Source organism: Shewanella sp. GXUN23E, assembly GCF_050865035.1.
In the GTDB taxonomy this organism is placed as follows: Bacteria; Pseudomonadota; Gammaproteobacteria; order Enterobacterales; family Shewanellaceae; genus Shewanella.
Genome location: NZ_JBOZWP010000020.1, coordinates 1 through 57,671 on the forward strand (window position 1 = coordinate 1; position 57,671 = coordinate 57,671).

Genomic DNA, 57,671 nt, shown 5'->3' on the forward strand with positions numbered 1-57,671 from the left:
TATACCAACTTCATTACTGAAGTAGGATACCTGACACGCTCACGCTGTGCGGGTTTCAATGCACTTGATACTGTGCCCAGCTGTCTTGGCATAGCAGCACTATGACTTCACCAGCTCGCAAGCCACAAGGATGTGGCGAATGTCATTAACGCACGACTGCTTGGATGCAGGAGGTAGAGCAGCGCAGGAGCAGTTGCCAAGGAGCGGTTAATGACCTTGTTTCAAGCAGATTGAGCTCCTGCTGAAACAGATCAACTATTAAATGAAATTGGCATTATTAGCGGAGGTTAAAAGCAAAAGAGCCATGCAATGCATGGCTCTTGATATCAGCTTTCACTCAGGTTATGGGCGAGCCATATCCGATGTGGCCTGATTGGCATTACTGCGTTGAGCCTGCTCTGCGGTACCCGGCTGGTACTCGCGTCCCTTTGGCGTTTCCACTGTTGAGCGGGTATCAACCTGTGGCTTGGTGGTCTGGGAAGACACCATGCTGCCAAAACGGCTGGTTTGCTTAGATACTGGCACAACGGCTTCCACCTGAGTCTCAGCCATGGCTTGTGTCTGCGTGGCGTCTGCGCTTGCATCCACAGCCGCTGTTTCAGTCACTGCTGGTGCCGCCTGTACCTCAGCCCTGGCACGCTTTGGCATTTGCACTGATGGCTTGGCCATTGGTGCAAAGGCCTGTTTCACTTTAGCCTCTTCGGCATCCACAGGAGCAGAGATTTCTGCAGCGGCTTCAGCTGAGGCCTTGGCAGCCACTTCCGCTTCGGGCTTAGACACGACCTGTTGTTCAGGCTGCTGCTCGGCTTGTGTTTCAGCTTTCGCTTCGGTTTTATCCGCAGCTTCTGTCACGTCAGCGGCCTGCGCTCTGGCTGGCTCAGCTGCTACCTGAACTTCAGTGACAATTTGCTCCGCTTGTGGTGCGGTTTCAATTGCGGCCGGCTTGGTAACCTCTGCAGCAGCTTCAGCTATTACGGCCTGAGGCTGAGCAGCAGCGTTATCTTCTGACGCGACAACTTTCTGAACGTCCGGGACTTTCTGAGGTGCCTGAACATTGACGGCAACCGCGCTGGCAGCAACTTCACCGACATCCGCTTGCAAAGGTTCAGCCTGAAGCTCGGTTTGAGCTTTAGCGCTGTCAGCCTGTGTCTGCTCAGCCTGAGCTGGCTGTTGAACTTCAACCGCGGCAACGACTGGTGCAACTTCGATAATTTCGCTTTGCGCTTCAACTACGGTCACCACCGGCGCTGCGGCTTCAGACTGATCCAGCTCTTCAGTATCAGCTTTGGCTGCGGCTTCCTGCTCGTCACGACGACGGCGTTGACCGGCAGCACGCAGATGACGCGGGCTTCGACGACTGCGACGCTGGCTGTCACGCTGCGGCTTGTCTTCTTCCGCGATCATGTCATCTGATACAGCTTCCACAGAAACAGGGTTGGCCGGTACCAGCTCGTCAGGGGTGTCAGCTGCAAAAGCTTCCTGAGCCGCAGTATTATCCGCGCTTTCCGCGACCGCATTGGTATCCTGTTGAACTTCCGGCTTGCGACGGCGGGATTGATTGCGCTTTGGCTCACGGGGTTCAACCTGAGTCTCGGCCACAACTGCAACTGCTTCAACGCGGGTTTCAGCAGATCCAACAACTTCTTCTGTCGCTGCTGCTGTCACGCCATCTTCAATACGCACTTTACGGCGCATGTTACGACGCTGACGACGCTCGCGAACCACTTCCTGCTTAGGTTGTTTGTCGCTGTCGACGGCTTCGGTCTTGACGTTTTGTTCGACTTCACGCTCTTTTGCTACTGGCTTTTGGCGCTTGTCGTCTTTATTGCGTGCCGGACGCTCAGCGCGTTCCGGACGTTGTTCAACAGTACCTTCAGCCTTTTTGGTTCGACGCTTGTCCTGACCGTTTTCTTGAGTTTTATCAGCATCGGCATTGCGACCGCGACGATTATCATTACGACGGGTACGACGGTTGGCGTTAGTCTGGCCTTTTCTGTCTTGTACATTGCGCTCACGCTTGCCAGACTCTTCCTGCTTGTCGTCGGAAGAGAACAGAGACCCCAATGCCTTGAAGAAGCGACTCAACAGACCTGGCTGCTTGGGTTCTTGCTTGGCGGCCGGTGTCGGGCGGGCGACACTGGGTGCTGGCGTGGCAGCAACTTCAGCATTTTTAGGGGCAGAGAAACCTTTCAGTGCAGGCTCAGCGGCCGCAGCACGTTCCAGCTTGCGGGGCTCATACAGTTTGCGCTCAGGCTGCTCGGTACGCTTGTAGCTGGCTTCCTGGATTTCATCATCTTTGCGGTGACGGATAACCTTGTACTCTGGGGTCATCATGTGCGCGTCAGGGATGACATACACTTCAACACCATGACGCTGCTCAGTGATGCGGATGGCTTTGCGCTTCTCGTTCAGCAGGAAGGCGGCCACATCGACAGGAACAATGGCTTCAATCTGAGAGGTGTTCTCTTTGATCGCTTCTTCTTCCATCAAGCGCAGGATGGACAGCGCCAGCGATTCGGTACCACGAATGGTGCCCTGACCATGACAGCGTGGACACAGATGGGCTGCGGATTCTTCCAGAGATGGACGCAGACGCTGACGGCTCATTTCCATCAGACCAAAGCGAGAAATGCGACCCAGCTGTACGCGGGCGCGGTCCTGATGCACGGCATCACGCAGACGGTTTTCAACTTCGCGCTGGTGACGGGCAGGGGTCATATCGATAAAGTCGATTACCACCAGACCACCCAAGTCGCGCAAGCGCAGCTGACGGGCAATTTCGTCGGCCGCTTCCAGGTTGGTATTCAGTGCAGTCTCTTCGATATCGCCACCCTTGGTTGCGCGGGCAGAGTTGATATCGATGGAGGTCAGCGCTTCGGTTGGGTCGATAACGATAGAGCCGCCTGAAGGCAGACGAACTTCACGCTGGAAGGCAGATTCAATCTGGGATTCGATCTGATAGTGAGTGAACAGCGGCACTTCTGACTTGTACAGGCGCACGCGCTCCACGAAATCAGGACGCACCAGCGCAATGTGTTGCTTGGCGTCTTCATAGATGCGAGGGTGGTCAATCAGAATTTCGCCCACATCGCGGCGCAGATAGTCGCGAATAGCGCGCACGATCACATTGCTTTCCTGATGGATTAGAAATGGAGCAGGACGGCTTTCTGCGGCTTCTTTGATGGCAGCCCAGTGATGTTGCAGGACGTTCAAATCCCACTTCAGTTCAGATGCTTCTTTGCCTACACCGGCAGTACGCACAATCAGACCCATCCCCTGTGGCACTTCCAGCGCGGACATGGCTTCTTTCAGCTCAGTACGCTCATCACCTTCAATGCGACGGCTGATACCGCCGGCACGTGGGTTGTTGGGCATCAGCACCAGATAAGATCCGGCCAGACTGATAAAGGTGGTCAGGGCTGCGCCCTTGTTGCCACGCTCTTCTTTATCTATCTGAACGATAACTTCCTGGCCTTCCTGAACCACTTCTTTGATATTGGGGCGACCCTGGAAGGAATATCCTTTGGGGAAGTATTCGCGGGCAATTTCTTTCAGTGGGAGGAAGCCGTGACGCTCAGCGCCATAATCGACGAAAGCGGCTTCAAGGGAGGGTTCTACGCGGGTAATTTTACCTTTGTAAATGTTGGCTTTTTTCTGCTCATGACCAGGGCTTTCGATATCCAGATCATACAGTTGCTGCCCATCAACGAGGGCAACGCGCAACTCTTCCGATTGAGTTGCATTGATTAACATACGTTTCATGATGACGTCATTCTTCTATGGAATGTCATCAGTAACGCCATTCGCTGCATTACGGGCCTGCGGTATGTGGTGCAGCAGCCTCACGGCTGGTCAGCAGGCAAGGGGGAGCGCATTTCTGTAAGACGCATCTCTGCGTGTCGCATCCAATTTATGGCTTATTTTCAAGTAAATACAAAAACAAGGAATTCGTTGTAAAACGTCAACCAACCCCATAAATTTTTATTGATTCCGTTAATGCCGAAGTCGATACGCGTTGTCTGACGACCGGTTAACATTTTATTCGAGTTCGGTGCGGTTTGTGAGCAAATGTCTAACTGCAAACGGCAGTCTCAATCCGGTTTAACCTAAAAACTTGTATTTTCTCTAAATTTACCTTTTTCAAGGTTTGCAAATCAGTGATTTGCGACCAGAGATGAGTTTTATTGATTTGCTGGCAACTCGCTGATGAATGGAGCATTTTTTACCGGCACCCGGCGCGGACTTTGCCCATTCGTCGGTGAAATATAGCAACAATCAAAAAAATCAGCAATGGAAAGCCGCAAAAGTTAGCGCCCTGATGTACAATGGCGCCACGCAATTGAAGTGGTTCCCCATGAAGACAGAACAATCCCAACAGCAAGTACGGATGATCACTATAGACGAAGATCATGCCGGCCAGCGCATTGACAATTTCCTGATGACCCTGTTGAAAGGAGTGCCCAAGAGCATGGTGTATCGCATCGTGCGCAAAGGGGAAGTCCGGGTCAACAAAAAGCGTATTAAGCCTGAATACAAACTGCAGATGGATGATCAGGTGCGTATTCCTCCTGTGCGTGTTGCCGAGCGCGACGATCGTAAAGCGCCGTCAGCGGGACTTAACCGGGTGTCTCAGCTGAAGGACAGAATTCTGTTTGAAGATAAGCATCTGATCGTGATCAACAAACCGGCCGGTATTGCCGTGCATGGCGGCAGCGGTGTCGACTATGGGGTGATTGAAGCGCTGCGCGTGCTGTATCCGGAGCAAAAGTTTCTGGAGCTGGTCCATCGCCTCGATAAAGACACCTCCGGGGTATTGCTGGTCGCCAAGAAGCGCAGCGCGCTGAAGCACATGCATGATCAGCTGCGTCAGAAAAAAATGCAGAAGGACTATCAGGCACTGGTGCGTGGCAGCTGGCAGGAGCACGACAAAGTGGTGAAAGCGCCACTGCTCAAACTGACCCTCAAGTCAGGTGAGCGTATTGTCCGGGTGAATAAAGAAGGCAAGCCGTCAGAAACCCGCTTTAAAGTGATGCAGCGCTACCATGGTGCAACCCTGGTGCAGGCAAGCCCGATTACTGGCCGAACCCACCAGATCCGTGTCCATTGTCAATATGCCGGTCATCCGATTGCCTGTGATGACAAATACAGCGAGCAGAAATTTGATGACAGTATGCGAGAGCTGGGGCTGGAGCGTTTGTTCCTGCATGCCGCGCAGCTGAAGTTTATCCATCCTGAGACCGAAGAGTACATGACGGTACAGGCACCATTGGATGACAATCTGCAGCATACCCTGACCAAATTGACCAAAACCGGCAGTTGAAAGCGCGGGAGTAGCGGGAGTAAATGACAGGATGAGCAGGGACAGCCGTTATCAACTGGTGATTTTCGACTGGGATGGCACCTTGATGAACTCGGTGCCTAAAATCGTGGCCTGTGTACAGGCGATGGCGACTGAGTATCAGTTGCCGGTACCGGCAGAAACGGCCATTCGTCAGGTGATAGGCTATTCACTGGACGAGGCCTTGTACCGTCTGTTTGGTGACGCTATTCAAGGCGCTGCGCTGACAGCGGGGTACCGCCGGCACTATCTGCAGTTGGATGCCAGCCCCAGTCCGTTGTTTGATGGAGTTGAGCAGTTGCTCGACACCATCAACAACAGAGGCATCAAAATGGCGGTGGCCACCGGCAAAGGCAGGGACGGGCTTGACCGTTTGCTGACGCAGACCCGGCTGACATCCTTGTTTGCTGCCAGCCGCTGCGCAGACGAAACGGCCAGCAAGCCGGATCCCTTAATGCTCAAGCAAATTCTTGCTGAATTGGACGTGCCTGTCAGCAGCGCGCTGATGGTGGGAGATGCTTTGATGGACCTGCATATGGCCAATCATTTGGGAATGGATGCAATAGGTGTCAGTTACGGGGCATTCACTGTTCCTCAGCTACGAAGCGCCTCACCCAAAGCGATCATTGACCGCCCATTGGATTTGCTGCAGTTCCTTTAGCCAACATCTGATTACCGTTGGCGCTGAGCTTGACTTGCTGGGCATATATCGCGCCGGCAAAAATGGGCTCAGCGCGCCAATAAATAGGTCTGACAAGCTAGACCTGTTTTTGGTACTTTCCTTTATCCCCTCTTTGTTGCTGCCGGAACAGAACGTGACCAGGGGCCTGTAAGTGGTGACTTGGTCTCATCCAGGAATCTTTATACCCAGTTGTCTTAAATACTGACACAAGAGAATTAATGGCAATCCCACGAGAGTATTGGGATCGCGCCCTTCAAGTCGGTCAAACAGGCAGATCCCCAGTCCTTCACTTTTAAAACTGCCGGCGCAGTACCAAGGCTGCTCTGCATCAACATAAGCGGTTATCTCTGCCAGGTTTAAGTCGCGAAACGTCACATGAAAGGGCTCAATGTCGGCCAGCATAGTGCTGCTTTCGGTATGGTATACCGCAAGTCCTGTATAGAAGGTGATGGTCTTGCCACTCTGGGCACTGAGCTGGGCGATGGCGCCTTCTCTGCTGTGTGGCTTACCTATTATTTGGCCATCCACCACAGCAACCTGATCAGATCCAATAATGATCCCCTGATGGATATCAGCAACCGCCAGTGCTTTGGCTTTGGCAAGACGCAGCACAAGTTGCTGCGCGGACTCTTGGGCTAGCGGAGTTTCATCGGTGGCCGGAGAACTGGTAATAAAAGGCAGGCCCAATTTGGCGAGCAATGATTGGCGAAAGGGTGAGGTGGACGCCAGCACTATTTGGCAATGAGGTGACATAATGATCGTACTGTTGTGAAAATTGGCTGCAATTGTGCGATCAATGCAGCGATTTACGCAAGGCTGGTTTACCTGAAGCGGTCAGTGGCGTAAATTCATGACAGAAGGCACCGTAAGCGCTCTTATTTTGTACTTATGGTGCTTGTCTGGATGCGGGGGCTTGGGTAAAATTTCGCGTCCGCCAATCCTGGGGTCGGCGGACTACTGCCTGAACGCGCAGCAATGCGTGTCCGGGCGAATTTTTTCTTTGACTCCGACGTTTTCAAACTATAATATGCGCGCCTTATGCAAACAGTAAAGATACCGGTCTCGATTGATCCTGTTCGTGCGGCCCAGTCTCGCTCCAATTATGAGGGCGTTGTACCAGGCAAGCAGCTCAAGCGATTAAATGAGTTATGTGCCGGCGACTGTTCCGATGTGACTGTGTCACTGGAATGTGGTGTTGACCTGCAGGGGATAGTCTACCTGAAAGGGAAGGCTGTGACGGAGCTCACTCTGATATGTCAACGTTGCATGACACAATTTACCACTGAGGTTACGGTCGACTTTTGTTACAGTCCTTGTCGGACTGAGGCAGAAATCGATGAGCTCCCGGATGCGTATGACCCGATTGAGTGTAATGAAATCGGTGAATTACGTCTGCATCAATTGATCGAAGATGAGTTGATCTTGGCCATTCCTTTAATCCCAGTGCATGACGATGAGAATTGCAATATGGGCAGCCAGGATGTGGTGGTAGGCGAAATTGACCTCACTCAAGAGGAGCGTCCAAATCCGTTTGCAGTGTTAGAAAAACTGAAGAGCAAGTAATCTAGGAGACAGGTCCAATGGCTGTACAACAGAATAAAAAATCTCGTTCTAAGCGTGGTATGCGCCGTTCACACGACGCGCTGAGCACTGCTCAGCTGTCTGTAGACGCTACCAGTGGTGAACTGCATCTGCGTCACAACGTGACTGCTGATGGCTACTACCGTGGCAAAAAGGTAATCAACAAGTAATTGTTGCTTAGCTTATGACAAATCTGACGCTCGCGTTGGATGTGATGGGTGGCGACCACGGCCCCCATGTCACAGTGCCTGCAGCTTTGCAGGCACTGACAATTCAACCAAACCTCAATCTCATTTTGGTCGGCGATAAGACCAAAATCGAGCCGCTGCTGCAATCGGCTGAACCAAGCCAACTTGCCCGAATTGAACTCGTTCACACCACTGAGATGGTGCAAATGAACGATCGCCCTATTCATGCCCTCAGACGGTACAAACAAAGCTCAATGCGCTTGGCGATCGAAGCCGTGCGTGAAGGTAAAGCGGATGCCTGTGTCAGTGCCGGAAATACCGGTGCGCTGATGGCGCTTGCCAAAGTGCTGCTTAAGACACTGCCTGGTGTCGATAGGCCTGCGTTGGTCAGCAGTTTGCCGACCTCAAAAGGTAATCCTTCATATCTGCTGGATTTGGGCGCGAATGTTGCTTGTGATGCGGAGGCGTTGTTCCAGTTCGCCGTAATGGGCTCAGTGCTGTTTGAAACCGTTGAAAAACGTCAGCGTCCGAGGGTGGCATTGCTGAATGTCGGCAATGAAGAGATCAAAGGCAATGACAATGTGCAACAGGCGGCACAATATCTCCAGGATACCCCGCAGCTAAACTATGTTGGCTATATCGAAGGGGATGAGATCTATACAGGTAATGTAGATGTCATCGTCTGTGATGGCTTTGTGGGCAATATCACGCTGAAAACCTCCGAAGGGATTGCCAGACTTCTGGTACATCAATTAAAAAAGGGACTGACAGAAGGCTTTATCGTACGTTTCCTCGCCAGACTAATTGCGCCGAGAATTCAAAAAGTTCTCAGCCAGATGAACCCCGACCAGTATAACGGTGCAAGTCTGATAGGATTGCGCGGAATAGTCGTGAAGAGCCATGGTAACGCCGATCAGGAAGCTTATCTGCAAGCCATTTGTCTTGCGGTAACCGAGGCACAACGTCGACTCCCTGAAATGATAAAAGATCGTTTAGAGTCGATTCTTTTAGATATAAACAGCTGATTTCTCCTTATGTATACAAAAATTCTTGGTACCGGCAGCTATCTGCCGGCGCAGGTGCGCAGTAATCAGGATCTGGAAAAAATGGTGGAAACCAGTGACCAGTGGATTGTTGAACGTACCGGGATCTCTGAACGTCGTATTGCCGGCAGTGAAGAGTCCGTTTCCACCATGGGTTACGAAGCTGCATGCAAGGCGCTGGAGATGGCCGGCATCGAGGCCAGTGAGCTGGATATGATTATTGTCGGTACCACCAGTGCCGACAACGCGTTTCCTGCAGCGGCCTGTGAAATTCAGGCCAAGCTGGGTGTAACCACCATTCCCGCATTTGATATCTCCGCAGCCTGCTCAGGTTTTGTTTATGCACTGTCAATTGCTGATCAGTTCGTCAAAACCGGTGCCGCCCAAAAAGTGCTGGTGATTGGCGCTGATGTGCTGTCACGCTTTTGCCAACCGGAAGACAGAACCACTGTGATTCTGTTTGGCGATGGCGCCGGTGCGGCTGTTGTGGGCACCAGTGACGAGCCAGGGATCCTGAACACCCATATCTATGCCGATGGCCGTTACGCTGATCTGCTCAAATGTCCTATGCCGTCCCGTGGGCTGGATAAAGAAGACGTCAATAACTTCATTACCATGAAGGGTAATGACGTGTTCAAAGTCGCTGTGACTCAGTTGTCCCATGTGGTGACTGAAACCCTGCGACTGAACAACATTGATAAAAGCGAAATTGATTGGCTGGTCCCTCACCAGGCCAACTACCGTATTATTGCCGCCACCGCTAAAAAACTCAGTATGAGTATGGATAAAGTGGTGGTCACCCTGGCCAAACATGGCAACACCTCTGCTGCATCTGTGCCGATTGCGCTGGATGAGGCTGTGCGTGATGGCCGCATCCAAAGGGGGCAGCTGTTGCTGCTGGAAGCCTTTGGTGCCGGTTTTGCCTGGGGCAGTGCGCTGGTTCGCTTCTGAATCGACAACAAAAAAATCGAGGGCTGGCAAACTGTCAGCCCCATATCACTGAACTTTGGCGTTTGCTGTTGCAAGCGCGTCCTGAAGGTGAATATTTATGGAAAAGACTGCATTTGTGTTTCCTGGGCAGGGTTCCCAGGCTGTAGGCATGCTGGCCGATTTGGCCGCAGAGCACGGGATTGTTAAGGCGACTTTCGCTGAGGCCAGCGATGTGCTGGGTTACGATCTGTGGGCTTTGGTGCAGGAAGGTCCTGCAGAAAAACTGAATGAAACCGACAAGACTCAGCCAGCGCTGCTGACTGCCAGTGTCGCGATCTGGCGTGTTTATCAGGCCAGTGGCAAACCAGCTCCAGCCGTGATGGCGGGCCACAGTCTGGGGGAATACTCTGCACTGGTATGTGCCGGTGTGATCGATTTCAAAGATGCGGTCAAGCTGGTTGAACTGCGTGGTCAGTTGATGCAACAGGCCGTGCCTGCCGGTACCGGTGCCATGTATGCCATCATCGGTCTGGATAACGACACCATCGCCCAAGTTTGTGAAGAATCCGCTCAGGGTGAAGTGGTTAGCCCGGTGAACTACAACAGTCCTGGTCAGGTGGTGATTGCCGGTGCCAAGGACGCAGTTGAACGTGCAGCTGCCGCCTGTAAAGAGGCTGGCGCCAAGATGGCTGTTGCACTGCCTGTCAGCGTGCCTTCTCATTGCGCGCTGATGAAACCAGCTGCTGACAAGCTGGCTGTAGCTTTGGAAGCCGTAACTTTCAATGAGCCACAGATCACAGTGATCAACAATGTTGATGTGGCCAGCCCAACGGCGGCAGCGGATATCAAAGATGCGCTGGTGCGTCAGCTGTATTGCCCGGTGCGCTGGACCGAAACTGTCGAGAGCATGGCAGCGGCCGGCGTTGAAGAGCTGGTTGAAGTGGGCCCGGGTAAAGTGCTGACCGGACTTGCCAAACGCATTAATCGCAGTTTGACCGCCAAGGCGGCTAACGATGTGGCATCGGTTGCCGCATTGACCGAATAAAGGAGTATGACATGAGTATTTCTCTGGATTTGACCGGCAAAGTGGCCCTGGTAACCGGTGCCAGCCGTGGTATTGGCAAAGCAATTGCCACCACTTTGGCTCAGGCGGGGGCAACTGTCGTGGGCACTGCCACCAGTGAGAAGGGCGCTGCCGCAATCAGTGAATATTTGGGCGAACAGGGTTTTGGTTTGGTTTTGAACGTCACCTGCAGCGATTCAGTGGCGCAAATGTACGCCGATATCAAAGCTCGAGCCGGTGATGTCGACATTCTGGTGAACAACGCCGGGATCACTAAAGACAACCTGTTTATGCGCATGAAAGATGAAGAGTGGACCGACATCATTGACACCAATCTGACTTCTTTGTTCCGCCTGTCCAAGCCTGTGATGCGCAGCATGATGAAGAAGCGTTTTGGGCGCATCATCAATATTGGTTCAGTTGTGGGTTCCATGGGCAATCCCGGACAGGTAAACTACTGTGCTGCCAAAGCGGGTCTGGTGGGTTTTACCAAATCTCTGGCTAAAGAGGTTGCATCCCGTCAGATTACAGTGAATGCTATTGCTCCTGGATTTATCCAGACCGATATGACGGATGAGCTGACCGCAGAGCAGCAGCAGGCCATCATGTCGCAGGTACCAATGGAGCGCCTGGGTCAGGCTCAGGAAATCGCTAATGCGGTGGTGTTTTTGGCATCAGATACAGCTGCTTACATCACAGGGGAAACCTTGCATGTAAACGGCGGCATGTATATGGTTTAATGGCAAAAACCCAGGGAATTTGCCGCGTTTGAGTGGGATAAATCGCTGCAATTCAAGGCCGTGACTCGTGGTTAGACCACAAAAACGGGACTTGCATTGTCAGCCAAATCGAATAAACTACTCGCAATCTTACGCAAGTGCGTAATTTGAATAGGAAAGAAAACTAATGAGCAACATCGAAGAACGTGTAAAGAAAATCATTGTAGAGCAACTGGGCGTTAAAGAAGAAGACGTGAAGCCAGCGGCCTCTTTCGTTGACGATCTGGGTGCCGATTCTCTGGACACTGTTGAGTTGGTAATGGCTCTGGAAGAAGAGTTTGATACTGAGATCCCTGACGAAGAAGCTGAAAAGATCACTACCGTTCAGGCTGCGATCGATTACGTTTCCAAGAATCAGTAATCAGAATTCCTGAAAACAGGCGGCAATATGCCGCCTGTTTTTGTTTAAAGCTTAATCCACGATTCTGTCTACAAAGCTCGGTAAGCTGAGGTAGGAAACGACCTGGTCCCTGGAGGGGACGCCGGGTGACGGAATAGAGTTAAAGAAGGTAAATACAGTGACTAAACGTCGTGTCGTGATTACCGGCTTGGGTCTGGTGACTCCGGTTGGCAACACAGTTGATTCTACCTGGAAAGCCTTGCTGGACGGCAAGAGCGGTATCGCCCCCATTACCAAATTCGATGCCAGTGAGTTTGGTACCCGCATCAGTGGCTCAGTCAAGGATTTTGACGTAGAGCAGTATCTGTCCAAAAAAGATGCCCGCAAAATGGACCTGTTCATTCAGTACGGTATCGCCGCTGGTGTGCAGGCGCTGAAAGATTCGGGTCTTGAGCTGGACAAGCTGGATCTGAGTCGTGCCGGTACTGCAATCGGTGCCGGTATGGGCGGGATGTGGCTGATTGAACAGAACCATACTGCTTATATGAACGGTGGTGCCCGCAAGATTTCTCCATTCTTTGTACCCAGCACCATTATCAATATGGTCGCGGGTCATCTGTCCATCATGTACGGTCTGCGTGGCCCTAACTTTGCTGTGACGACTGCCTGTACCACGGGTGTGCACAACATTGGTTTTGCTGCCCGCACTATCGCCTATGGCGATGCTGACGTGATGGTTGCCGGTGGGGCAGAAGATGTCACCAGCCCGATGGGTGTGGGGGGCTTCTCCGCCGCCAAGGCGCTGTCTACCCGCAATGATGCGCCAGAGCAGGCCAGTCGCCCTTGGGATAAGGACCGTGATGGTTTCGTGATTGGTGATGGCGCGGGGGTCATGGTGCTGGAAGAATATGAACATGCCAAAGCCCGTGGTGCGACCATTTATGGCGAGCTGGTTGGTTTTGGTATGAGTGGCGATGCCTTCCACATGACATCGCCTCCAAGTGATGGCAGCGGTGGGGCACTGGCGATGGAAAATGCTATCAAAGATGCCGGTATTGCCAAAGAGTCCGTGGGTTATATCAATGCACACGGTACCTCTACACCTGCCGGCGATAAAGCCGAAGCAGCGGGAATGAAAACGGTATTTGGCGATCATGCTTACAAGCTGATGGTCAGTTCAACTAAGTCAATGACTGGCCACCTGCTGGGTGCCGCCGGTGCCGTGGAAGCGATTTTCACTGTGCTGGCGCTGAAAGATCAGGCCGTGCCGCCAACCATCAACCTGGATAACCCGGACGAAGGTTGCGATTTGGACTTTGTGCCTCACACCGCCCGCCAGGCAAAGCTGGACTACGCACTGTGTAACTCTTTCGGCTTTGGTGGCACCAACGGCTCATTGCTGTTCAAGAAAGTCTGATATCAAGATACTTGAAAAGCGCCCTTCCGGGCGCTTTTTTTATGGGCGAATGAGGCAATTGTTACACCAATAAACAAAAAATAATTCCTGATGAATCAATGGTTAAGCTTTATTCATAATGAGCTGTAATCAATCGATAGCTGCAATAATGCGGCTATTGAGTTTTTACAGGAATTGTTCACCTATGCTTAACCTGCTTTTGTTGCCACTGGTCACAGTGACCGGTGCGGTAACAGCCAATTTGACTGATTTTGTTCGGGGCGAGGCCACTGAATATCATAAAGACCTTAACCCGGATACACTGACGTTTTATCTTGCCGTGGGTGCCTATATTCTGGTGTGGTTTGGGTTGTTGGTAAGCGGCATTGAATTGACCGCCGCCAGTGGTCTAGCCAGTGGTATTGAGTATATCGGGCTGTTTGTCGCCGGATTGGTTGCTTACATGCTGTTTAAAGGTGGACGCTTCTTATCCAATTCTGCACAAATGTGGGTGTGGAGACTGTCTTTCCCGCTGGTGCTCCTGACTTCTGCACTGGCGATTTATCTGAGCTAATGCTCAGAGTTTGAGCTGACGAATCAAGGTGTTGATATATTACTGTGTACCTCGTCTCATCTGACTTAAGCTATAGTGATAAAGTAAGTCCTTATACGACGGAATACAGAATATGACAGACAGGCAACGGGATATTACCCTCAGATTTCTGGCTGAACCTGCGGATGTGAATTTTGGTGGCAAAGTTCACGGTGGCGCGGTAATGAAGTGGATCGATCTTGCTGCTTATGCCTGCGCTGCGGGTTGGAGTGGTAAGTACTGTATTACTGCTTACGCTGGTGGTATTCGTTTTGTGAAGCCCATTTTAGTGGGCAGTCTGGTTGAGGTCAGTGCCAAGGTGATATACACAGGTCGTACGTCGATGCATTTGGGTATCGATGTCAGAGCCGGTGATCCCAAGAATCAACTGCGTCAGCTGACGACACATTGTGTGGTGATTATGGTGGCGGTTGACGATGATGGTCAGCCTACAGACGTACCCGAATGGATCCCACAAACGCCGGAAGATATAGCATTACGCGATTCGGCTATTCGCTTGATGGAAATGCGCAAAAAAATCACCAATGAGATGGAAGCCCATATCAAGTAGAGTGGTGATTTATTCAGCCCAAAAGGTGCCTTATGGCACCTTTTTTGGTTTCTGAGGTTCCATGTTAAACTGCCGCAAATACAAAGAGTTTGACGACAATCGTCGAAACTGTACCCGGAGATAACAAGATGGCTAAAGTCGCATTTATTGGTTTGGGAGTAATGGGATACCCCATGGCCGGACATCTGCACAAGCAGGGGCATGACGTCACAGTTTACAATCGCACTGTCGCAAAAGCACAGCGTTGGGTGAACGAGTTCGGAGGCCAATATGGTATAACGCCAGCACAGGCTGCGGCCAATGCCGAGTTTATTTTTACCTGCGTGGGTAATGATGATGATTTACGTCAGGTGGTGCTCGGTGAGCAGGGCATTATCTCTGCCATTACTCAGGGGGCCATTCTGATCGATAACACCACTACCTCAGCCGAGGTCGCCCGTGAACTCAGTCTGGCACTCAAGGCCAAAGGCGCGTCATTTCTGGATGCGCCGGTATCCGGTGGACAGGCTGGTGCAGAAAATGGTGTGCTGACCGTGATGGTCGGTGGTGAGCCAGAGACGTTTGAGCGCGCCAAACCTGTAATTAATGCTTTTTCCCGTTGCTGTGAACTGATGGGCGAGGTTGGCAGTGGCCAGCTCACCAAGATGGTTAATCAAATCTGTATTGCCGGTGTTGTGCAAGGGCTTGCCGAAGGCCTGCATTTTGCCCGCAGTGCTGGTCTTGATGGCGAAAAAGTGGTGGAGGTGATCAGCAAAGGCGCCGCCCAGAGCTGGCAGATGGAAAATCGCTACAAAACCATGTGGGGTGGAAAGTATGATTTTGGTTTTGCTATCGACTGGATGCGCAAGGATTTGGGCATAGCGCTTGATGAAGCCCGTCGCAATGGCTCACACCTGCCGTTGGCTGCTTTGGTTGACCAGTTCTATTCTGAGGTACAGGGCATGGGCGGCAATCGTTGGGACACCTCGAGCCTGATGGCGCGATTGGAGAAAAACCGGCGCTAATAGGCTGCCGGATGCTCGCACTCACAGAAAGGACAGCCTGGGCTGTCCTTTTCTATTTTCAGGCCGTTCAGCAGATGAGCAAAACGCTGCTATCCAAAACCATTTAGCAGGGCTCGGCAATCACATGTTCCAGCTGGACATCCGCTACGGCACTCAACGCTGCCAATGAGGCGTTAGCCAATGAAATCTGACCCGCGGACGACTCCAGCAGTACGACCCGCTCAATGGCTTCAAATCCCAGGTTGTGACGCAGCAGTTCTCCTAATGCCATTTGCAGCGGTAACATGGAAGGGTTGAATGCCGCATTTTCAGCATAACGGCCGACAAACACCCGTCCATCGTCGGTTTCGAGAGCCACCGCGGCATGATTGCCGGTATAAGGCGCATAACTCTGATTGGCCTGATCCAGTGCTTCGATAAGCAGTGGATCATCTGTCTCCAATGCCAGTTCAACCTGCTGAGGCGCCAGCAAGGGAGCCGAGATATTCAAGTCTTTCGGGCCAAAAGCGTAGGGCAGATAGTGCGCCAGTGGTGCAGTTGGCTGGCCGGGCAGGTGAATACATATCTCACTGCCTTTGACCAACTCATTGATAAACTGGCGGCAATGGCCACAGGGGGAGGCGTTGACAACAATATCCTGGATACCGCGCTCGCCTTTTAACCAGGCATGACTGATGGCGTTCTGCTCGGCGTGTACCGCCTGTCCGAGTGCTTCCCCCGGCAGTTCCATATTGGCGCCCATATAAGCATCACCTGAGGCGCCAATGGCAATGGCACCGACATAGAAATGACTGATAGGTGGACTGGCCAGCGCTGCGGCGATAGGCAGCAGTGCCAGCAGCAACTGTTGTTTGTCCATTGCTGATTCTGTTGCCAGCATGCTCAGTTGGTCGTTGGAGAGATGTCCGGAAAAATGTTCACCCAACAACGGGATGAGCGGGGTTGCCAGGGATTCTGGTATCAGGCTGACTGCCCCGATAAATCTGTCTTGCATTGCCCTTGTCCTTAAAAAAGATAACTGCTTAAAAATATGACTGAATTACACAACGTCACTACAGGGACTGAAGATACTGCACCAGGGCTCGCAGCAGTTTTTGCTTGTGCTCGTCGTTGGCGGTTTCTTCCAGCAGGTTTTCAAGTTTGATGACATAGTCAGGATCCGATGACAGCCGCTGCTGACAGAATTCACGCCAGCGCAGTGATTCCTGATGGTCAAGAGTCTCCGGGTAGTTTCTGGCCCGGAAGCGGAACAGCATCTCTTTGATACGGGGATCATCAAACTGTAAATCCAGTGCCGCCAGATTTTGCGGTGCAGTATTGCGGATAATATCCATTTTGGTTTTGTCGGCGTGACTGAAAAAACCACCTGAGTAGAGCATCAAATCCGGATCGGATTCATTGGATTCATAACCCTCTTCGAACAAGGCGATCAGTTTCTGTCTCAGCTCGGGATGCTGCTTCAACAATTTATACTGCTCTCTGGCAAAGGCCTTATCAAATCCCAATCGCGCGGCATTTTCATCGCTCAGCGACCTGGCGGTGGCAACGAATGGACATTTATTCAAATGCACCTGCTTTACAGGAATGGGCAATTCATCATCGGCCAGGTCTCTACGTGGGGTGTACATGCGCTCGCGGATTGTGTCGACGTCCAACGCCAGTAAGGGGGAGAGATCCATCGCCAGATTCACACAAATAATGGCATTCTTGTTGTCCGGGTGATGTGCAACCGGAGCTATCAGCGTCGCGCAGCCGTTTGCCGCACTGATTTTACTGCTGATATGCATCACCGGCTGCATGTTCAGCACATCCAGATGTTTGGCGACTTCCTGTTTACGACGGAGACCAAAGTAGTAATCAAACAGCTTGGGCTGCCTTTCTTTGATGAGTTTGGCCATCGCGATGGTGGCATACACATCTGACATGGCATCGTGGGCTTTTTCATGGGAGAGGCCATTGGCAGCAGTCAGGTGCTCAAGCTTGAAAGATGGCGTGCCATCTTCCTTGGTTGGCCAGTTAATGCCTTCCGGGCGCAGGGCATAGCAAGCGCGCACCAGATCAATCAAATCCCAGCGTGAATTACCTTGTTGCCATTCACGGGCATAAGGATCGATAAAATTGCGGTAGAAACCGTACCGGCTCACCTCATCATCGAAGCGCAGCGAGTTATAACCCACTACACAGGTATTGGGCTGGCTGAACAGGGCATTGATGCGCCCCATAAATTCACTTTCCGGCACACCTTTTATATTGGCCAGTTGTGGCGTAATGCCGGTAATTAAAATCGCTTCGGGAGATGGCAGATAGTCCGGAGCCAAACGGCAATAAAAAGTTTCTTCTTCACCGATGATGTTCAAATCAGCATCGGTACGGATCCCGGCAAACTGTGACGGTCTGTCCTTGGCCGGACTGGCACCGAAGGTTTCGTAATCGTGCCAAAAGAATGTGGGTTGAGCGAATGTATTCATCAGTTGCCTGTATCTGGCCGGTTACTTTGGCCGTAATTTTCGGATAGCTGATACTCTCCCTAAAAAGAATATGTGCAGCGGGAAGGTTATCAACGCCATAGATGTCAGCAGCATAGCATGAAATTGTGGCTTGAAGGGATTGCAGAGGGGCGGAAAGGGGGACTGGCTGGCGTTAAACTATACAACTGGTCTGTTTGGAAAAACTGCCGCGCGGATAAGTCGTCATCTTGGTGTATGATCCGGGGGTAATCCCTGCGCCAAGGAACATGATGAGTTATATTTGCCCCATTTGCCGTGCTGCATTGCACTTTGATGCCTCTGGACTCAGCTGTCCAGCCGGTCACCGCTTTGACCGGGCCAGGGAGGGGTACGTCAACTTACTGCCAGTACAGAAGAAAAAGTCGAAAGATCCCGGTGATAACAAAGAGATGATGCTGGCCAGACGCAGTTTTTTGGATGCCGGATATTATGAGTTTTTGAGTCAGCGGGTTGGTGAGTTGGCGCTGGAGTATGCACCAAGCAGTCATAGCGTGCTGGATCTGGGATGTGGTGAAGGTTATTACAGCTCACGACTGCATAAAAGGCTTTCAGCAGCTTCGGGTGACGTCAACATGTACGGTCTGGATATCTCCCGGGCAGCACTGAAATATGCAGCCCGGCGCTACCAGCAGATCCATTTTTGCGTTGCATCCAGTTATGACATGCCTTTTGAAGATCAGACATTCGATTTGATGCTGCGGATTTACGCACCTTCAAAGGCTGATGAATTGGCGAGGGTAATGCGACCCGGCGGTATCTTGATCACTGTGTCACCGGGTAAAACCCACCACTACGCGCTGAAACAGATGATTTATGAGCAGCCAAGGTATCATGAAGCCAAACACGAAGTTCTGCCAGGTTTTGAGCCTGTTCATCAGGAAAACCTCACTTCACTGTTACAATTGCCCGCTGGCGATATGGTGTTGCATTTCCTGGAGATGACGCCCTATGCCTGGAAATTCAGCAATGAAGCCAAAAACACCTTGGCACAGGCTCCTCTGACCTGTGAACTGGATTTCTTTATTCAAATCCACCGCAAGCAGAAGTAAATCGCCTGAGTGTTTGTAAGGTGTTAATTACTAAAGTGATTTTGTTGGATTTTAACGATTTTGTCGGCTGCTTTTGTCAGCGGATGTCGATGATTTGAAAAGTACAGAAAAAATAAAGGAAAATTCCGCTTCCAACAGGAATTATCCGGGTTGACTTACCGGTAGAATAGTTTATATTCAGTAAGGCTAGAAAGTTGGGCTTATATTATGTCTTCATTACGACCAGTTTCGTCCTGTTAACATAAGTAATACCGGCAACTTCAGCTCTATCGCCGATTAAGGCTTGTGTTAAAAAATTTGTAAGGATGATTTTCATGTCTCAAGTAACTGGTACCGTAAAATGGTTCAACGCTGATAAAGGTTTCGGATTTATCGAGCAGCCAGGTGGCCCAGATGTATTCGTACACTTCCGCGCCATTCAAACTGACGGTTTCAAGACTCTGGACGAAGGCCAGAAGGTATCTTTCACTGTGACTCAAGGTCAGAAAGGTCCTCAGGCAGAGAACGTAACCGTAATCGGTTAATTCTTGCTTAGACTCTCTGATTGCGGTTAACCGCTTTTAAATCAGAGGGTCAAGTATAAAAAGCTGCGAATTATCGCAGCTTTTTTGTTTCTGTAATTTGTCTTTTCGCTTTTTGTTTGTGCTGTGGCGCTATAGAAAGCGGCATGGCTTGTACGAATTATTGTACAGCCCTTCTATCCAACTCCGCCGGGTATGATGTTTTTTACGGCGTCGGACTTATCGAGAGTTCCTGTCCCGGAGTTAATTCCTTAGTTGCCATGCGCTTTTGCGGCGTTGAGGCTGACATCAAGATCTCCTCTGTAGTAAGGTGATGGTAAATGACAGCACCAGACTGGCGACTTTAAAAGCTATTGTTGAACCTGTCATTGAGTTCGTCATTCAGCGAATTGTGAAGCGGTGTATACACCGTGTATTTGCCACTGTCTGGAAAGCGACATTTGATCTGGCGATAGCACTTGTCGTTTGCAAGATCACATCGACACGAGTTCAGGATGCGCGGCGTATTTGGTGCTGGCGAGCAATGTTAGTGGAAGCTGTAGGCGCTGGCATTGCTGAGTGATTTGGCATTTTCTCTTTCTTTTGCCTTGTAAATCAATAAGCCCAGCGCCGTTAAGAGGGGTGAGAGAGTCAGTGTCAGTGGGTTGAAAACAGCGAATCTTCCAAAGTTCTACCGTTCAACAGTAACCTGTACTGCCAGCTATGCTTGGCAATCAGTGTCAGTATGGTGATTTCCAGTTGGGGAGAATGGCCTGGCACAGTGTGCAGCACAAATTCACCGGGGGACACGGTTTCTACCTGGGTGATTCCGGCCAATCCGATCAATGCTTCAACCAGTTTGATGTCATCACATTGAGCCATCTTGAGCGTCAGATAACCCTCAGCGGTTCCAGAGTTGTCGACGTTCAGTGTTTTTGTCAGTTTCCCTTTGTCGATATAAAGCACGTGGGTGCAAAGTTTTTCCAGTTCATCCAGATTGTGGGAGCTGATGATGAACCGGGTTTGCTTTGACAAACTTTTGATGAGATCCCTGATTGCCCGGGTATTGGCGGGATCCAATCCTGCTGTGGGTTCATCCAGCAGTACTAACTCCGGCTGCCCGAGCAATGTCTGGGCAATGCTGACTCTTTTATTCATACCATGGCTCAGTGTACCTGGCAGTTTGGTTGCTGCATCAGTCAAATCGACCTGCGCCAAAACCCTTTTGGTCTGCTCGTGGGCCTGAGCGTGACTGAGTCCCTGCAGACGGGCCAAATAAATCAGCTGTTCCTGAATGCTAAATCTGGCATCAAGTTTGGCATCCTGTGGCAAGGCTGTCACCCGACCGATCAGTGCCGGTGAGCCGGGAGAATGTCCGAATACTGAGATAAGGCCGCTGTCTGGTTTTTGATAACCGCACAGACAGCTGATCAGGCTGGTCTTACCCGCGCCATTGGGGCCAACCAGTGCCACTGGCCCGTTATCATCGAGTTGAAAGGACAGGCCATCCAGAGCTCTGTGTGAACCATAGTTGAGGCTGATATTGTCACAAACAATGATACTCACAGTCTTTTCCCCGCAAAAATGTAGATACCGGCGACTAATAAGATAATGGATTGAACGACCGGCGTCAGAGCCTGGCTCATCACACCAATACCCTTGGTGTTAATCATGGCGCTGAGTTGACTTCCTGGAATCGCGTCTGCCAGCAGTGGAATTGTGCCGAACTGGTGCATAGTCAATTGGATTAGCAGGCCGCCCAGCGTCAGAATAATCACTGCCCAAATGATCGACGTCCGGGCAGAGCGACAAACAACGGAAAGCACCGCCATCAATGCCAGATAAGGCAACACATTGATCACCAAGGCGGGAAATACCCAGAGCGCCTCGGTTAATCCGGACAGCAGATTTGAATTATCCCGCAGCGATGCCATCAGCAGGGTTGCCATCATCGCCAGCAATATCAGAGTCGCTTGCAGCAACAGGTGGCCAAGCAAGCGTCCCCAGAAGATTTCCTGGCGACTTGCGCGTTGCAGTACAAATCTCAGGGTGCCCATTTGTCTGTCAGTGGCAAACATGTCTGCAGATACGGTGAGTACTGAGAGAGGAAACAGGTATAAAGCAAATACCCAGAACATTGCCAGTTCCGGGACTTGCCAGCTTAAAATGATATCTGCCTGACCGTCAGAGAACGCGCGTACCATATCGACAAAGCCGGGTTGCGACAACCAATGCGCAGCGCTGCCGATGGGGTATATCAGCAGGACCAGCCAGATCAGTAAAAAAGCGCCCAAGCCAATCAGGCCACGAGTACCACTGAACGTCTTTTTAAGCTCAAAACCCGCCACTTGCCTCAGGGCACTGAGACGTATCCGGTAAATCATTCGCGATTTCCTTACAGTAATATTTATTCGAGCAGGGAGCGCAGCTCTGCAAGCTGGGTTTTGAGTTCGGTAACTTCCGACTCAAGATGCGCAACACGCTCTGCAAGTTCGCCATTGGGTTGCGATACAGCACGTTGCGTTGTGCTTACTTCTGCTACTGGTAATTCGTCCGACCCTTCACTGAACAACTCAGTGTAGCGGCTTTCACGTTTTCCCGGTTCGCGTGGCAGCATTTTTACAACGGGTTTTGCTCTTGAAGACAACGCGCTCAACGCGCTTTCCACTTCATCAATATCGGTAAAATCATGCAAACGTCCTGCGCGGGTGCGCAGTTCTCCGGGCGTTTGTGGTCCCCGCAACAACAGCAGTGAGATGATGGCAAATTCTGCTTTTGTGAATTGCAGATCTGAAAACTCGGTATTGCAGAATCTGTGCTTGTATTTACTTACCCGACTGCCAAAACCGGACTGCTCACTGATAAGGCGCTTTTTATTGAGGCTATCCAATCCCGCTTGCACATCGGTTTCGGACAATGACATGACAGGCTCACGACTGGTTTTTTGATTGCAGGCCAGTGTGAGAGCGTTGAGCGACAGGGGATACTGTTCAGGCGTGGTGACTTCCTTTTCCAGCAAACATCCTATAATGCGGCCTTCGATACTGTTCAATTGCATTTTTTACGTCTCTTTCTATGCGGAACCTGTTCCTGTTATAACACCGCAACAGGGGAGCGACCATAGACAAGCCTATGATAATGGCCGGTAAAAAGTGCAACTGGATGGGATTTGAACAGTCTGTCAGACCGATGTCGGATGTCTGCTTGGAAATCCTGTGGTCATGGCGTGGGCTGATATGGCAGGGAGCTGCAAAGCTCATCAGGCCGCAGGAAGACGGTCTGATGAGCTGGCAAAGGGGATTATTCAGTCAGGTGCAAACCGTCATCAGCGATAGTGAGTTTGCCTTGTTTATAGAGGCCACCAATGCTCTTTTTGAAGGCTTTTTTGCTCATTCCCAGCTGTTGATAGATCACATCAGCATCGGTTTTATCAGTCAGCGGCAGAAATCCTCCGGCCTTTTGCAGTTTATTGAGGATCTGGGTTGAAAACTGATCCAGCTCCGCTTTGGATCCACGCTGCAATTGCAGATCCACCTTGCCATCATGGCGAACCTGTTTGATATACGCTTTCAGACGTTGACCGAATTTCAAGGGTTTGAACACTTCGTTGGTATAGATAACGCCTGAGTGAAGATGGTTGATGATCGCCTTGTAACCCAGATCCGTGGTGCCGGCGATGATAATGTCCACCTGCTGACCTTCCTTATAACGGGCCGGGGTTTTATCCAGAAACTTATCAATTTTGGCCGATGCGACAATGCGTTCATCTGCACGGTTGGTATGGACATACACCAGTGCGCTGCGACCTTCTTCCGGTGGACGTACCTGCTCGGCAAAGGGTAGCAGCAGATCCTTATCCAGTCCCCAATCCAGGAAGGCTCCAATTCGACCGACGGAGATGATTTTCATCAGGGCAAATTCACCCACCTGTGCACGGGGCTTCTGGGTCGTGGCAATGACCATATCGTCAGAGTCCAGATACAAAAAAACTTCAACCTGCTGACCAACTTCCAGTTCTTTAGGGGCCAGCTTATTGGGCAGCAATACCTGACCCAGTTCGTGAGCATTGAGATAGAAGCCAAAATTGACCTGTTTGACCACGTCCAGAGTGTAGGTTTTACCGATTTGAATCATGAATTGTCCGATTACTAAGCTAGAGTTTGATACCGCGACGATTATACCTGCTAAACGCTCGAAGGGGCAGGGGATTAGCGGGGAATTCCCCTGTATGCCAGGCGATGGTCGTGATAAGCCGACTGAGTTGGATTGTGGTGGGGACAATACGGTCAAAACCTAACAAAAAATCTGTGATATTGCGCTGACAATTTCACTCAGGGATATACTTCTAACTTATTGGAATAACATTGATTATTCTTAATTTTTTGGACGCCGCGCCGGCATATCCGGGACAACAGGGAAAAAAAGTATTAAATCGGTTAAATTCGTTCTTGCAATCAGTGTCATTGCGGGGTTTAATTGCGCCGTTTTTCAAGGCTTGCATGCCTAACTTTCGGAAATTACGTGAGTAGTTAAGGTTCATATGATTCACAAGGCGTTAACCGTGTAAATGACAGCGACATTTACACGGTGATATTGAGGATTTAAAGCACATGTTCCATTCCGCTCTTGTTGCACTGCTTATCAAAGTGCGTCTGCGCCACGCTCTGGCACCGGTATTTGTTGACAATGCCGACCTTAAACATCTCACGTTAATTCGCATCAATTCTGGCCGTGAACAGGCCAACAGTCCCCACTGATCCGCAGGCATGTAGCCGCGGCAATGCTGCTGTCCGGAATGTCGGTATCCGACTTTTACCGGTCGTACCGTTATTTTTCTTTGTAACCCGAGTCTGGATTCAGGATGCACAACAAGCACATTTATTATGAGACCCTGCACAACAGCTATGGCCAGTACTTTGAAGTGGACCAGGTGTTGTTTGAACAAAAAACTGATCAGTGGCATCTGAGTATTTTCAGTAATGCCCGTATGGGTAAGGTTATGGCTCTCAATGGTGCCATTCAGACAACCGAGCGGGATGAGTTTATCTATCACGAGATGCTGACCCATGTGCCGGTGCTTGCACACGGTGAGGTAAAAAGTGTGCTGATCATCGGTGGCGGAGATGGTGGCATGCTGCGTGAAGTCGTCAAACACGCCGGTATCGAGCGCATTACTATGGTCGAAATCGATGCTGCCGTAGTGGATATGTGTAAAACCTGGTTCCCTGAGCATTCTCAGGGTGCATATGAGGATCCCCGGGTCAATCTGGTGATCGATGACGGCATGGCTTTTGTGGCCAACACCAAACAACAATTTGATGTGATCATTTCTGACTGCACAGATCCCGTTGGTCCGGGAGAGGTGTTGTTCAGTTCTGATTTTTATGCGGCTTGCAAGCGCTGCCTGAAAGCAGGCGGCATCTTTGTGGCGCAAAACGGCGTACCTTTTATGCAGGTTGAAGAGCTGCAGGACACTGTGCGCCGCATGAGTTCTTATGTAAAAGAAACCACGTTCTATCAGGCTGCGGTGCCATCCTATATTGGAGGTGCTATGGCCTTTGCCTGGGCGACAGACAATCTGGAAGCCCGTCAACAAAGTCTGGATACCCTGACGGCGCGTTTCAACGCCAGCGGCATTCAGACCCGTTACTACACTCCGGCAGTCCATCAGGCAAGTTTTGCCCTGCCGGCTTTTGTTGAACAGGCTGTGAAGTCAGCAATGACAGTGACAGCGTAATTCCTTGTTTAAGGCTGAATAAATGAATAATTGGTCTATTGAAGATGCTCGCGCCGGCTATAACGTGACCCACTGGAGTCAGGGGTTCTACGGTGTGTCGGATGCTGGTGAGGTTTATGTCTCTCCGGATCCTGCCAATCCTGACCATCAGGTAGGATTGAACGAGCTGGCCAAGGATATGGTCAATGCCGGCGTGTCGCTGCCCGTGTTGGTTCGCTTCCCGCAGATTATGCACCACAGAGTGCACAGTCTGTGTCAGGCATTTAACCAGGCAATTCAGAAGTATGAGTATCAGAAAGACTATTTGCTGGTGTATCCGATCAAGGTAAACCAGCAGAAAAACGTGGTGGAAGAGATCCTCGCATCCCAGCAGAGCAAAGAAGTGCCACAGCTGGGTCTGGAAGCTGGCAGTAAGCCTGAGTTGATGGCGGTTCTGGCGATGGCGCAAAAAGCCAGCAGTGTGATCGTCTGTAACGGCTATAAGGACAGCGAGTATATTCGTCTGGCGCTGATCGGCGAAAAGCTGGGCCATAAGGTCTATATCGTGCTGGAAAAAATGTCCGAGCTGAAACTGGTGCTGGATGAAGCCAAGCGTCTTGGGGTCACTCCTCGATTGGGGCTGCGCACCCGTCTGGCCTTCCAGGGCAAAGGTAAATGGCAGGCCAGTGGCGGTGAAAAGTCCAAATTCGGTCTGTCTGCGGCGCAGGTGCTGCAGGTGATTGACGGGCTGAAGCAAGCTGACATGCTGGATTCTCTGCAGTTACTGCATTTCCACCTGGGCTCGCAAATCGCCAACATCCGTGATATTCGCCAGGGCGTCAGTGAAGCGGCCCGTTTCTATTGTGAACTGCGCATGCTGGGAGCCAACGTCGATTGTTTCGATGTGGGTGGTGGTCTGGCCGTGGATTATGACGGTACCCGCAGCCAATCATCCAGCTCCATGAACTATGGTCTGGATGAATATGCCAATAACATCGTCAACGTGCTGGCAGACATGTGCATTGCCTATGAGCAGCCAATGCCCCGGATTATTTCAGAGTCCGGTCGCCATCTGACTGCCCATCACGCGGTGCTGATCTCCGATGTGATTGGTACTGAGGCCTATCATCCGGAAGATATTCTGCCTCCGGCTGAAGAAGCGCCACAACTGCTGCACAACATGTGGCAGTCCTGGCTGGACTTGAAAGGTCGTGTGGATTCCCGCGCACAGATCGAAATTTATCATGACGTGCAGCAGGATCTGGCCGAAGCCCACTCCATGTTTGCCATGGGACAGCTGAGCCTAACCGAGCGCGCCTGGGCCGAGCAGGCCAACCTGCGTGTGTGTCATGAGCTGCAGGGCCTGATGAATAACAAAAACCGCTATCACAGACCGATCATTGATGAGCTGAATGAGAAGCTGGCAGATAAATTCTTCGTGAATTTCTCGCTGTTCCAGTCGCTGCCTGATGCCTGGGGGATCGATCAGGTATTCCCTGTGCTGCCTCTGAGTGGTCTGGACAAGCTACCAGAGCGCCGCGCGGTGATGCTGGATATCACCTGTGACTCGGATGGTGCCATCGATCAGTATGTGGATGGTCAGGGTATTGAGACCACCTTACCGGTTCCAGCCTGGTCTGCTGACAGTCCTTATCTGCTGGGCTTCTTCCTGGTGGGCGCTTATCAGGAGATTCTGGGCGATCTGCACAACCTGTTCGGTGACACCAACTCAGCGGTGGTGCGTCTTGATGAGCAGGGTAAGGCTCAGATTGAATCGGTTATTGCCGGTGACACTGTGGCGGACGTACTGCGTTATGTAAACCTGGATGCGGTCTCCTTTATGCGCACCTATGAAGAGCTGGTGAACCGTCATATCGATGAGAGCGAGCGCGCTGCAATTCTGGAAGAGCTGCAGGCTGGTCTAAAGGGATACACCTATCTGGAAGATATTGCCCAGTTCTGACCCTGGCCCGGTTAATAACACCTGGTAGCGGGCCTGAGAAAGGTACGGATCTGTAACGGTTCGTACCTTTTCACTGAGCAGGCTCATATTAAGGACAATATAAAAAATGTTTTTTGAAGGCTCTGAAAAAAAATTAGAAATTAGAGTAACTGCGGATGTACCCTCGCTGCGCAGTTTGGGGAGACCTTTTTGGCAGGCGATTGTGGCCTGTGCCAATGCCGAGATTTTGTCTCAGCTGAGTAATCCGCAGTGTGATGCGTATTTACTGAGCGAGTCCAGTTTGTTTGTGTGGGACGACAGGTTTGTCATGCTGACCTGTGGCACCACCACCCTGGCTAATGCCGCACTGTCATTTATCAGTCAATTTGGTTCGGATAAAGTGGCATTTGCCTGCTATCAGCGCAAGAACGAATACCTCTCTCATCTGCAGTGCAGCAGCTTTGATGAAGATTTGTTTAGATTGCGGGAAAAACTGAGCGGAAAAGCCTATCGTATAGGCCATCTCGACTCTCACCATCACTATATTTTTTGCACGGATTCGTGTTGTGATGGTGTACTTGACGACACCACCAGTGAGCTGTTGATGTATCACATCAGTGGCAAGACTGCTGACTATCTTCGTTGCAATCAACAATCCACGGAAGGGATTAGAGCCCTGCTGGAACTGGACAGCTTGCTGCCAGGCTTTGATTTTGATGATTTTTTATTTGAGCCATTCGGTTATTCGGTGAATGGGGTTTGTGATGACCGTTACATGACGATCCATATCACACCTCAGGAAAATAGCTCTTATGTGAGTTTTGAAACCAATCTGGACTTGGGGCAATATCCCCAGCCGGTTTTCGCCAGACTGTTGCAAATACTGAACCCAGGCAGTTGGGATGTGATTGGGTTTAATGCCGGGAGAAATACCCGGGGTTATCCTGATCACCTGTGCCTGGGAAGTTGTACCCTGGAATCTGAATCCGGGTATACCATAGCGTTCAGTCACTATCAGCAAATATGCCACGAAGTGCTGATCCCGGAACAAATGTAATCTTGATGGCTTGATGCCATCTTTTGGAGTGAATATGACCACCATCGCAGACAAAGCAGATTATTCGCTGTTTTCTAACGCATTCGGATATCTGCGTCAGCCTTTGGATTTCAAACCTATTGAAAGTGACGCTGACGTTGTTGTATTGGGTTTACCTTTTGATATGGCCGTGACCGGCCGCAGTGGTGGCCGCATGGGCCCAGGTGCTATCCGTAAGGTTTCAACCAACCTGGCGTGGGAAGAAAAGCGCTGGCCATGGGATTTCCGCCTGTTTGATCACATCAAGGTGATTGATGCCGGTGATCTGGTTTACAACCTGGGCGACGCTGCTGACTTCACCCAGCGCGCTGAAGATTTCGCGACCGCTATCGTCAAGTCAGGCAAAACCATGCTGAGCCTGGGTGGCGATCACTTTGTGACCCTGCCATTGCTGCGTGCTCACCACAAGGTTCACGGCAAAATGGCACTGCTGCACTTTGATGCGCACACTGACACTTACAGTCAGGGCAGCCCATATGATCACGGCACCATGTTCTATACAGCACCAAAAGAAGGTCTGATCGATGTCGACCATTCCGTGCAGGTAGGTATCCGTACCGAATACACCAAAGAGGGGCATGGCTTCCAGGTGATTGATGCCGGTATGGCCAACGAAATGACTGCCGATGAAATCGTGGCACAAATCAAGGCTCGTGTTGGCGATATGCCTTTGTATGTGACTTTCGACATCGACTGTCTGGACCCTGCTTTTGCGCCGGGTACCGGTACTCCGGTCATCGGCGGCCTGACCAGCGACAAGGCTCTGAAAGTGATCCGTGGTCTGAATGGTCTGAACATTGTGGGTATGGACGTGGTCGAAGTTGCCCCTTCCTACGACAATGCAGAAATCACTGCGCTGGCCGCGGCGACGCTGGGCCTGGAAATGCTGCATGTTTGGGCCGACTCTCATGGCAAAATTAACAAATAATTTAGCCGGGTAATTCGTCCAGAGGAAAAAGCCAGTGTGATCCACACTGGCTTTTTTGTTATATATGCCCACAACGACCAAAATTCTGCAGATTGTGAAAAGGAAGCAGCAATGACAGATTTGACCCAGCTTCGCCGGGAATACTTGCAGGGGGGCCTGCGCCGCTCGGATCTGACACCCGAACCCATGGCATTTTTTGAACGCTGGATGGAGCAGGCTATCGCCGCCGAACTGATGGATCCCACCGCCATGTGTGTGGCAACCGTTGATGAGCACAGCCAACCCTGGCAGCGTATTGTACTGCTCAAGCAGTATGATGAGCGCGGTTTTGTGTTTTTTACCAATCTGGAAAGCCGTAAGGCCACACACCTTGCCCAGAATGCCAGAGTCAGTCTGCATTTCCCCTGGCATATGCTGGAGCGGCAGGTGTCAGTAACCGGTATTGCTGAGCCCTTAAGTACCACTGAAGTGCTGAAGTATTTTGTCAGCCGTCCGAAAGACAGTCAGATTGCAGCCTGGGCATCCAGGCAAAGCAGCCGGTTGACCGCCAGACAAGCGCTGGAAACCAAGTTTGCAGAAATGAAAGCCAGGTTTGCCAAAGGTGAAGTGCCGCTGCCCAAGTTCTGGGGAGGGTATAGAGTTAAGCCACAAACCGTCGAGTTCTGGCAGGGCGGTGAACACAGGTTGCACGACCGGTTTTTGTATACCCGAGAGGATGAACAGTGGCACATTGAACGGCTGGCGCCCTGAAACCTGCATGGGCAATGCCCCTTGAGCAAGGGCATTGCTTATTTGCGGGATTATTTGAGCAGGGTGACATTTTCTGCCAGTAGGCCTTTGTCTCCCTGAACCACCTGAAATGTCACTGTTTGACCTTCTTTGAGCGTTCGTCGACCGCTGCCATTGATTGCCCTGAAATGAACAAACACATCACTGGCATCCTCACGGGCCAGGAAGCCAAATCCTTTTTCATCGTTAAACCACTTAACGGTTCCTGTCACCAATTGTTCTGACATAAAATCCTCACACTCTGTCCGGTACCTATTCGTCCACATTGTCATGGCCGCATGGGGTAAACTAACAACCGGATGTTTCATTGAAATTACAATCTAAGGTGTTGATATATGGTAACCATCTGGGTGGATGCGGATGCCTGTCCCAATCCGGTAAAAGAGATCCTGTTCAAAGCGGCGGAAAGATTACAGGTTCCTCTGAAATTGGTCGCCAACCACAGTATTCGGGTGCCGCCGAGCCGGTTCATTTCCTGTGTCAGGGTCGAGCAGGGCTTTGATGTTGCCGACAATTATCTGGTTGCTCAACTTCAGGCCAATGATTTGGTGATAAGCAGTGATATTCCGCTGGCCGCCGATGCATTGAAAAAAGGGGCTTACGTGGTCACCCCCAGAGGCGAGCCCATGACCAGAGAGAATATTGGAGAGCGGCTGAACATGCGCGACTTCTTTGATACGCTCAGAGGTTCAGGGATCCAGACCGGAGGGCCTGCGGCGCTGTCAAATCAGGATAAGCACGCATTCAGCCGGCAATTGGATATCTGGTCCAGACAGGTGGCAAAGCTGCTAGACTGAAAGGAGTCTTGAAAGGCAATATGGTGATGGGTTACCGGACCGGGCAGCATAGCCTGAGACTTTCGTAAGACAGGGAATGGGGAGATGCGCAAATGAAGCTGGGATTTATGTTACTGGCAGCTATGCTGCCATTGGGAGTCAGTTCTGCGGCGACATGGGATATTCTGAACGATCAGTCCAGAGTGAGCTTTGTCACAACCAAACAGGGCAGCGTTGCTGAGGTCAATCATTTTGCCGCTGTGGAAGGAACCTTAACTGACTCAGGTCAATTCAGTCTGGATATTCCGCTGATAGGCGTTCAGACAGGTATCGATACGCGCAATGAGCGAATGCAGAGCATGCTGTTTGAAATAGCCAAATATCCTCTGCTGGAATTGTCTGCCAGTGTCAATATGCAGGCCATCAACGCCATCGCGCCGGGTTCGCAGGGGGTGGTGACAGTAGATGCGAAAGTCGCCATGCACGGAAAGGCTCAACCAATGACTTTTACTGTCATGGTCAGCCGACTGAATCAGGATACTATGACAGTCAGCAGTTACCAGCCTGTCATCGTCAGCGCGGCAGTGTTTGAGCTGGCCGCCGGCGTTGAGAAGTTGCGCGAGGTTGCCGGTTTGCAGGTCATCAGTGAGGCCGTCCCCGTCAGCTTTGTGATAACGCTTAAACAGCAACCTTAAGCAGCAATGAGGTGAGGGAAACAGGATGGTGACAGATTCAGATGGGTATTTTCACCTGCTACAGTACCTGAGAGAAAATCATAAGGTTTTTGATAACACTGACGAATCGCCGGCAGTCAATCAGTCGGTGCTGGATTTTTTCGAAGAGCAGCTGTCTGCGCAGGTCATTTTACTGTGTGGTCAGCATCCCTCCCTGACATTTGAGCAGCGAAATCTGGTGATCCGCGAGGTTGATGCCATCGTCGCGGACCTGGAGCAGGCGCTGGCCGATGTATTGCGACAGTCGATGACAGAAAAGCAGGCGTTGTTCATTACCGACTATGCCGGACTTATCAAGAATCTGTTCGACACCGCCATTGCCCGATTGCTTGACGTTGCTGACGACAGCCGCAGTGCATGAGCAGCTGTTATTGCGTGTTTCCAAATTCTGCTCCCGGCTGAATTATCACTTCTATAATTGGATCAGTAAGTTGTCATTGAGCTGAGGAAGGCGAATATGTTGACACTGTTGGCTGATTTTCCCCATGACACAGTCGCTGTACGTGCGGCAGGCGTGCTCTGCGGCACTGACTATCAACAGGTACTGGTGCCCGAGATTGAGCAAAAACTGCAGGATCACGCCTGTATTCGCCTGTGGTATGAGTTCGACCCCGATTTTCAGGGGATCACTGTGGGGACCCTCTGGCATGATGCTGTGCTTGGATTCTTTCACTTAAGCGACTTTTCGCGTATTGTCGTGCTGGCCGATGACACGCGGATGCGCGGTATGGCACAAACGCTGGCGGGGATGATCCCCTGTCCGGTGAAGGTGTTCCCATTGCAGATGCGTGAACAGGCCAAAGTCTGGCTCAACGAAGAGTCAGTAACGGTTTAATTCTGTCACGGATCTGTGTGCCGTGACGGTACAGAGGTCCGGTAATGTTCAGAGTTTTAATATTTTTCATGTCCATCCTGCCAGCATTTTGTTTCGCCTACAGCAAACCCATTCTGGGGCCCTACGAAACCTTTTCCATTGAAGAAGGCAATATTCATTTTGTTGCCCGTATCGATACGGGCGCATCCAACAGTTCGCTGCATGCTTTTGATATGCACGTTGTCGGGGGGGAGGCCAAACGCAAGAAAGACAACATAGGTAAGATGTTGCGTTTTTCTACGGAAAACCGCGACGGCAAGCGGGTTGAACTGCAGGCGCCGATTGTGGATGTGTCCACGGTCAAGAACGCTCAGGGCACAGAGTCCCGGTATATGGTGGAGTTGACGCTCAATTTCGCCGGTGATGCCCGTAAGGTCAGAGTTAACCTGCGCGACCGTGGACATATGGACTTCAGGATGTTGATTGGCCGCAATTGGCTGGAGGGGCACTATCTGGTGAATGTGCAGCAGTTGCCTGTGATCGGAGCCCGTGCGCCGATCCATATCGTTGAGTCTGATTTAACCTATGATGCGCGTATTGATACCGGGGCGGTGGAGAACTCTCTGCATGCTACCCACATCCATATTCATGATGCTGACAAGGACAATATGGAGAACAACGTGGGCAAACTGGTGACCTTTACGACGGCCAATGAACATGGACAGAGTGCCGAGGTGACGACCAGAATTGCGGATACGTCACTTATCCGTAATGCGCAGGGCAGTGAAATTCGCTATATGGTGGAGTTGACTCTGGGCGAGCCCGGCAAAGAGTACAAAGTGCTGGTGAATCTCAAAGACAGAACCAAGATGCGACAAAAACTGCTCATTGGCCGTAACTGGCTGGAAGGACATTATCTGGTGGATGTGGATAAATAACTCCTAACAGTTAGACAAAATAAAGGCACCTTACCGGTGCCTTTTGTGTATTTGTATTATTGTGGGGCGATTACCGATTACCGATTACCGATTACCGATTACCGATTATTGGTTTTTGGGCATAACTTCATGGCCTATGCCGCCGATGGCAATCACTTCATCATGTTCATTTCTGATGGCAAATTTGGTGACTTTGAAATGGCGTACACCGTAATGGTCATTCAATATTTCCTCAAAGGTCACCGCTTCTGCTGAGCTTAGCGCCAGTTCATCGTTTTGTCTGAAACGGCTGGCATCGGCTGGCTCATATAAGTCCTCATCAGTATGGCCGACGATTTGTCGCTGTTCCCGTGCCACAATCTGACAGTATCTGGGATTGACCATTTGATACACACCGGCAAGATCTTTCACAAAGATCATGTTGGGGGAGGATTCCATCAAGGCCTGCAGCAAATCACGAAAGCGGCTGAGTTGCTGTTTTGACTCCTGCTGGACAGCCAGTTGCTGCTCCAGCGCGAGATGATTGGCCTCCAGACTGGCGAGGGCCGTTTCCAGCTGTTGCTGGCGCGATACGATGGCGCTGGCCAGTTTGCCGATTTCATCCTGCCGTTTGCTGGCTTCGATTTCCAGCTGCTCAGGTTTGTCCTGATAAAGCGCCTGTGCCATGCGACTCAGAGGACTGACCAACAACCGGTGCAGTACCCAGAAAAGCATGGTCAGCGCCAGAAATTGAATGACAACCAGCAGCAGACCGACTTTCCCGGCAATCCCTTTGGCCTCCTGGCCCAGTGCATCCAGGGGCGTGACGACTATGACCTGCCACAGGGTGTCAGGCATCAGAAATACCGATGCCATCGCCTGTGTGCCAAGCACCGGATCTTTAGTCAGGGTAAAACTGGTCAGTTCAAGCGGGCTCCCCGGCCAACCATTGGCCAGATTGGCGAGCAACGACTGGGTTGTTAATGCTTCATCCCGGGCCAATCCCTGCAGATGGTCAAGCAACGCTCTGTGTTGAGTGTTGAATCGCTGAGACGCCCGGGCCGCCTGTTCCATGTCAACCTGTTTTAACTGTTGCCACAGACTGTGAAAACCGGACTGTTCGTCGGCAAGGGTTTCAAAAGACAGTGGCAGATTGGTGCTTGCCAGAGATTCCGGGGCGGCGATGATCTGATGATAGGGATCGATCACCATTACATAACCCGGAATGTCAGCCCGTCCGGCATCGATAAACTGATTCAGATGCTCAAGGCTGATATCCACTGTGGTCGCACCCATGTAACTGTGATCAAACCACATTGCCGATGACGCAGTGACCATGGTCTCTTTGGTGAGTGGATCCTGATACGCCTTGGACCAGAGGGTTTTGCCAGAAGGCAACATTCTGGTGGGTTCATACCAGAATTCGGACTGATAATTGCTGTCCGGGGCGTTGTAGCCTTCAACCTGGGTCAGTTGTCCCTGTGAGTTACGGGACCAGAACAGGGCATCTTTGTGGGGCTGTTTAGCAGGACTGTCCGGCCAGATACCTCCACCGGCGATCAATTGCTTCTGACTTTCCAGATCCAGCAGCGCCGGTACCAGTTTGAGCAGCTGTTGCGGATGTGCTTGTTCGAGCTCTGCAAGGCTTGAGAGTGACGTGACCAGACTGTTGATTTGCGCCGTCACTTCGTGCAGCCGGGTTACCACCAACTGCCCCAGGTGACGATTGACTGTCAACTCCTGAGACATCAGTTGCTGGCGCTGGATCCCCAACATGATCCACCAGGTCAGTAGCAGCAGCACCAATGCTACAACCAGCTGGATCAAACTGATTTTGACCGGCAAACTGCGCAACCTTTGACGCCAGCCACCGGCCACCTGAGGAGTCACTCGATAATTCATAATAGTCGGGGTTGCCAATCTCTCCGTTCCGATTGCACCACTTTACCCTGATTGGCCGGATTCTCCATCAGTAAAATGTTGTAGTGGCATGATATTTTATCAATCTGTCAGCTTCAGACGATTCTTAATCCCTGCATCAGTTGCTCCAGCATCAACGCGGTTTGATGTAACTCCCGGGCACCGGATACATTAGTGGTTGCCGCCGTTTGCGCCGCCTGTGCATGGCGTCTGATATCCTGCAGGCTACTTTCGATATTACTGCTGACACACTGTTGCTCATTGGCGGCGCCGGCAATATCTGCACTCATTTGCGCCACCCGTTCACTGAGTTTGGCGATTTGCGTCAGATCCTGCTCTGTGGTTTGAATACGTGACTTTCCATCGGCCGCAAGCTCGACGGTTTTGTGCATCAGCTGTGTCAGTATCTGTACGTGCTGCTGCACACTGGTAATCATGTTGCGGATATCCACAGTGGCGGCCTGAGCCTTTGCTGCCAGCGTTCTGACTTCATCTGCCACCACGGCAAATCCCCGGCCCTGATTGCCAGCCCGGGCCGCTTCTATTGCCGCATTCAAAGCCAATAGATTGGTCTGCTCTGAAATACTGCTGATACTGGCTACGATGGAGTCAATTCGCTCTGCGCTTTGGCGCAGCCCATTGACACCTGACGCTGCGTCGTCGATATGGGCAAACAGAGTGTCTATGGTCGTGACGGTTGCCTGAGTTTGCTGCTCACTCAGCTGCGCCTGCTGCCGGGCTTCCTCAGTGCTGTTGGATGCCGTCGCGGCATTGTCGGCGACCAGTGCCACCGACGCGGCCATCTGTGCCATCGCACAGGCCAGAGAATCCAGTTGCTCGGTTTGTTCATTGGACAGGCGATGTCCTTCCGCCGCGGACGCCTCGAAGCTGTCGGCTGTGTGTCTGAGGGCGGAGGCGGTGGCGTGAACCTGACTGACCAACTGATGTTGTCTTGCGACCAGTGTATCTATGCTGATGGCCAGGATGCTGAATTCATCTTTGACTTCAAAAAAATTGAGCCGTCCGGTTAAATCGCCCTCGGCCGCTCTCTTCAGCGCATTGACCGTGGTGTACAGTGCGCCGCCGACAAAAGTGGCGATGGCATAGCCAACCCCGAGTATCAGCAATACGGCCGCTATGGTCATGAAAATAAGCAGGTTGTTGGGTTTACCCAGGTCCTCAGGCAAAGGGAGCAGTTTGAACTTATCCTCCGGCAGGGACACCAGCAGAAACGGCTTTCCCTCTTCGTTGATGATGGGGGGCTGGGTGTCATTAGCGGCGGCCAGGCTGCTAAGTGCGGTGCTGGGCAGTTGATCCGCAGAAAGAATCCGCGCACTGGCCGAGCCCCCTGCAATGTGTGTCAGCAATAATCCGGTATTTTGGCTGTGAGTGTGGAACTGTGCCAGCGCATATAAGCCAAACAGCGCTGCAGGCAGCAATGTCAGTATGGTGAATTTGGCTTTGAGTGACAGATGAATAAGGTATTTATCAATCCAGCGAAATTTGACTTCTTTCATAGGGCACCCTGATGAGGAATAAAAATGTCACCGGAGATTGTTAATCTGATTTAAGTGTGTTGTTATCCGGCGGTGCGACTTTACCTGCGTGATCGGTAAACCCCAATGGCCTGGTTCACATTTTTTACTTATTTGGGCGATTTTTGTTCGTCTGTGGCGGATTGTTATCTCTCGGTCACGGAGCGACGATAAAATGACCTTTTGCGCCATACGCTTAAATGTTAAAAAGCACCATTAAGCCCTAGTCAAACACGCCCTTGTCGCGTAAACTTTTACTCTTTTTTATTACCCAAGGCAGCGCTCCCACAGGGGATTGCCGGTAAGGACGCCCTGGGTTAAAGAGATGGATATTATTCATGCACCTGACCGTAATTCTGTTTGGGGTTACGGACACGCAGTGGAAGAGAAGATGCAGCAGTTAACTGAGATCGTAGAACTCGCCTTGGCAGCGATCGACCAGGCCAGCGACCTGAAGGCGCTGGACGATATTCGCGTCGATTACCTGGGTAAGAAAGGTAAAATTACCGACATGATGAAGCTGATGGCCACGTTGAGCCCGGAAGAGAAGCCGGTCTTTGGTCAAAAGGTGAATCTGGCCAAGCAGCAGGTACAGCAACGTTTGAGTCAGCGTATTGATGGTCTGAAGACCGCCGAGCTGGAAGCCAAACTGAGTGCCGAGCAAATTGACGTGACTTTGCCGGGTCGAACCCTGGGCAACGGTGGTCTGCACCCGGTCACCCGTACCATCGAGCGTATTGAAAGTTTCTTTGGTGAATTGGGCTTTACTGTAAAGCAAGGTCCTGAAATCGAAGATGATTTCCATAACTTCGACGCTCTGAACATTTCTGAGCATCACCCGGCCCGTGCCGACCACGATACCTTCTACTTCAACCCCAAGGTGATGTTGCGTACCCAGACGTCCGGTGTACAGATCCGCACCATGGAGCATGAAAAGCCGCCGCTGCGCATCATCTCTCCGGGCCGTGTATATCGTAACGACTACGATATGACTCACACCCCTATGTTCCATCAGGTGGAAGGTCTGCTGGTGGACGAGCATGTGAACTTTGCTGAGCTGAAGGGCATTTTGCACGACTTCCTGCGCAACTTCTTTGAAGAAGATCTGCAGGTGCGTTTCCGCCCTTCATACTTCCCGTTCACAGAGCCTTCTGCGGAAGTGGACGTGATGGGTAAGAACGGCAAGTGGCTGGAGGTACTGGGCTGCGGTATGGTGCACCCGAATGTACTGCGCAGCGTAGGTATCGATCCTGAGAAATACTCCGGTTTTGCTTTTGGTATGGGCGTTGAGCGTCTGACCATGTTGCGCTATGGCGTCAACGACCTGCGTTCGTTCTTCGAGAACGACCTGCGTTTCCTCAAGCAATTCAAATAACGGAGCAGTACAGATATGAAATTTTCCGAATCCTGGCTGCGCGAGTGGGTTAACCCCGCCGTTAGCCGTGAAGAACTTTCCCACCAAATCACCATGGCCGGTCTGGAAGTGGACGGTGTTGAGCCGGTAGCCGCTGATTTTTCCGGTGTGGTTGTGGGTGAAGTGGTTGAATGCGGTCAGCATCCTGATGCTGACAAGCTGCGCGTAACCAAAGTGAATGTTGGTGGCGAAGAGCTGCTGGATATCGTCTGCGGTGCACCGAATTGTCGTCTGGGCCTGAAAGTGGCTGTGGCTATGGTGGGTGCAGTGCTGCCTGGCGATTTCAAAATCAAGAAGGCCAAACTGCGTGGTCAGCCTTCACACGGTATGCTGTGTTCTTTCAGTGAGCTGGGTATCGATGTAGAAAGCGATGGCATCATCGAGCTGCCACTGGATGCGCCACTGGGTACAGATATCCGCGAATATCTGCAGCTCAATGATGCGGTTATTGATGTGGATCTGACCGCCAACCGTGCTGACTGTCTGGGTATGGCGGGTCTGGCCCGTGAAGTGGGCGTGCTCAACCGCGCTGAAGTGACCGAGCCAAGCTGGGAGTCCGTGACTGCCAGTATCGACGACAAAGTTGAGATCACACTGGATGCGCCGCAGGGCTGTCCACGTTATCTTGGCCGGGTGGTGAAAAACGTTAACGTGAAAGCCGCCACCCCGATGTGGATGCAGGAAAAACTGCGTCGCAGCGGCATTCGCTCTATCGACCCTATCGTTGATATCACCAACTATGTGCTGATTGAATTTGGTCAGCCAATGCACGCCTTTGATCTGGCCAAACTGGATGGTGGCATTCAGGTGCGTCTGGGCAATGGCGAAGAGAAGCTGACTCTGCTGGATGGTACTGAAATCACTGTGCCAAACGATGTGCTGGTGATTGCAGACGCGCAAAAGCCTCTGGCTCTCGCCGGTGTATTCGGTGGTGAATACTCAGGCGTTTCTGACACCACCACTGACATACTGCTGGAATGTGCCTTCTTTGCGCCGCTGGCGATCATGGGTAAGGCCCGCCGTCTGGGTTTGCACACCGACTCATCACACCGCTTTGAGCGTGGTGTGGATCCACAGCTGCAGCACAAGGTTATCGACCGTGCAACCCGTCTGGTACTGGATATTTGCGGCGGTCAGGCCGGTCCAGTGGTTGAAGCCAAGAGTGATGAGCATCTGCCAAAGGCTGCCAACATTCTGTTGCGCCGTGCCAAACTGGACAAGCTGCTGGGCCATGTGATCTCTGATGAGGACGTGAACGAAATCCTGACTCGTCTTGGCTTCACTGTTGAAGTGGTCGACGCTGGCTGGCAGGTGACTACGGCCACCTATCGTTTCGATATGGCGATTGAAGAAGACCTGATTGAAGAAGTCGCCCGTATCTACGGCTACAACAACATCCCCAATGTGGCACCAATTGCCTCGCTGAAGATGTCTGATCACAAAGAGGCTGAGCTGAGCCTGAAACGCGTGCGTAGTCTGCTGACTGCCCGTGGTTTCCAGGAAGCGATCACCTACAGCTTTGTTGATCCCAAGTTGCAGCAGCTGTTGCACCCTGAGCAGCAGGCGATGATCCTGCCCAACCCTATCTCCAGTGAAATGTCAGCTATGCGTCTGTCTATGTTCACCGGATTGCTGACTGCCGTGGGTTACAACCAGAGTCGTCAACAGAGCAGAGTGCGTCTGTTTGAAACCGGTTTGCGCTTTGTTCCTGATGAATCAGCCGAGTCCGGTGTGCGCCAACAGGCAATGCTGGGTGCTGTTATCGCTGGCCCAAACAGTGAAGAACACTGGTCGATGGAGTCAAAAACCGTTGATTTCTTCGATCTTAAGGGTGATTTGGAGGCGATTATTGGCTTGACAGCCGCAGATCTAGAATTTAGCTTTAGAAGAGCAACGCACAGTGCACTTCATCCAGGGCAATGTGCTGAAATTCTGAGGAATGATCGAGTTATCGGTTTCATAGGTGCGGTACATCCAAGCCTGGAAAAACCATTCGGTCTGAATGGCAAAACCATCGTATTCGAGTTGGAGCTGGACGCGCTGTTGCATGCCAATCTGCCTCAAGCTCAGACTGTATCTAAGTTCCCGTCCAACAGACGTGATATTGCAGTCGTGGTTGATGAGCAGGTAGCAGCCGGTGATGTGATCAAACTGATAAGAAAAGTTGGCGAGAATCAGTTGGTTGGCTTAAACTTGTTCGATGTGTACCAAGGTAAAGGTGTTGAACCCGGCAAGAAGAGCCTGGCGATCGCACTTACGTTACAAGATTCGGCTCGCACGCTGGAAGAGAAGGACATTGCTGAGAAGGTTGAGGCAGTTGTCGCTGCTCTGAAAGCAGAGTTCAACGCATCGTTGAGGGATTAAAGTATGGCACTTACCAAAGCGGAAATGGCAGAACATCTTTTTGAAACCCTGGGAATTAACAAGCGGGTGGCAAAAGAGATGGTTGAGTCTTTCTTCGAAGAGATCCGTTGTGCACTGGAAAGTGGAGAGCAGGTTAAGTTGTCAGGCTTTGGCAACTTCGATCTTCGAGATAAGAATCAACGCCCGGGAAGGAACCCAAAAACAGGTGAAGATATTCCTATATCAGCACGTAGGGTTGTTACCTTCCGTCCTGGCCAGAAGTTAAAGAGCCGGGTTGAGGTTGCTAACGCCAGCGCTGAGAAGTAAGTTATCTGCCTGAAGGAAAAGCCACTCTTTGAGTGGCTTTTCTGTTTTTGTTTCTTTAGTATTTGCACGCCTTAGTATTACCCGGGATATGACTTTGTCCAGAGAACCCAAATATTTCGACCGTAGTTTTAAATTATCCCTGCTTCATCCTCGCCTGTGGCCAACCTGGCTGGCGATCCTGCTGCTGCTTATTTTCGGTTTACTGCCTGCTTTTATTCGCGACCCTATAGCAAAACAACTGGCGCATCTGGTTAAACGATTTTCCAAAAAGCCAATCCGCGTGGCCCGGGCGAATCTGACCACTTGTTTCCCCGAGAAATCAGCAGCCGAGATCGAGGCGCTGATCAATGCCAATGTCGAAAACTTTGTAATGATCCTGCTGGCGCAGGCAGAGTTGATGGTCAAAGGCCGGGGCCACATTCGCCGTCGCGTCAATCTGATGGGTTATGAGCATGTTCAGGCCGCCAGAGATGAAGGTAAGCCGGTGATTTTCATCATGCCCCATGTGTGGGGAATTGAGTACGCGGGTCTGAGACTGAATCTGGATCTGCCTATGGTGACTATGGCCAAAGCCCACAAAAATGAGCTGTTTAACTGGTTCAACAACCGTATGCGCTCATCCCAGGGCGGCCATGTGTATATGCGCGAAGCAGGCATTCGCGCGCTGCTGTCTGAACTGAAAAATGACAACAGTTTCTTTTATCTGCCGGATGAAGATTTGGGGCCGGACAAGAGTGTGTTTGCACCATTTTTGGGGACGGTCAAGGCGACCCTGCCCGTGGTGGGCAGACTGGCTCAGGCGGGTAATGCTGCCGTAATGCCGGTAAAAATTGGTTATAACCAGCACACCCGCCAGTTTGACCTGACTGTGCTGCCGCAAATCCCTGCTGAAAGTATGCAGGGCAAGGAAAACGAGGCGCTGGCTCTTAATCGCGCCGTCGAGCAGGTGATTCTGGCCTATCCTGAGCAATACATGTGGTTCCTGCGTGTGCTCAAAACCCGCCCTGAAGGCGAGCCAGATATCTACCGTCAGGTGTAATTTTCCCGTTGGGTCAGCCACCCATACTATGGATTAAACAAAGCCACCTCAGGGTGGCTTTGTTATTTGTGCTCCGCAATTGCTGTTGCACCTAATCAATCGATTCGGTCTGGCACCGGCGGATATATATCCTGCTGGTTTGTTGAGCGGTTTGGCCGTGCACCGCGAGCTTGATCAAAGTATCCAGGTTGCCAGCTGATGTATGGTTGGCGGTCAAAAGATTGATAACGTTTTGGCTTAACTAAGGACGATTATGCTGCTCGCGCCTATTCCCGCTGATGATGACGTTCGCCTGGAGCGATTGCGCAGTACCGGGCTTTTGGATACACAAGAGGAAGAGCGATTTGATCGGGTTACCCGCCTGGCCAGACATTTTTTCAAGGTGCCAGTGTGTCTAGTCAGTCTGGTCGATAAAAATCGCCAGTGGTTTAAATCCCGACAGGGGCTTGCCCATTGCAGTGAGACCCCCAGAGACATTTCCTTTTGTGGTCATGCGATAAACTCCAGCGACATCCTGATGATCCCCGATGCCACCAAAGATGTGCGATTTTCCGATAATCCGCTGGTGGTCGGAGCGCCTTGGGTGCGCTTTTATGCCGGTTACCCGCTGCGTTCCTTTGATGGGCATATTTTGGGCACCCTGTGTTTGATTGATCATGTCCCGCGAACCCTGAGTCGGGCTGAGCTTGGATTTCTGGCTGATTTTGGCAAGCTGATTGAGGCTGAAATAACCAGTATTCACCTGGCAACCATGGATGCGCTGACCGGATTGTATAACCGGCTTGGATTCGACAATCTGGCAGAGCAGATGCTTCTGCTGTCACGCCGCTCCGCGTTACAGTGCACGCTTATTTATCTGGATTTGGATAAGTTCAAAGTTATCAATGACAACTGGGGGCATGCCGAGGGAGACGTGGCGTTGCGTGCGTTTGCCGATTGTCTGCAACAATCAGTACGTGATTGCGACATTGTCGCCAGGCTGGGGGGTGATGAGTTTGCCGTGTTGCTGACTCATAACGGCAGCGACTGTGTGGCAACGCAAATTGAGCAGCGACTGGCTGGCGTGATCACCCGTTTTAACAGCACATCGGGAAAACCCTGGCAGCTGGCATTCAGTCTCGGCGCGGCCAGCCTCAATCAAGACAATATCAACGATTTGCCAGAGCTGATGAGCGCTGCCGATACGGCCATGTATCAGGTTAAAGCGACCCATTCCGGGCACAACAGGGGCTTGCGGACTCAATAATCAAAATCAACATTGAGGGCAAGGTAAGCCTTTGTGGGAAGAACGCAGCCGGACAGACATCCGGCTGCAGCATTGCAACGTCAGTGTTGATAAGCCAACCACTTATCAGATTGCGGCTGTCAGGCACAGAGCAGTTGAGCGGCGATGATGCCAAGGCCCATCAGCAGGGCGATAACCAGTGCCGGTGTACCGCCTTTGACCTTATATGCTCCTGTGGCAGTCCCGTTACCTGTTTTGGCCGATGTCTTGCTTGATTCATTGGCGCGGCGTCGCCAGACCATGGCCACCGGCAGGAAGATGGCCAGCATGACCAGTGCAATGGCCGCATAGCCGAGCGCCATAATAAAGCCGGAAGGATAGTAAAGGGCGAATGCCAATGGGGGCAGAAATGTCAGCAAACCGGTAATCCATCGCTTTTGCCTGAGCATATCGGTAATAAAATCAAACAATCCCAGGGCAACGCCGAGAAATGATGTGGCCAGCGCCAGATCGGCAAATCCGGCGATCACCTGCTGCAGCAGCGGTGCGTTTGCCGCTTGACTCAAACCGGCAATCAAATCATTGAGACCCGCGTGATTTATCAGTGCCGATTGCCCCAGATTGCCTATGCTGACCATCAGCCACAGGGCATACACCAGTAAAGGCAGGGCTGATCCCAGCAAAATGGCCCGTTTCAATTTAGCTAAATCCATCCCCAGATACCGCACCACAGACGGGATCGAGCCATGAAAGCCAAATGAGGTAAATATCACCGGCAGGGCAGCCACCATTGCCATTGAATGGACCTCTGTGGCCTGCAATCTGATCCACTCCACTTTGGGCATGAGAAGTACCAGTATGCTCGCCAGTGCGATCAGTTTGAGGATGAACAGTGCCCGGTTGACCAGGTCAACCTTACCTGTGCCACTGACGATCAGAGCGCCTACTGCCAGCGTCCAGATAAGGGCGCCGCTCCAGTCCGGGATATTTCCCAATACGGCGAGGCGGGCGGTCAGCTGCTCACTGCCACCGGCAATATAGGCGGCGCACAGCGCATAAAACAGAAAAAGCATGGAGAGGGTGGCAAGCCACTGACCCGGACGGCCAAGGTATTGTCGTGCAAGGGTATGGAGTGTGGCCTGAGGAGATGCGTCCTGGTGCAGCTCCAGCATCAGCAGGGCGGTATAACTCATCAGCGCCCAGATGAGCAGCATGGTCAGCAGCGCCAGTGGAAAACCCATGGAGGAGGCGGCCAGAGGTAAGGCCAGCATGCCTGCACCGATAGTGGTGCCGGCGATAATCAGCAAACTGCCGATAAAACGATTTTGTTGCATGTGTGTCCCTTATGAACCAGAAAATATGTGCATTAATCCCCGCAGGGGAGATTCTGGCCACAACAGCGGGAGCGATACCTGAAGGTAACGTTATCGTCGCCGTTGTGGCGACAGATAGTCATCCTGTGAAATAGACATAGCGGATCTCGGTTGATGTATCTGGGTTGATGTTTATGGATTGATAAATGTAACGGTGTATTGGTGTGCCGTTACGATATGACGTTAAGTCCACCGTGCAATTTGGTCAAGCCGGGTGTGGCTCATGCCGGGTTTTTATCAGTTAAGTGTGATGGGGATCGCGAGCTGATCTGCGTGCCGGTGATTTTGTATGCCGCTGATAGTCACTGTCCATCAGCGGCATAGTTTAGAGTTACCCGTTATTCGCAGTACGATGTACTCCCTGTTCGATTAACGGTAGCAATCTGCACCACGGCCGCCTTTAGTTCGCCAAAAAGGGTCAGCTACGCAATGTTGGGACAAACCCTGGCATAACTGAATCAGTTGACGTCAATGCCTTAGTCACTATTGCTGTTATTGTCGCGGCTTGAGCTTGAGCTAGCGCTAGCGCTGTGACGCTCCGCCAGACGATGCTGCACATCTTGCAGAGACAATCCCTGATCCTGCAGCAGCACCATCAGGTGAAACAGCAGATCTGCCGCTTCATTCACCAGCTCAGCTTTATCACCTGTGGCGCCCGCAAGCGCTGTTTCTACGCCTTCCTCGCCCACTTTCTGGGCGATACGTTTGCTGCCACTGGCAAACAGGGAGGCGGTGTAGGAGCCACCCTCTGCGCCGGACTGCCATCGCGCATGACGCTGCTTTATCACTGCATCCAGCTGACTTAAGAAGGGGCTGGCGTAGTCATCATGCCAGCAGGTTTGACTGCCGGTATGACAGGTTGGCCCCTGAGGGCGAGCCATCACCAGCAGGCTGTCGTTATCGCAATCAAGGGATACCGACACACAATCAAGCACATGCCCTGAGCTTTCGCCTTTGGTCCACAGCCGCTGCTTGGAGCGACTGAAGAAGGTGACCTGCGCCCTGGCCAGCGTGGTTTGCAGTGCCTCGATAGTCATCCAGCCCTGCATCAGCACATCACCTGTGTCAGCGTGTTGCACAATCGCCGGCAGCAGGCCATCTCCCTTGGCAAAGTCAGCCTGCTCAAGCAGTAAAGGGGAGTGTAAAACGGTGCGGGTCATAGGGAACTCCTGAAGCCAGGTGCGTTGGCTAGGTCTGAGGTTAAGTCTGAGGCTGGTTTGGAAGTTGGGTCAGCATTGATCGCTGGCGCATAAACCTGTGGTCGCACACAAATGCCCTGGCTGGCGAGATACTGTTTCAGCTCGCCAATGGGAATTATGCCTTTGTGAAAGACGCTGGCGGCCAGGGCTGCATCGACGCCGGCCCGGGTAAACACCTCGGCGAAATGTGCCATTGTGCCAGCGCCACCTGAGGCAATAAGAGGCACATCACAGATGGCGCGGATGCAGCTTAATTGCCTGATGTCATAGCCCTGACGCACGCCGTCCTGATTCATCACATTGAGCACGATTTCACCGCAGCCACGGCGCTGCACTTCCTCCACCCAATCCTGGGTGTACCAGGCGGTTTCCCGGGTGGCTGATTCCTCGCCGGTGAACTGCTTCACCCGATAGCTGTTGCTGCCCTCATCGTGGAAGGAGTCAATACCGACTACGATGCACTGGCGACCAAATTCATCCTGCAGCCTGTTGATCAGGCTGGGATCAGACAGCGCCGGTGAGTTGATCGAAATTTTATCCGCCCCGAACGCCAGCAGCTCGCGCGCCTGCGCCAGGGTTTTAATGCCACCGGCCACGCAGAAGGGGATATCGATCTGCTCGGCAATACGCCCCACCCAGGATTTATCCACCAGGCCATCACGGGCGCTGGCGCTGATGTCGTAAAACACCAGCTCATCGGCGCCTTCCCTGGCGTAGCGGGCAGCCAGTGGCACGATATCACCGACCACTTCATGGTTGCGAAATTGTACCCCTTTGACGACCTGTCCGTCTTTGACATCCAGACAGGGGACTATGCGTTTGGCCAGCATGAGATTGCCTCCCTGACGGTGAAATTATCGATCAGCAGCGCCTTGCCAATAATGATGCCGGCTGCGCCGCTGTCGCGGACGGCGGCCACATCGTCCAGGCTGGCAATCCCGCCTGAGGCCTGCCAGCGAATGTCCGGGAAACGCTCACTCAGTTCGCGATACAGCGCTGTGTTGGCGCCGGCCAGGGTGCCATCGCGGCTGATGTCGGTCACCAGCGCGTGCTTCAGTCCGGCGTCCAGAAAGGTCTGGGTTAATGCTTCCAGCGACACGCCGCTGCCCTGTTGCCAGCCGGACACGGCCACCAGTTTTTCACCATCCGGGCTGATGTTGACATCCAGCGCCAGACAGATGGCGTCGCGGCCAAAGCGCTTAAGCCAGTCGATCACCAGCTCCGGCTGGCGCACGGCCAAGGATCCTATGACGACCCTATCAACACCGGCTTCCAGCAGTTCTTCCACCTGCTCAAGGGAGCGAATGCCGCCGCCCACCTGTAATTTGGCCCTGAGTCTGGAGGCGATGGTTTTGATCAGCTCAGTTTGTCTGGCGGTGGGATCCTTGGCGCCACTCAAGTCCACCAGATGCAGCCAGCGCGCGCCCTGGGCCTGATAGCTTTCCAGCTGGGCCAGCGGGCTTTTGTCAAATGCGGTCTTTTGGTTGTAATCCCCCTGATACAGGCGAACCACCTGACCGTCTATCAGATCGATGGCGGGTATAATCATGCGCTCATCTCCAAAAAGTTTTTCAAAATCAATGCTCCAGCTGCGGCACTTTTTTCCGGGTGAAACTGCACGCCCATAAAGTTGTCGCGGCCGATGGCGGCGCTGAACACCTGACCATAGTCACAGCTGGCCAGGGTAAAGTCCCCCGGCGGCGCGCAGTAACTGTGAACAAAATAGAGATAGTCCTGGGTACCTATGCCGGCAAACAGCGGGTGACTGGTCGGCGTAATCGCGTTCCAGCCCATGTGGGGCAGGGGCAATTCACCACTGCAAAGCTCGGTAACCTCGGTATCGATAATGCCAAGGCATGGCACTGTGGCGTTGCCTTCGCTGGATTGACGGCACATCAGCTGCATCCCCAGGCAAACCCCCAGCACAGGTTGGGTCAGGGTGGGGATAAGGGTATCCAGTCCTTTGGCTGACAGGGCTTGCATGGCGGCACGGGCGCTGCCCACGCCGGGCAGGATCACCCGCCTGGCCTGACGGATAAGCTCAGGATCAGCCGTGATAAGCGGCGTGTCACCCAGGCGCTGCAGTGCAAAGCGCACCGAGCTTAAATTGGCGCAGCCGGTATCTATGATGACAGTGTTGATACTGGTCTTGTCAGGGTTTTTGTTGGCTTCTGGCATTACAACATCCCTTTGCTTGATGGCAGGGCATCGCCTTCAATGGCAACCGCCTGACGCAGCGCCCGGCCAAGGGCTTTGAACATGGCTTCCACCTTGTGGTGCTCATTGTCGCCATCGCAGCCAATCTGCACTGTGGCGCGCAGACCATCGGCGAATGAGCGAAAGAAGTGGGGCACCATCTCGGTAGCCATGCCACCAACGGCTTCACGCTGGAAGCTGGCGTTGACTTTACAGAATGGCCGGCCGGAGATGTCGATCAGACACTCGCCGCGCGCCTCATCCATGGGCAGACTGAAGCCGAAGCGGGCAATGCCGATTTTGTCCCCCAGCGCCTGACGCAGCGCCTCGCCCAGCGCCAGACCGGTATCCTCAATGCTGTGGTGATCATCTATGTGCAGATCGCCACTGACACTGACCGACAGGTTGAAATTGCCGTGGGTGGCAATCTGATCCAGCATGTGGTCGAAAAAACCGATGCCGGTGTTGATGCGGTTGTTGCCGCCATGGTCGAGATCGACACTGACTTCTATATCGGTTTCACGGGTGGTGCGCTTGACACACGCCGTGCGGTTTTTACCCAGCAGCTCATCGGCGATGCTTTGCCAGCCCAATGTTTGCGGCTGATATTGAAAGCCCCTGATCCCCATCGCTTCGGCCAGCAGCATATCGGTTTGCCGGTCGCCAATCACGGCGCTGCGCGCAAAGTCGATGCGCCCGCCCACCAGATAGTCGCGAACCAGCCCAAGTTTGGGTTTGCGGCAGGTACAGTTTTCATCGTCAAAGTGGGGACAGATAAGCACGTCATCAAAGCTGATACCCTGAGACGTGAAGATTTGCATCATCAGCTGGTGGGGCGCTTCAAAATCTTCCTTCGGGAAGGAGGGCGTGCCCAGACCATCCTGATTGCTGACCATTACCAGGCGATAACCGGCCTTTTGCAGCCTGAGCAGCGCCGGGATAACGCCGGGTTCAAAGGCCAGTTTATCCAGCCGATCCAGTTGTTTGTCTACCGCCGGCTCTTCTACCAGGGTGCCATCTCTGTCGATAAATAAAATTTTCTGTGTCATGACTCGTTTCCCTGAGTTGAAATCAGCCGTTGCTGACGCATGTGGATGATGATATTTGCCCTGTAAAGGCCTGCAGCGCTGCGATGATGACATTGGTCTCGGCATCATTGGTGTAACTGAGGCGAATGGCGTCCTGCAGGCGCGGGTGTTTATAGCGCCGGGCGACTATGCCGGACGCTGCCAGGCGCTCAGCCACGGACTCGACCGTTTTGATGTCGGCAAATTTGGCCAGCACAAAATTGGCTGCGCTGCGCTGGGCTATGCCACCGGCTTTGATAATCGCCTGAGCTAATTGTTCGCCATTGGCGTTTAAGCTTTGCACCTGAGTACGCATGGTGGCAATCCCTTCCCGGTTAAGCGCTTGCGTGGCCAGCGCTGAGACCGGTACGGGCACAGGGTAGGGAGCAATCACCCGCATCACCAGTTCAACGATACCGGGATGGGCCAGCATAAAGCCGCAGCGGATCCCCGCCAATGCAAAGGCTTTGGAGAGGGTGCGCAGCACCACCAGATTGGCGAACTCCTCAAGCAAAGGCACGCAGGATTGCTCAGGACAAAATTCAATATAGGCCTCATCCACTATCACCAGCTTGTCCGGAAACTGCTCAAGCAGCTGGCGTATCCGCGCAAGCGGAATAATCGAGCCGGTGGGATTGTTGGGATTGCACACAAAAATCAGCTTCTGTGCCTGTATTGTGTCATCAATTGCTGCCGCTGGCGGCAGTTGCCAGTCATCATCCAGCGCCAGTTCAGTGACCCCCACGTTAAAGGTAGCGGCGCTTATTCCATACATGCCGTAGGTCGGGCCAAAAGTGACGATGGCATCCTGCCCCGGTACACAGAAGGTGCGGATAAGCAGCTCTATGGCTTCATCGGCGCCGCGGCCGCATACCAGTTGCTGTGGTGTTACCCCGACATAGTCAGCATAGGCCTGCATCAGCGCCGGTGGCTGACACTCTGGGTAGCGATTGGCCAGCGCCAGATAGGTGTTATTGAAGGGCGACTCATTGGCATTGATCCAGATATCGCCCCGGCCGCCGATACGCCGGGCGCTCTGATAAGGCTCGAGATCCAAAAGCTCTGCGCGGGCGAGGCGACGGGCCAAATCGGTGGCCTGTTGGGTTATCGTACTCATGGTTTGGCCTCCAGTCTGATGGCAACAGCATTTTTATGGGCATCGAGCTGCTCGGCGGCCGCCAGGGTCATGACCGTCTGGCCGATTTGCACAAGACCGTCACGACTGAGCTCCTGCACCGTAAAGCGGCGGCTGAAATCCGCCAGAGACAGGCTTGAGACGCTGGCGGCATAGCCATAGGTGGGCAGCACGTGATTGGTACCGCTGGCATAGTCGCCGACAGACTCCGGGGTCCAGGGACCGAGGAAAATCGAGCCGGCGCCCCTGAGTTTCGGCAGCAGCGCTCTGGGATTCCGGGTCTGCACAATCAAGTGCTCAGGCGCGTATTGATTGGATACCGCGGCGGCCTGATTGAGATCCTCCACCAATATGGTGCGGCTGCAGCTCAGGGCCTCCCGTGCAATGTTTGCGCGGGGCAGACTGGCAAGCTGGCGCTCAAGCGCATCCCGGGTCAGGCTTGCCAGCTTTTCACTGTCGGTGACCAGCATCACCTGTGAGTCCGGGCCGTGCTCAGCCTGAGACAGAAGATCGGCGGCAATAAATTCAGGATTGGCCGAATCATCGGCGATCACCAGCACTTCAGAGGGACCTGCCGGCATATCTATGGTGATGCGGGCGCGGCTGTCCTGGCTGAGCTGACGTTTGGCTTCCGTCACCCAGGCATTACCCGGGCCGAAGATTTTATCCACCGGCGCAATGGTCTGAGTGCCCAGCGCCAGTGCGGCAATCGCCTGAGCGCCGCCGGACAGATAGATTTCGTCCACCTGGCAGAGTCTGGCGGCGAACAGGATGGCATCATCCACATTGGGCGGCGTGATAAGCACAGTGCGGCGGCAACCGGCGATGGCGGCGGGAATGGCCAGCATCAGCACAGTTGAGATCAGCGGCGCGCTGCCACCCGGGATATACAAACCGACGCTGTCGATGGCTTCGGTTCTCAGTTCACACAGTACGCCCGGGCGGGTTTGCAGACTGACAGGCGCCGGACGCTGAGCCTGGTGAAAGGCGCGGATATTGTCAGCGGCGGCAATAATGGCCTGCTTGAGGGATGGTGCGACCCGCTCACAGGCGGCATCAATGGCGGCTTCCGTCAACTGGATCTGGCTAAGACTGACGCCATCAAATTCCTGTGCCATGGCCCTAAGGGCGTTGTCCCCCTGATCAGCCACCCGCGCTATGATGGCGCTGACCGCCTGACTCAAGCCCTGATTGGCGGTCAGCGGTGAGCGCGCCAGCACATCGGCCTGCGCTTTGGGGGAGAGTGAATTCCACAGTACTGCTTGCATACTTACCCCATCATCTTTTCAATTGGCATGACCAGAATGGAAGAGGCGCCAAGCTTGGTGAGCTCCTCCATGGTGTCCCAGAACAAATCTTCGGTGCTGACGGCGTGGATGGCGACCCGATTGCTGTCATCATTGAGCGGCAATACGGTGGGATTCTCGGCGCCGGGCAGCAGCGCCACTATCTCAGCCAGGGTCTCGGTTGGGGCATGCAGCAGAATGTATTTGCTTTCGCGGGCGCGGATAACACCGTTGATGCGGGAGAGGATTTTGTCGATCAGTGCCTGTTTGGCGTCACTTTGGGTGGTGGTTGACTGGATGATGCAGGCCATGGAGCGGAAGATCACTTCGGTTTCTTTCAGACCATTGGCTTCGAGGGTTGCGCCGGTGGACACCAGATCGCAGATCCCATCGGCCAATCCGGCCCGGGGCGCCACTTCCACTGAGCCCTTAAGCATACAGTCTTTGTAGTTGACGCCCTGCTGGTTCATGTAGCGGCGCAGCAGGTTAGGGTAGGAGGTGGCAATTCTCAGCCCTTGCAGTGAGCCGCTGCTGCCGTAATCGAACTCTGTTGGCACCGCCAGCGACAGCCGGCAGGCGCCGAAATCCAGTTGTCTGAGTTTATTGACCAGGGCGTCTTTGCCCAGAGACTGACGCTCAATCTGCTCTTCCTCCAGCACGTTCTCGCCTATGATGCCCAGATCCACCACGCCATCCATCACCAGCCCCGGAATATCATCATCGCGCACCCGGAGCAGATCGATGGGCATGTTATCGGCGTGGGCAATAAGCCGCTGTTCGTTGACAGTGAATTTGACGCCGCAGCTTTTCAGCAATTGCTGGGAGTCTTTTGATAAACGCCCGGATTTCTGAATGGCGATCCTGAGTCTGTTGCTGTTGTTCATACTGTTACCCCTGGGTTCTGTTAATTCTGTGTTTTGCCAGTGTCGGGGTATGAAAAAACCCCTGAAATTCCTTCCAGGGGTTTATGAGTGCTTGAGTGTCTCACCGCCAGAAGGAATACACCTTCGGCAGTCAGCTTCCGAAGGCTACCGCTTGTGGTGGTGATGATGGATAGCGAAGGAAACTGGTTTCATCTGGTTCACTCTCTTGTACTTAAATCTTTGTGTTATCGCGGCCGTGTGTCACGCCCGCGCTTAAATTCTGTTCAATATTTAAATTCTGTTCAATGCTGCGGGGTTGCTTTTTTGCTTTGGAGGCTTGTTGTGCAATTACCCGAGCGCTTTTTTACACTAGAGGGTTTTTATTGCGCTGGCAACCGCTAATTTGATTTGCTTGAGTTTTATTCAATTTGACTGTGTATTGGACATTTTCAGCAATCTGCTTGAGCCTGCAGGGGAAGCAGGCATAATGCCTGCCAATGTCTTTGTTAACCCCGCGGCGGCCCGTGTCTTTATCTTCAATCTCTGCCCTGGCGAACCAGGTGGAACAGGTTTTCAGCGAGTCTGGCCCCATGAGCCGGCATCATGCCGGCTATCGCCCCAGAGCCGAGCAGCGCCAGATGGCCGCAGAAATTGTCAGCTGTCTGGAGCAGGGACACAGCCTGGTGCTGGAAGCGGGCACCGGGGTGGGCAAAACCTTCGGCTATCTCATCCCGGCATTACTGTCCGGTAAATCGGTGATTGTCAGTACCGGCAGTAAAAATCTGCAGGAGCAACTGTTTTACAAGGATCTGCCGGCGCTGCTAAAGATGCTTGAACTGTCGCCCAAACGCGCACTGCTCAAGGGGCGCAATAACTATTTGTGTCAGTTGCGGCTGGCGCAGCAAATGGACAGTGTGCAAAGCCGGGATGAGGGCATCATCGATGACCTGCTGAAGATCAATCAGTGGGCGGGTACCAGTCATGATGGCGATCTGGACCTGTTGACCGCGGTTTCTGAATCGTCCGTTGCCATCGATATGGTGCGCAGCACCCGCGAAACCTGCACCGGCCAGCGCTGCGCCTTTTACAGTGAATGCCACACCCGTAAAGCCAGACTGCGCGCCATGGATGCCCGCATTATCGTGGTCAATCACCATTTGTTCTTTGCCGACAGAGTCCTGAAAGACACAGGCTTTGCCGAGCTGCTGCCACAGACGGATGTGGTGATATTTGATGAAGCACATCTGCTGCCGGATATCGCGGTCACCTATTTTGGCCAGCAATGTTCTGGCCGGGCATTGCATGAGCTGGTGTCGCAGATCTACGGGGTTTATCGCGCCGAACTGATGGATACACTTCAGCTTGGACAGTGCACACTGCGCTGCATTCAGGCGCTCAGCGACTGGCACAATGGCTTGTTCGAGCGTGGGGAGTCCGACTGGCGGGCGCTGCTGGCGGATAAATCCATGATGGCGCTGAGCTGGAAGCTGATAGCGGAGCTTGATGGACTGGCCAGCGTTATCCGCGCCCACCTGGGACGCACAGATGAACTGGATGATTGTCTGCCCAAATTGGTTGAGGCGGCTGATAAATTACGGGTGTTTTTCGAGTGTGAAAACCCCTCATCCGCCTACAGTATCGACCTTGGACATCAATTTGCGTTGCTGCGGATTTCGCCTATCAATGTTGCCCGGGAATGTGCCGCGCTGTTTGACCCCGCCAGTCGCTGGGTATTTACCTCGGCCACATTGCAGGTCAATCGCAGTGTCAAACACTTTACCGAATCCATGGGAATTGCTGATGCCAGAGCGGTGATCCTCGACAGTCCATTTGATTATCAGCGGCAGGCACTATTCTGTGTGCCCAGACACCTGCCCAATGTGATGCATCAACAGCAGATGGCGCGGCATTTGATTGAGCTGTGCACCAAAGTGGTGGATGCAGCCGATGGCCGCACGTTTATTCTGTTTACCAGCCATAGGATGATGAATCTGGTGGCGGCCGGGCTCAGGGACAAAGTTCTGCAACCGGTGCTGGTGCAGGGGCAGGGCGGCAAACAGAGTTTGCTGGATAAATTCCGCCGTTTTGGCAACGCGGTGCTGCTGGGCACCGGCAGTTTCTGGGAAGGGGTGGATGTGCGGGGCAAATTGCTCAGCTGCGTGGTGATCGATAAGCTGCCCTTCGCCTCACCCGATGACCCGCTGTATAAAGCCAGGGCCGATGCCATCACCCGCCGGGGAGGTGATCCCTTTGTAGAGCTGTCCCTGCCTCAGGCGGTGATCGCTCTGAAACAGGGCGCCGGCCGGCTTATTCGCGACGAGCGGGACAGGGGCGTGCTCATCCTGTGTGATAACCGCATTGTTAACCGCGAATATGGCGCGGCGTTTGTCTCCTCTTTGCCGCCCATGACCCGAACCCGGGATTTGCAGCGGGCGATACGTTTTTTATCGCGTCTCTAGCCATTTATGTGAGAATAGATCCAGTTAGTGCGGCACGGACCAAAGTGCTTTTCTGAGCGTGGCAGACTGGCATTCTGTTGCGGTGAATGTTACAACTTATAGACCGCAATCAATGCCTTGCCACGGATTGGATAAGGTTTTTACTGGGTCAGGGAGACAGGGATGTATTCAGATGAGATCAGATATCAGGGGACGTTAAAATACTGGTATCCGGAAAAGGGATATGGCTACATTTCGCCGCGGGATGGCAGTCAGGACGTGTTTATCTATTACTCTCAGCTAAGCCACATGAGCCGGCCCCCACAACTGGGGGACATTATTGCTTTTGAGCTGGATGATATGGGATTTCGGCCCAGAGCCATTAAAGCTGAAATTCTCGGGGTATCGCCCACCACCTTCGCCTTCGATCGACATTATTTTCGCACCTGGCTGACGGTTGACGGGCTGTTACGCCTGAGCCTTGTGCTGGTCGCTGTGCTGGCAATGTTCATGGTCATTGAACGTTGGCAACCGGCACCCCATACATCCTTCACTTCTTTTTACTCTGGCAGGGTAATCTGCTTCGATACAGCGAGGATTCAAAATCGCTGCAGTGATAATGCTGAATATGAGCAGATTAAAGGCGGCGATTGTCAGTCTGCTGTCGATATACCGCACCGGCCAAGTTGCTGACCGTGGCGATGAGACTGATTGGCAGGCAGAGTCTGTAGGCATACTGTGGTGTGAGCTGTGAGCCAATGTTTACATGATTTGAGACAAACTGTTATCCTGCCGTTACCGGGTGATGCATGAGTCCTGGGCATCCGCCCACAGATTGCCGGGCAGGAAAGGATACCTGAATTCGTTAATGTGCTGTCTGCTCAGGATGAGACGGCGGTGCGTGGACTGAATCCATGATAGATACCCTTTCGACTGAAATCGATCATCCGGAGCAACTCGCCTTTTTTCTGGCGTCGCAATCGGTACAAAAACGTTATCACGAGGCAACCGGTTGCTTCATTCTGCTGTATTCGGCCAGTACGGACGAATTTTTCCTGTCTCAATTGCTGACCGCTGCCCACTTCTGGTGTCCTAAGGCGGCGGTGGCCGGAGCCACCTCTGCCGGGGAGATCCGTCATGGTGAGACGCTGCTGGGAAAAACCATTGTCACTCTGTATTTCTTTGCCCACAGCCTGGTCAGCGTGCACACGGTGCAGTGCGAAGACGGTGAGGAGTCCTCAGCATCGGCACAATTGGTTGCCACGCTTGGCGACATACAGGATCTCAAAGGCGTATTGCTGCTCGGTAATCCCTTCAAACAGCAGTTGCCTGAAGTGCTCGCCGGTTTCGACGAGCTGATGCGTCAGTGCACTGTTTTTGGTGGCGGCGCCGGTGACTATGCCATGAGTCAGGCCTGGGTCATGGCCGGTACTCTGTGCTCCCAGACATCGCTGGTGGCGGTGGCCTTCAGCGGTGCATCATTGCATATCGAGATGCATGACGTGCTGGGATGGCGACGAATGACCCAGTCGATGCAAATAACGTCGGCACAGGCCAATGTGGTCCACACCATAGATCATCGTCCCGCCAGCGAGGTGTACCGCGAGTTTCTGGGGATCTCTGCCGATCGTCAGTTCTTTTCCAATGCTCTGGGATTTCCCATTCTGATCCGCGATGAGCGGCAGCTGGTAGCGCGGGTGCCGCTCAGTGCCGATGATGAAGGCAATCTGACTTTCCTCAGTCGTTTCAGCGCGGGAGAGGAGTTTTCCCTTGGATTTGTTCACCCTGAATTGCTCGAGCAGCAGCTGCAGGCACTGAATCAGAGGATGGTGGCATTTTCTCCTGACACTGTGCTGCTGCTGTCATGCGGTTGCCGGCGATTTGTGTTGCTGGAAGATATCCTCGATGAAACCCGCCGGTTTGAGAGCATTGCGCCGACGTTTGGATTTTATACTGTCAGTGAAATTGCCGGTGACAAAGGGCTGTTGAATCTGAGCCTGGTGGCGGTGGGCATGCGCGAAGGGGCAAAACCGGTGGCACGGCCGATACTGCCAGTGTTTGCTGAGCCCAGAGTCAGCAGCCGGGTTGATCATTTCGCCAATACTCACTCGCGTATCCTGAGGCGTTTGCTGCATTTCATTTCCGCGTTGAATCGGGAATTGGAAACCAAAAACCGGGAAATGGAAAAACTCAGTTATCTGGATGGTCTCACGGGCATCGCCAATCGGCGACGGTTTGATATGCGACTGGAAGAAGAATGGCAACGGGCTCAGCGCAGCAATCTGCCATTGAGCCTACTGATGATAGATGTGGACAGTTTCAAAGCGTTCAATGACACCTATGGTCATCTGGCCGGTGATGATTGCTTGCGGCAACTGGCCACAGAGATGGCTGCTGCCGTGAGTCGTGGGACGGATTTGGTGGCTCGTTACGGCGGTGAGGAATTTGCCGTGATCATGGCGGATACCCATGGCCGCGGTGGGATGAAGGTGGCCAGTGAAATTCAGCGCCGGGTTGCCGGATTGGCGATTCCTCACCGTGCCAGTCTGGCCGCGACAGATGTGGTCAGTGTCAGCATAGGCATCGCCTGTATGGTGCCCGGGGCGGAGCAAAGCTCGCAATTGCTGCAGGCCGCCGCAGACAGGGCGCTGTATCAGGCCAAGCGGGATGGCAGGAACAAAATTGTGCGGGACCCCGGCGCATTTGTGCCTGTGCTGGTGGCGAAAGAAACAGACACGGGCACATGAATTACTGCCCGTAACTGAGAAGCAAAAGGTTTCATTGGCAGCGTCAGGCTTTATCGCTGGTCACCAATGACCGCGATACTCTGAGGCGAGTGGGCAAGCAGCGACTAAACAGTGACTAAGGAGCACACCATGCCAACTGTATCAGGAGCGTTTGAGGTCAGTCTGAGTCCCCAGCAGGATGCGCTGGAGGCTGGCAGATACTTAATTGAGAAGTCATATCATGGTGAGTTGTGTGGTTTGGCAACCGGGCAGATGCTGTCCTGTCGCTTTGCTGACGGCTCGGCAGGTT

General features: G+C 52.6%; 54 protein-coding genes and 1 pseudogene (1 of these 55 running past the window's edge). 35 read left to right on the top strand and 20 right to left on the bottom strand.

What is annotated here, in order from left to right; translation table 11 throughout:
- Positions 1–342: 342 nt before the first annotated feature.
- The gene (rne, locus tag ACRRUX_RS15645; RefSeq protein WP_432532005.1) at positions 343–3,762 is read right to left on the bottom strand and encodes a ribonuclease E; all 3,420 of its coding nucleotides are present in this window, start codon (positions 3,760–3,762) and stop codon (positions 343–345) included.
- Between the two features lie 592 nt (positions 3,763–4,354).
- Here rne and rluC point away from each other — a divergent pair.
- Together rluC and ACRRUX_RS15655 are read left to right on the top strand one after the other, a co-directional pair.
- Positions 4,355–5,320 (top strand): 23S rRNA pseudouridine(955/2504/2580) synthase RluC, encoded by a 966-nt coding sequence (gene rluC, locus ACRRUX_RS15650; protein ID WP_432532007.1) that lies wholly within the window; start codon positions 4,355–4,357, stop codon positions 5,318–5,320.
- A gap of 31 nt (positions 5,321–5,351) precedes the next feature.
- Positions 5,352–5,999 carry an HAD family hydrolase gene (locus ACRRUX_RS15655; protein WP_432532009.1) on the top strand — a complete coding sequence of 216 codons (648 nt, stop codon included), beginning with the start codon at positions 5,352–5,354 and terminating at the stop codon, positions 5,997–5,999.
- A 186-nt stretch (positions 6,000–6,185) separates the two neighbouring features.
- Here ACRRUX_RS15655 and ACRRUX_RS15660 read toward each other — a convergent pair whose 3' ends face one another.
- A complete protein-coding gene (locus tag ACRRUX_RS15660; RefSeq protein ID WP_432532011.1) occupies positions 6,186–6,773 on the bottom strand; it encodes a Maf family protein in 588 nt (195 codons plus the stop codon).
- A gap of 285 nt (positions 6,774–7,058) precedes the next feature.
- Here ACRRUX_RS15660 and yceD point away from each other — a divergent pair, with 285 nt between their 5' ends.
- The 11 genes from yceD to ACRRUX_RS15715 all read left to right on the top strand — a co-directional run bounded on the left by yceD (position 7,059) and on the right by ACRRUX_RS15715 (position 15,507).
- Positions 7,059–7,583 (top strand): 23S rRNA accumulation protein YceD, encoded by a 525-nt coding sequence (yceD, locus tag ACRRUX_RS15665; protein WP_432532013.1) that lies wholly within the window; start codon positions 7,059–7,061, stop codon positions 7,581–7,583.
- Between the two features lie 17 nt (positions 7,584–7,600).
- Positions 7,601–7,771, top strand: coding sequence for a 50S ribosomal protein L32 (gene rpmF / locus ACRRUX_RS15670; RefSeq protein WP_011760097.1), 171 nt, complete (start codon positions 7,601–7,603; stop codon positions 7,769–7,771).
- A gap of 14 nt (positions 7,772–7,785) precedes the next feature.
- On the top strand, positions 7,786–8,814 hold the full coding sequence (gene plsX / locus ACRRUX_RS15675) for a phosphate acyltransferase PlsX (protein WP_432532016.1): 1,029 nt from the start codon (positions 7,786–7,788) through the stop codon (positions 8,812–8,814).
- Positions 8,815–8,823: 9 nt separating this feature from the next.
- Positions 8,824–9,783, top strand: a complete 960-nt coding sequence (locus ACRRUX_RS15680) for a beta-ketoacyl-ACP synthase III (RefSeq protein WP_432532018.1) — start codon at positions 8,824–8,826, stop codon at positions 9,781–9,783.
- A 97-nt stretch (positions 9,784–9,880) separates the two neighbouring features.
- Positions 9,881–10,807 carry an ACP S-malonyltransferase gene (gene fabD, locus ACRRUX_RS15685; protein ID WP_432532020.1) on the top strand — a complete coding sequence of 309 codons (927 nt, stop codon included), beginning with the start codon at positions 9,881–9,883 and terminating at the stop codon, positions 10,805–10,807.
- Between the two features lie 11 nt (positions 10,808–10,818).
- Positions 10,819–11,565: a 3-oxoacyl-ACP reductase FabG gene (gene fabG / locus ACRRUX_RS15690; RefSeq protein ID WP_432532022.1), complete on the top strand. Its 747-nt coding sequence runs from the start codon at positions 10,819–10,821 to the stop codon at positions 11,563–11,565.
- A 166-nt stretch (positions 11,566–11,731) separates the two neighbouring features.
- On the top strand, positions 11,732–11,965 hold the full coding sequence (acpP, locus tag ACRRUX_RS15695; RefSeq protein ID WP_006081231.1) for an acyl carrier protein: 234 nt from the start codon (positions 11,732–11,734) through the stop codon (positions 11,963–11,965).
- A 157-nt stretch (positions 11,966–12,122) separates the two neighbouring features.
- Positions 12,123–13,361 (top strand): beta-ketoacyl-ACP synthase II, encoded by a 1,239-nt coding sequence (fabF, locus tag ACRRUX_RS15700; protein WP_432532024.1) that lies wholly within the window; start codon positions 12,123–12,125, stop codon positions 13,359–13,361.
- Between the two features lie 184 nt (positions 13,362–13,545).
- On the top strand, positions 13,546–13,914 hold the full coding sequence (locus ACRRUX_RS15705) for a hypothetical protein (RefSeq protein ID WP_432532026.1): 369 nt from the start codon (positions 13,546–13,548) through the stop codon (positions 13,912–13,914).
- A gap of 112 nt (positions 13,915–14,026) precedes the next feature.
- Complete coding sequence (locus ACRRUX_RS15710; protein WP_432532028.1) at positions 14,027–14,503, top strand: acyl-CoA thioesterase; 477 nt, start codon at positions 14,027–14,029, stop codon at positions 14,501–14,503.
- Positions 14,504–14,631: 128 nt separating this feature from the next.
- On the top strand, positions 14,632–15,507 hold the full coding sequence (locus tag ACRRUX_RS15715; protein WP_432532030.1) for an NAD(P)-dependent oxidoreductase: 876 nt from the start codon (positions 14,632–14,634) through the stop codon (positions 15,505–15,507).
- A 103-nt stretch (positions 15,508–15,610) separates the two neighbouring features.
- Here ACRRUX_RS15715 and cdd read toward each other — a convergent pair whose 3' ends face one another.
- Both cdd and sbcB read right to left on the bottom strand, forming a co-directional pair.
- A complete protein-coding gene (gene cdd, locus ACRRUX_RS15720; RefSeq protein ID WP_432532032.1) occupies positions 15,611–16,501 on the bottom strand; it encodes a cytidine deaminase in 891 nt (296 codons plus the stop codon).
- A 58-nt stretch (positions 16,502–16,559) separates the two neighbouring features.
- The gene (sbcB, locus tag ACRRUX_RS15725; RefSeq protein WP_432532034.1) at positions 16,560–17,975 is read right to left on the bottom strand and encodes an exodeoxyribonuclease I; all 1,416 of its coding nucleotides are present in this window, start codon (positions 17,973–17,975) and stop codon (positions 16,560–16,562) included.
- A 269-nt stretch (positions 17,976–18,244) separates the two neighbouring features.
- Here sbcB and rlmA point away from each other — a divergent pair, with 269 nt between their 5' ends.
- Both rlmA and ACRRUX_RS15735 read left to right on the top strand, forming a co-directional pair.
- Complete coding sequence (gene rlmA, locus ACRRUX_RS15730) at positions 18,245–19,063, top strand: 23S rRNA (guanine(745)-N(1))-methyltransferase (RefSeq protein WP_432532167.1); 819 nt, start codon at positions 18,245–18,247, stop codon at positions 19,061–19,063.
- A 314-nt stretch (positions 19,064–19,377) separates the two neighbouring features.
- Complete coding sequence (locus ACRRUX_RS15735; protein WP_115137691.1) at positions 19,378–19,587, top strand: cold-shock protein; 210 nt, start codon at positions 19,378–19,380, stop codon at positions 19,585–19,587.
- Positions 19,588–20,220: 633 nt separating this feature from the next.
- Here ACRRUX_RS15735 and ACRRUX_RS15740 read toward each other — a convergent pair.
- The 4 genes from ACRRUX_RS15740 to ACRRUX_RS15755 all read right to left on the bottom strand — a co-directional run bounded on the left by ACRRUX_RS15740 (position 20,221) and on the right by ACRRUX_RS15755 (position 23,697).
- Positions 20,221–21,129 (bottom strand): ABC transporter ATP-binding protein, encoded by a 909-nt coding sequence (locus ACRRUX_RS15740; RefSeq protein WP_432532036.1) that lies wholly within the window; start codon positions 21,127–21,129, stop codon positions 20,221–20,223.
- Entirely contained in the window at positions 21,126–21,947 is an 822-nt protein-coding gene (locus ACRRUX_RS15745) for an ABC transporter permease subunit (protein WP_432532038.1), read from the bottom strand. Before ACRRUX_RS15745 ends, ACRRUX_RS15740 begins: the two co-directional genes overlap by 4 nt.
- Before the next feature lie 23 nt (positions 21,948–21,970).
- Entirely contained in the window at positions 21,971–22,621 is a 651-nt protein-coding gene (locus ACRRUX_RS15750; RefSeq protein WP_432532040.1) for a YceH family protein, read from the bottom strand.
- A gap of 242 nt (positions 22,622–22,863) precedes the next feature.
- A complete protein-coding gene (locus ACRRUX_RS15755) occupies positions 22,864–23,697 on the bottom strand; it encodes a CvfB family protein (RefSeq protein ID WP_432532042.1) in 834 nt (277 codons plus the stop codon).
- Positions 23,698–24,173: 476 nt separating this feature from the next.
- On the opposite strand from ACRRUX_RS15755, the gene ACRRUX_RS15760 reads away from it, so the two are divergent.
- From ACRRUX_RS15760 to pdxH, 6 genes are all read left to right on the top strand, one after another.
- On the top strand, positions 24,174–24,320 hold the full coding sequence (locus tag ACRRUX_RS15760) for a hypothetical protein (RefSeq protein ID WP_432532044.1): 147 nt from the start codon (positions 24,174–24,176) through the stop codon (positions 24,318–24,320).
- 104 nt (positions 24,321–24,424) lie between these two features.
- Positions 24,425–25,300 (top strand): polyamine aminopropyltransferase, encoded by an 876-nt coding sequence (gene speE / locus ACRRUX_RS15765; protein ID WP_432532046.1) that lies wholly within the window; start codon positions 24,425–24,427, stop codon positions 25,298–25,300.
- A gap of 22 nt (positions 25,301–25,322) precedes the next feature.
- Positions 25,323–27,242 (top strand): biosynthetic arginine decarboxylase, encoded by a 1,920-nt coding sequence (gene speA, locus ACRRUX_RS15770; RefSeq protein ID WP_432532048.1) that lies wholly within the window; start codon positions 25,323–25,325, stop codon positions 27,240–27,242.
- A gap of 106 nt (positions 27,243–27,348) precedes the next feature.
- The gene (locus ACRRUX_RS15775) at positions 27,349–28,278 is read left to right on the top strand and encodes an adenosylmethionine decarboxylase (protein WP_432532050.1); all 930 of its coding nucleotides are present in this window, start codon (positions 27,349–27,351) and stop codon (positions 28,276–28,278) included.
- A gap of 34 nt (positions 28,279–28,312) precedes the next feature.
- Entirely contained in the window at positions 28,313–29,245 is a 933-nt protein-coding gene (speB, locus tag ACRRUX_RS15780) for an agmatinase (RefSeq protein WP_432532052.1), read from the top strand.
- Between the two features lie 111 nt (positions 29,246–29,356).
- Positions 29,357–29,995: a pyridoxamine 5'-phosphate oxidase gene (pdxH, locus tag ACRRUX_RS15785; protein ID WP_432532054.1), complete on the top strand. Its 639-nt coding sequence runs from the start codon at positions 29,357–29,359 to the stop codon at positions 29,993–29,995.
- Between the two features lie 50 nt (positions 29,996–30,045).
- On the opposite strand, the gene ACRRUX_RS15790 is transcribed toward pdxH, so the two are convergent.
- Positions 30,046–30,261, bottom strand: coding sequence for a cold-shock protein (locus ACRRUX_RS15790; RefSeq protein WP_432532056.1), 216 nt, complete (start codon positions 30,259–30,261; stop codon positions 30,046–30,048).
- Positions 30,262–30,369: 108 nt separating this feature from the next.
- Between ACRRUX_RS15790 and ACRRUX_RS15795 the strand changes: the two genes are divergently transcribed.
- The 5 genes from ACRRUX_RS15795 (at position 30,370) to ACRRUX_RS15815 (ending at position 33,296) form a co-directional block, all read left to right on the top strand.
- Entirely contained in the window at positions 30,370–30,831 is a 462-nt protein-coding gene (locus tag ACRRUX_RS15795; RefSeq protein ID WP_432532058.1) for a YaiI/YqxD family protein, read from the top strand.
- Positions 30,832–30,923: 92 nt separating this feature from the next.
- A complete protein-coding gene (locus ACRRUX_RS15800; protein ID WP_432532060.1) occupies positions 30,924–31,505 on the top strand; it encodes a YceI family protein in 582 nt (193 codons plus the stop codon).
- Positions 31,506–31,530: 25 nt separating this feature from the next.
- Positions 31,531–31,905, top strand: coding sequence for a DUF3802 family protein (locus ACRRUX_RS15805; RefSeq protein WP_432532062.1), 375 nt, complete (start codon positions 31,531–31,533; stop codon positions 31,903–31,905).
- Positions 31,906–32,001: 96 nt separating this feature from the next.
- The gene (locus ACRRUX_RS15810) at positions 32,002–32,379 is read left to right on the top strand and encodes an STAS/SEC14 domain-containing protein (RefSeq protein WP_432532064.1); all 378 of its coding nucleotides are present in this window, start codon (positions 32,002–32,004) and stop codon (positions 32,377–32,379) included.
- 44 nt (positions 32,380–32,423) lie between these two features.
- Positions 32,424–33,296, top strand: coding sequence for a RimK/LysX family protein (locus ACRRUX_RS15815; RefSeq protein ID WP_432532066.1), 873 nt, complete (start codon positions 32,424–32,426; stop codon positions 33,294–33,296).
- 105 nt (positions 33,297–33,401) lie between these two features.
- Here ACRRUX_RS15815 and ACRRUX_RS15820 read toward each other — a convergent pair whose 3' ends face one another.
- Together ACRRUX_RS15820 and ACRRUX_RS15825 are read right to left on the bottom strand one after the other, a co-directional pair.
- Complete coding sequence (locus ACRRUX_RS15820) at positions 33,402–35,177, bottom strand: PAS domain-containing protein (protein WP_432532068.1); 1,776 nt, start codon at positions 35,175–35,177, stop codon at positions 33,402–33,404.
- A 113-nt stretch (positions 35,178–35,290) separates the two neighbouring features.
- The gene (locus ACRRUX_RS15825) at positions 35,291–36,712 is read right to left on the bottom strand and encodes a methyl-accepting chemotaxis protein (protein WP_432532070.1); all 1,422 of its coding nucleotides are present in this window, start codon (positions 36,710–36,712) and stop codon (positions 35,291–35,293) included.
- A 409-nt stretch (positions 36,713–37,121) separates the two neighbouring features.
- On the opposite strand from ACRRUX_RS15825, the gene pheS reads away from it, so the two are divergent.
- From pheS to ACRRUX_RS15850, 5 genes are all read left to right on the top strand, one after another.
- On the top strand, positions 37,122–38,105 hold the full coding sequence (gene pheS / locus ACRRUX_RS15830; RefSeq protein ID WP_432532169.1) for a phenylalanine--tRNA ligase subunit alpha: 984 nt from the start codon (positions 37,122–37,124) through the stop codon (positions 38,103–38,105).
- A gap of 15 nt (positions 38,106–38,120) precedes the next feature.
- Positions 38,121–40,508, top strand: coding sequence for a phenylalanine--tRNA ligase subunit beta (pheT, locus tag ACRRUX_RS15835; protein WP_432532072.1), 2,388 nt, complete (start codon positions 38,121–38,123; stop codon positions 40,506–40,508).
- Positions 40,509–40,511: 3 nt separating this feature from the next.
- Positions 40,512–40,814 carry an integration host factor subunit alpha gene (gene ihfA, locus ACRRUX_RS15840; RefSeq protein ID WP_432532074.1) on the top strand — a complete coding sequence of 101 codons (303 nt, stop codon included), beginning with the start codon at positions 40,512–40,514 and terminating at the stop codon, positions 40,812–40,814.
- 94 nt (positions 40,815–40,908) lie between these two features.
- Positions 40,909–41,853: a lauroyl-Kdo(2)-lipid IV(A) myristoyltransferase gene (gene lpxM, locus ACRRUX_RS15845; protein WP_432532076.1), complete on the top strand. Its 945-nt coding sequence runs from the start codon at positions 40,909–40,911 to the stop codon at positions 41,851–41,853.
- Positions 41,854–42,106: 253 nt separating this feature from the next.
- Positions 42,107–43,099, top strand: a complete 993-nt coding sequence (locus ACRRUX_RS15850) for a diguanylate cyclase domain-containing protein (RefSeq protein WP_432532078.1) — start codon at positions 42,107–42,109, stop codon at positions 43,097–43,099.
- Positions 43,100–43,218: 119 nt separating this feature from the next.
- Here the strand turns inward: ACRRUX_RS15850 and ACRRUX_RS15855 are convergent, their stop codons facing one another.
- From ACRRUX_RS15855 to hisG, 9 genes and pseudogenes are all read right to left on the bottom strand, one after another.
- Positions 43,219–44,412 (bottom strand): aromatic amino acid transport family protein, encoded by a 1,194-nt coding sequence (locus ACRRUX_RS15855; RefSeq protein WP_432532080.1) that lies wholly within the window; start codon positions 44,410–44,412, stop codon positions 43,219–43,221.
- 515 nt (positions 44,413–44,927) lie between these two features.
- Positions 44,928–45,611 carry a bifunctional phosphoribosyl-AMP cyclohydrolase/phosphoribosyl-ATP diphosphatase HisIE gene (gene hisIE, locus ACRRUX_RS15860; RefSeq protein ID WP_432532082.1) on the bottom strand — a complete coding sequence of 228 codons (684 nt, stop codon included), beginning with the start codon at positions 45,609–45,611 and terminating at the stop codon, positions 44,928–44,930.
- A gap of 101 nt (positions 45,612–45,712) precedes the next feature.
- Positions 45,713–46,480: pseudogene (hisF, locus tag ACRRUX_RS15865) on the bottom strand (imidazole glycerol phosphate synthase subunit HisF); the annotation flags it as partial.
- On the bottom strand, positions 46,462–47,199 hold the full coding sequence (gene hisA / locus ACRRUX_RS15870) for a 1-(5-phosphoribosyl)-5-[(5-phosphoribosylamino)methylideneamino]imidazole-4-carboxamide isomerase (protein ID WP_432532084.1): 738 nt from the start codon (positions 47,197–47,199) through the stop codon (positions 46,462–46,464). The gene hisA and the pseudogene hisF, both read right to left, overlap by 19 nt.
- Positions 47,196–47,828 carry an imidazole glycerol phosphate synthase subunit HisH gene (gene hisH / locus ACRRUX_RS15875; RefSeq protein ID WP_432532086.1) on the bottom strand — a complete coding sequence of 211 codons (633 nt, stop codon included), beginning with the start codon at positions 47,826–47,828 and terminating at the stop codon, positions 47,196–47,198. Before hisH ends, hisA begins: the two co-directional genes overlap by 4 nt.
- On the bottom strand, positions 47,828–48,895 hold the full coding sequence (hisB, locus tag ACRRUX_RS15880) for a bifunctional histidinol-phosphatase/imidazoleglycerol-phosphate dehydratase HisB (protein WP_432532088.1): 1,068 nt from the start codon (positions 48,893–48,895) through the stop codon (positions 47,828–47,830). The genes hisH and hisB overlap by 1 nt, the downstream gene beginning before the upstream one ends.
- Positions 48,896–48,917: 22 nt before the next feature.
- Positions 48,918–50,030, bottom strand: a complete 1,113-nt coding sequence (hisC, locus tag ACRRUX_RS15885) for a histidinol-phosphate transaminase (protein ID WP_432532090.1) — start codon at positions 50,028–50,030, stop codon at positions 48,918–48,920.
- Positions 50,027–51,316: a histidinol dehydrogenase gene (gene hisD / locus ACRRUX_RS15890; RefSeq protein WP_432532092.1), complete on the bottom strand. Its 1,290-nt coding sequence runs from the start codon at positions 51,314–51,316 to the stop codon at positions 50,027–50,029. The genes hisC and hisD overlap by 4 nt, the downstream gene beginning before the upstream one ends.
- A 2-nt stretch (positions 51,317–51,318) precedes the next feature.
- Complete coding sequence (gene hisG / locus ACRRUX_RS15895; protein ID WP_432532094.1) at positions 51,319–52,218, bottom strand: ATP phosphoribosyltransferase; 900 nt, start codon at positions 52,216–52,218, stop codon at positions 51,319–51,321.
- 476 nt (positions 52,219–52,694) lie between these two features.
- On the opposite strand from hisG, the gene ACRRUX_RS15900 reads away from it, so the two are divergent.
- From ACRRUX_RS15900 to ACRRUX_RS15915, 4 genes are all read left to right on the top strand, one after another.
- On the top strand, positions 52,695–54,656 hold the full coding sequence (locus ACRRUX_RS15900; RefSeq protein WP_432532096.1) for an ATP-dependent DNA helicase: 1,962 nt from the start codon (positions 52,695–52,697) through the stop codon (positions 54,654–54,656).
- A gap of 162 nt (positions 54,657–54,818) precedes the next feature.
- Positions 54,819–55,328 carry a cold shock domain-containing protein gene (locus ACRRUX_RS15905; RefSeq protein ID WP_432532098.1) on the top strand — a complete coding sequence of 170 codons (510 nt, stop codon included), beginning with the start codon at positions 54,819–54,821 and terminating at the stop codon, positions 55,326–55,328.
- Positions 55,329–55,549: 221 nt separating this feature from the next.
- The gene (locus ACRRUX_RS15910; protein WP_432532100.1) at positions 55,550–57,382 is read left to right on the top strand and encodes a diguanylate cyclase; all 1,833 of its coding nucleotides are present in this window, start codon (positions 55,550–55,552) and stop codon (positions 57,380–57,382) included.
- Positions 57,383–57,511: 129 nt separating this feature from the next.
- A protein-coding gene (locus ACRRUX_RS15915) for a DUF3224 domain-containing protein (protein WP_432532102.1) crosses the window boundary here: on the top strand, positions 57,512–57,671 show its start. The gene runs 227 nt beyond the window's last position; the window shows 160 of its 387 coding nt (coding positions 1–160); its start codon is at positions 57,512–57,514; the stop codon falls past the right edge of the window.

Coding starts and splice junctions, on each gene's coding strand:
- ACRRUX_RS15775 (WP_432532050.1), top strand. CDS start 27,349: ATGTTTTTTGAAGGCTCTGAAAAAAAATTAGAAATTAGAGTAACTGCG.
- ACRRUX_RS15905 (WP_432532098.1), top strand. CDS start 54,819: ATGTATTCAGATGAGATCAGATATCAGGGGACGTTAAAATACTGGTAT.
- rlmA (WP_432532167.1), top strand. CDS start 18,245: ATGAGTTATATTTGCCCCATTTGCCGTGCTGCATTGCACTTTGATGCC.
- ACRRUX_RS15805 (WP_432532062.1), top strand. CDS start 31,531: ATGGTGACAGATTCAGATGGGTATTTTCACCTGCTACAGTACCTGAGA.
- ACRRUX_RS15820 (WP_432532068.1), bottom strand. CDS start 35,177: ATGAATTATCGAGTGACTCCTCAGGTGGCCGGTGGCTGGCGTCAAAGG.
- cdd (WP_432532032.1), bottom strand. CDS start 16,501: ATGCAAGACAGATTTATCGGGGCAGTCAGCCTGATACCAGAATCCCTG.
- ACRRUX_RS15910 (WP_432532100.1), top strand. CDS start 55,550: ATGATAGATACCCTTTCGACTGAAATCGATCATCCGGAGCAACTCGCC.
- pheS (WP_432532169.1), top strand. CDS start 37,122: ATGCAGCAGTTAACTGAGATCGTAGAACTCGCCTTGGCAGCGATCGAC.
- speE (WP_432532046.1), top strand. CDS start 24,425: ATGCACAACAAGCACATTTATTATGAGACCCTGCACAACAGCTATGGC.
- hisD (WP_432532092.1), bottom strand. CDS start 51,316: ATGCAAGCAGTACTGTGGAATTCACTCTCCCCCAAAGCGCAGGCCGAT.
- hisIE (WP_432532082.1), bottom strand. CDS start 45,611: ATGACCCGCACCGTTTTACACTCCCCTTTACTGCTTGAGCAGGCTGAC.
- ACRRUX_RS15660 (WP_432532011.1), bottom strand. CDS start 6,773: ATGTCACCTCATTGCCAAATAGTGCTGGCGTCCACCTCACCCTTTCGC.
- yceD (WP_432532013.1), top strand. CDS start 7,059: ATGCAAACAGTAAAGATACCGGTCTCGATTGATCCTGTTCGTGCGGCC.
- ACRRUX_RS15815 (WP_432532066.1), top strand. CDS start 32,424: ATGTTCAGAGTTTTAATATTTTTCATGTCCATCCTGCCAGCATTTTGT.
- rne (WP_432532005.1), bottom strand. CDS start 3,762: ATGAAACGTATGTTAATCAATGCAACTCAATCGGAAGAGTTGCGCGTT.
- ACRRUX_RS15760 (WP_432532044.1), top strand. CDS start 24,174: ATGTTCCATTCCGCTCTTGTTGCACTGCTTATCAAAGTGCGTCTGCGC.
- hisB (WP_432532088.1), bottom strand. CDS start 48,895: ATGACACAGAAAATTTTATTTATCGACAGAGATGGCACCCTGGTAGAA.
- fabG (WP_432532022.1), top strand. CDS start 10,819: ATGAGTATTTCTCTGGATTTGACCGGCAAAGTGGCCCTGGTAACCGGT.
- hisG (WP_432532094.1), bottom strand. CDS start 52,218: ATGAACAACAGCAACAGACTCAGGATCGCCATTCAGAAATCCGGGCGT.
- ACRRUX_RS15705 (WP_432532026.1), top strand. CDS start 13,546: ATGCTTAACCTGCTTTTGTTGCCACTGGTCACAGTGACCGGTGCGGTA.
- speA (WP_432532048.1), top strand. CDS start 25,323: ATGAATAATTGGTCTATTGAAGATGCTCGCGCCGGCTATAACGTGACC.
- ACRRUX_RS15795 (WP_432532058.1), top strand. CDS start 30,370: ATGGTAACCATCTGGGTGGATGCGGATGCCTGTCCCAATCCGGTAAAA.
- rluC (WP_432532007.1), top strand. CDS start 4,355: ATGAAGACAGAACAATCCCAACAGCAAGTACGGATGATCACTATAGAC.
- hisA (WP_432532084.1), bottom strand. CDS start 47,199: ATGATTATACCCGCCATCGATCTGATAGACGGTCAGGTGGTTCGCCTG.
- ACRRUX_RS15810 (WP_432532064.1), top strand. CDS start 32,002: ATGTTGACACTGTTGGCTGATTTTCCCCATGACACAGTCGCTGTACGT.
- plsX (WP_432532016.1), top strand. CDS start 7,786: ATGACAAATCTGACGCTCGCGTTGGATGTGATGGGTGGCGACCACGGC.
- rpmF (WP_011760097.1), top strand. CDS start 7,601: ATGGCTGTACAACAGAATAAAAAATCTCGTTCTAAGCGTGGTATGCGC.
- ACRRUX_RS15790 (WP_432532056.1), bottom strand. CDS start 30,261: ATGTCAGAACAATTGGTGACAGGAACCGTTAAGTGGTTTAACGATGAA.
- pdxH (WP_432532054.1), top strand. CDS start 29,357: ATGACAGATTTGACCCAGCTTCGCCGGGAATACTTGCAGGGGGGCCTG.
- ihfA (WP_432532074.1), top strand. CDS start 40,512: ATGGCACTTACCAAAGCGGAAATGGCAGAACATCTTTTTGAAACCCTG.
- ACRRUX_RS15755 (WP_432532042.1), bottom strand. CDS start 23,697: ATGATTCAAATCGGTAAAACCTACACTCTGGACGTGGTCAAACAGGTC.
- ACRRUX_RS15710 (WP_432532028.1), top strand. CDS start 14,027: ATGACAGACAGGCAACGGGATATTACCCTCAGATTTCTGGCTGAACCT.
- pheT (WP_432532072.1), top strand. CDS start 38,121: ATGAAATTTTCCGAATCCTGGCTGCGCGAGTGGGTTAACCCCGCCGTT.
- hisH (WP_432532086.1), bottom strand. CDS start 47,828: ATGCCAGAAGCCAACAAAAACCCTGACAAGACCAGTATCAACACTGTC.
- ACRRUX_RS15655 (WP_432532009.1), top strand. CDS start 5,352: ATGAGCAGGGACAGCCGTTATCAACTGGTGATTTTCGACTGGGATGGC.
- ACRRUX_RS15850 (WP_432532078.1), top strand. CDS start 42,107: ATGCTGCTCGCGCCTATTCCCGCTGATGATGACGTTCGCCTGGAGCGA.
- ACRRUX_RS15680 (WP_432532018.1), top strand. CDS start 8,824: ATGTATACAAAAATTCTTGGTACCGGCAGCTATCTGCCGGCGCAGGTG.
- ACRRUX_RS15750 (WP_432532040.1), bottom strand. CDS start 22,621: ATGCAATTGAACAGTATCGAAGGCCGCATTATAGGATGTTTGCTGGAA.
- sbcB (WP_432532034.1), bottom strand. CDS start 17,975: ATGAATACATTCGCTCAACCCACATTCTTTTGGCACGATTACGAAACC.
- ACRRUX_RS15900 (WP_432532096.1), top strand. CDS start 52,695: ATGTCTTTGTTAACCCCGCGGCGGCCCGTGTCTTTATCTTCAATCTCT.
- acpP (WP_006081231.1), top strand. CDS start 11,732: ATGAGCAACATCGAAGAACGTGTAAAGAAAATCATTGTAGAGCAACTG.
- fabD (WP_432532020.1), top strand. CDS start 9,881: ATGGAAAAGACTGCATTTGTGTTTCCTGGGCAGGGTTCCCAGGCTGTA.
- ACRRUX_RS15735 (WP_115137691.1), top strand. CDS start 19,378: ATGTCTCAAGTAACTGGTACCGTAAAATGGTTCAACGCTGATAAAGGT.
- hisC (WP_432532090.1), bottom strand. CDS start 50,030: ATGAGTACGATAACCCAACAGGCCACCGATTTGGCCCGTCGCCTCGCC.
- ACRRUX_RS15745 (WP_432532038.1), bottom strand. CDS start 21,947: ATGATTTACCGGATACGTCTCAGTGCCCTGAGGCAAGTGGCGGGTTTT.
- ACRRUX_RS15825 (WP_432532070.1), bottom strand. CDS start 36,712: ATGAAAGAAGTCAAATTTCGCTGGATTGATAAATACCTTATTCATCTG.
- ACRRUX_RS15855 (WP_432532080.1), bottom strand. CDS start 44,412: ATGCAACAAAATCGTTTTATCGGCAGTTTGCTGATTATCGCCGGCACC.
- ACRRUX_RS15715 (WP_432532030.1), top strand. CDS start 14,632: ATGGCTAAAGTCGCATTTATTGGTTTGGGAGTAATGGGATACCCCATG.
- ACRRUX_RS15800 (WP_432532060.1), top strand. CDS start 30,924: ATGAAGCTGGGATTTATGTTACTGGCAGCTATGCTGCCATTGGGAGTC.
- speB (WP_432532052.1), top strand. CDS start 28,313: ATGACCACCATCGCAGACAAAGCAGATTATTCGCTGTTTTCTAACGCA.